A 57,671-nucleotide genomic window follows, 5' to 3' on the forward strand; every position below is an offset into this window, starting at 1 on the left:
GCCGCTGGCCGTTCCGTCGTCGGACGCCACCCCGCCCGCCGACGATCACGAGAGGGCACTGGCGGGCATCCTGGCGGAACTGCTGGAACTGCCCGCGGTGGGCGTGCGGGACAACTTCTTCGACATCGGCGGCACCTCACTGACCGCGATGCGGCTGGTAATGACGATCGAGAGGCGCTACGGCGTCAACGTCCCGCTCGCCGCTTTCGTCGCCGCCCCGACCGTCGCCGGTCTGGCACAGCACCTGAAGGGCAGCGGCTCCGCGGCCCGGTTCGACCCCGTCGTACCGATCCGCACCGAGGGCGGCAAGCCGCCGCTGTTCCTGGTCCACCCGCTGGGCGGCCATGTGCTGTGCTATGTGCGCCTCGCCCGTCACCTGCCGCGGGACCAGCCCGTCTACGCGCTCCAGGCCTCGGGTACCGTGCCGGGCACCGAGCCCGTCGGCTCGATCCCCGAGATGGCGGCGGGCTACCTGGAAGCCGTGCGGCGCGTGCGCCCCGAAGGGCCCTACGTGATCGGAGGATGGTCCTTCGGCGGCTTCGTCGCCTTCGAGATGGCACGACAGCTGCGGCACAGCGACCCGGACGCCCTGCGCGGCACCGTGCTGATCGACCCGATCGCCGTCAGGCAGGGGGAGCGGCCCGACATCGCCGACCACTCGCTGCTGGAGTGGTTCTTCTGGGAGCTGCTGTGGATGGAGCGCGGCGGCGCCGCGCCGGTGGTCCCGCTGCCGGACGGCCTGGAGGAAGAGGCGAAGTTCGACTTCATCGTCGGACACGCCACACGGGAGGGCGTCCTGCCGGCGGGCAGCTCACGCACCACCGTGCGCCGCCTGTTCGAGATGTTCAGGGCGCACTGGCGGGCGATCCTCAGCTACCGGCCCGAACCGGTCGACGGGGACGTGGTCCTGCTCCGCGCGGCCTCGGAACTGCCCATGATCCTCCAGCCGATGCACGGGGCCGCGCAGAGCCTGCACAGGGACCCCGCCAACGGCTGGGGCGACCTGGCCACGGGAGGGCTCCAGGTGGTCGACGTCCCCGGTGACCACCTGGTGCTCCTGGAGGAACCGCAGGTGAACGTCGTCGCCGAGAAGGTGGCTCAGGTGATGGCGACCGCCCAACCGGCCCGGAGGCGGACGGCGAAGAAGAAGAGCAGGAGGCGGAAGTGACGCAGAACCCCCCGCGCAAGGCTCTGGTCATCGGAGCGGGCATCGGCGGCCTCGCAGCGGCCGCGACACTGCGCCGCGCAGGCGTCGAGGTGCAGGTGTTCGAGCGGGCCCCCGAGCTGCGACCGGGCACCACGGCGGTGTCGTTGATGTGCAACGCGGTCCTGGCACTGCGCACTCTCGACATCGACATCGCCCCGGGGCTCGCCAAGCGCGGCCAGGTCTTCGAGGAGCTCAGGTTCCTCACCCGGAGCGGCCGCCCGATCAGGGCCCTTCCGTTCGGTGAGGTCTCGGACCGGCTGGGTGCCTCGAACTACGCCGTGCACCGGGCCGACCTCCAGCAGACGCTGCTGGACGCGCTCGGGGACGAGGGCGTCATCGAGTTCGGTGCCACGGCGGCCGGGTTCGCCAACGGTGAGGACGGGGTCGAGGTCACCTTCGAGGACGGCAGGACCGCCTCGGGCGACCTCCTGATCGGGGCGGACGGCTTCAACTCGGCGATCCGCCGGCAGGTGGCGCACGCCGACGGACCGCGGCCCGGCAACTACGCGTGCTGGCTGGCCACGGTGCCGTTCGCGCACCCGCGGATGAGCAGGGGCTACGCAGCCCACTACTGGGGGCGGGGACAGCGCTTCGGCCTCGCCGACATCGGCGGCGGCCGCGCCTACTGGTGGGCGACGAAGAACGTGCCCCCGGGTGCGTCCGGACACCTGCGGCGCGGGAAGGCGGGGCTCGAGGGCCTCTTCGCGGGCTGGGCCGACGAGGTGCGGGAGGCGATCCGTACCACCCCCGAGGAGTCGATCGTCCGCATCACCGCCCAGGACCGCCCGTTCCTTCGGCGGTGGGGCACCGGGCGCATGACCCTGCTCGGCGACGCGGCCCACCCGATGCTCGTGAGTCTGGGCCAGGGGGCGGCGCTGGCCATCGAGGACGCCGTCGTCCTCGCCCAGCACCTGCGCGCGACGGCGGACCCGGTCGCGGCGCTGCGCGGCTACGAGGACGAGCGCCGGCCGCGAACGGAGGGACTGGTCGCCGCGGCCCGCGCGTTGAGCGAGACCGAGCAGTTGGAGGGCTTCCTTCCCGCCCTGGCGCGCGACCTCTACTTCCGGTTCGTGCCGCTGTCGAAGCTCACCGCCCAGAACGAAGGGGTCCTCACCTGGCCCCCGCGGAGCTGACCGGGCCCCGGGACCGCTCACGGCCGGCTCGCGGGCGGGCACGCTGCCCGCGCGGGCCGGCCGGCTCCGCACAGCGGATGCGAGGGGCGGCTGAGGCAGAACCCCGTGGGGTCGAGCACGACGACGCGGCGGCTCTCCGACTCGCTCAACCGGGCAGCGGGGCGCCGGTGAGGCGCTCGGTGACGAAGTCGGTGACGGCGGTGACGTTCTCGCCGAGGAAGAAGTGGCCGCCGGGGAACGTCCGCAGGGCGAAGGTGCCGGTGGTGTGCTCCTGCCAGGCGGCTGCCTCGTCGTGGGAGGTGCGGGGGTCGTCTGCGCCGGTGAGGACGGTGACGGGGCAGCGGACGGGCGGGGCGGGCGTGAAGTGGTAGTCGCCCAGGGCCCGGTAGTCGGCGCGCAGCGGCTCCAGGATCATCCTGAGCATCTCGCCGTCCCCCAGCAGCCGGGGGTCGGTGCCGCTCAGCTCCCGGATCTCGGCGAGCAGGCTGTCGTCGTCGCTCAGGTCGAGGTACTCGTCCCGGCGGCGGGACGGGGCGCGCCGCCCGGACAGGAAGAGCGCCACCGGTGAGGTGCCAAGTTCCCGCTCGAACCTCCGTGTCACCTCGAAGGCGAGGAGTGCCCCCATGCTGTGGCCGAAGAACGCCAGCGGGCGGTCCGCGAGGTGCCGCAGGCGGTCGAACAGGAGGTCCGCCAGGACGTGCAGATCGGTGACACACGGTTCATCGCGCCGGTCCTGGCGCCCCGGATACTGCAGGGCGAGGGCGTTGAAACGGTCCGATAGGGAAATGCAGAGGGGCCGGTAATAGCTGGCGGAACCACCTGCGTGGGGAAAGTGGACCAGCGGGAGCGCCTCTGCGGGACCCGGTCGGTAGTTGCGGATCCACCGGTCCGGCTCTGCGGCTGTCTCTGCATTCAACTCATTGCCCCTTCCGCTGTTGTGGCACTTGCGTCCCGCAGTGAAGTGTCCAGAGAATCGCAGTCGCCCGCCGCCGGTTCAACCCCGCATCCCGCCGGGCATTTCAAGTCGGGGGCGGTAGGGGGTGGTTAGGGGATTGTCCAGCCGCCGCGGAGCGGTGAACCCTTCTTGCGGAACCCGCAGCATCAGTGGAGAGAACGGATGGTCATGACAGGTGAAGGTCGGTCGGACCAGCTGGTGACCGCGCTCCGGAAGGTCACGCGGGACCTGCGCGATACCCGGCGGCGGCTTCAGTCGGAGGAGGAAAGGAACGGCGAGCCCATTGCCATCGTGGGAATGGGCTGCCGTTTTCCCGGGAATGTGGACTCTCCGGAAGCGCTGTGGGAGTTGGTGTCGTCGGGGAGGACGGCCGGCGGCCCGTTTCCCGTGGACCGGGGCTGGGACCTGGACGCGCTGTTCAGCGAGGGGCCGGACGGAAAGGCGGCCTCGTATGTGCGCGAGGGCGGGTTTCTCTATGATGCCGGATGGTTCGATGCCGCGTTCTTCGGGATATCTCCGCGCGAGGCCGTGACGATCGATCCGCAGCAGCGGCTTCTGCTGGAAGTCGCCTGGGAGTCCCTGGAAAGGGCCCGGATCTCCCCGCAGGCTCTGCGCGGCAGTGACGTCGGTGTCTTCGCCGGGGCCATGAACCAGGACTACGCCGTCCGGCTGCACGATTCCATGGAGGATTTCGAGGGTTTCCTGACCACCGGCAACACCGGCAGCGTGGTCTCCGGCCGGCTGTCCTACACCCTCGGGCTGGTCGGTCCGGCGGTCACCGTCGACACGGCCTGCTCCTCGTCGCTCGTGACCATGCACATGGCGGCCCGGTCGCTGCGCGCCCGGGAGTGCTCACTGGCCCTGGCGGGCGGGGTGACGGTGATGTCGATGCCCACGACGTTCACCGAGTTCTGCAGGCAGCGCAATCTCGCCCCCGACGGCCGGGCCAAGTCCTTCGCCGCCGCCGCGGACGGCACCGCGTGGGCCGAGGGCGTCGGCATGGTCGTGCTGGAGCGGCTGTCCGACGCCGAGCGCAACCGCCATCCCGTCCTGGCACTGATCCGCGGATCCGCGGTGAACCAGGACGGTGCCTCCAACGGCCTGTCCGCGCCGCACGGGCCCTCCCAGGAGCGGGTGATCTGGCAGGCCCTGCGTGACGCCCGGCTGCCGGCCGAGGAGATCGACGCGGTGGAGGGGCATGCGACGGGGACGCGGCTGGGTGATCCGATCGAGGCGCAGGCGCTGCTGGCGACGTACGGCCAGGGCCGGCCGGCCGAACGGCCGTTGTGGCTGGGGTCGCTGAAGTCGAACCTCGGGCATGCGCAGGCCGCCGCCGGCGTCGGTGGCGTGATCAAGATGGTGATGGCGCTGCGGCACGGCGTACTGCCGCGGACGCTGCACGTGGACGAGCCGACGCCGCAGGTGGACTGGTCGGCGGGTGGGGTGCGGTTGCTGACGGAGCGGCGGGACTGGCCCCGTACCGGCCGGCCGCGCCGGGCGGGCGTGTCCTCCTTCGGGGTCAGCGGCACCAACGCCCACCTCATCCTCGAAGAAGCGCCGCAGTCCCCTGCGCACGGCGGCGCCGGGGACCGTACGGACACCGGCGGGGCGCCGCTGCCGCTGGTCCTCTCGGGCCGTACCGCCGCCGCCGTCCGGGAGCAGGCCCGCAGACTGCACCGCCATCTGGCCGACCGCCCCGGCCTCGCACCCGCCGGGGTCGCCGGCTCGCTGGTGACGACCCGGAGCACGTTCGACCACCGGGCCGTCGTCCTCGGCACGGACCGGGCCGAACTGCTCGGCGGGCTGGACAGCGTCGTCCAGGGCGTTCCGGACGCGCGGGCGGTCACCGGCTGCGCCGTCGGCGGCCGGGACGTGGTCTTCGTCTTCCCCGGTCAGGGAGGCCAGTGGGCGGGCATGGCGCTGGAGCTGAGGGAGGAGTTCCCGGTCTTCGCCGAGACCCTGCACTCCTGCGCCGAGGCTCTCGCCGCGTACGTCGGCTGGTCCCTGCTGGACGTCCTGCGCGAGGCCGAGGGGGCGCCGGGCCTGGACCGGGTCGACGTGATCCAGCCCGTGCTGTTCGCGGTCACGGCCGCCCTGGCCGACCTGTGGCGTTCCCTGGGTGTCGAGCCGTCGGCCGTGGTGGGCAGCTCCCTGGGCGAGATCGCGGCCGCCTACACGGCCGGCGCGCTGTCGCTCGCGGACGCGACCAGGGTGGCGGTGCTGCGCAGCAGGGCCCTGCTGGCGCTGTCCGGGCGCAGCGGCATGGTGTCCGTCCCCCTGGGGCGGGCGCAGGTCGAGGAGCTGATCGCCGCCTGGCCGGAGCGGCTGTTCGTCTCCGGGGTCAACAGCCCGTCCCTCAGCGTGGTCTCCGGCGACAGCGAGGCGGTGGACGAGCTGCTGGCGGCCTGCGCCGGGCGGGGCATACGTGCCCGGCGCGTCGCCACCGACTGCGCCTCCCACTACCCCGCCGTCGAGGCCCTCGAAGAGCAGCTGCTGACGGACCTGGCGGACCTCGCGCCGAAGCCGGCGCGCATCGCCTTCCTGTCGACGGTCGCCGGGGAGCCGGCGGGGACCGAGACGGTCCCGGACGCCGCGTACTGGTACCGCAACACGCGCCGGACCGTCGAGTTCGGGCCGGTCGTCCAGCGGCTCGCCGCCACCGGGAGCAAGGTCTACCTGGAGATCAGCCCCCACCCGGTGCTGAAGACGGCGCTGTCGGAGATCGTGGAACACGGCGGCGGGGAGGCGGCGGTCCTCGGCACCCTGCGGCGCCACACGAGCGACCGGCGGGCCTTCCTCACCTCCCTGGCCACGGCCTACGCCAACGGTGTCGGCGTCGACTGGGCGGCGCTGCCCCGGCTGTCCGGCGCGCCGCAGGTCGACCTGCCCACGTACGCCTTCCAGCGCGAGCGCTACTGGCCCCGCCCGGCTGCCGCGCGGGACGGAGAAGGCGGACCGGCGGCGGGCGGGTCCGCGACGGCCGGCCGGGGGGCGGTGGACGCCCGCTTCTGGGAGGCCGTGGAGAAGGGGGACCTGGGCGGTCTCGGTCCCGGCCTGCGGTGCGACGACCGGACCCCGCTGGGGGAGGTCCTGCCGGAACTGGCCTCCTGGCACCGCCAGGGGCTCGAACAGGCCCGGGTGGACGGCTGGCGGTACGCCGAGCGCTGGCGGCCGCTCGCCCTCCCCGCCAGGAGGCCGCACGGCAGATGGCTGCTGGTCCACCCGGGCGGCACGGAGTCCGGCGCCACCGCGCAATGGGTGCGGGAGAGCCTGCGGGAGGCGGGCTGCCCGGTCCTGGACCTCCCCGCCGGCCCGGCGGAAGCCGACGCCTCGACGCTCACCGAGCGCCTGCGGGGGGCCTGTGCGGACGGGGGGCCGGAGCCGGCCGGAGTGGTGTCCCTGCTGGCCTTCGACGGGCGGTACGACACCGCGTGCCCCTCGGTGCCCCGGGGCACGGCGGCGACCCTCGCCCTCGTCCGGGCGCTCGGCGCCGCCGGGATCACCGCGCCCCTGTGGTGCCTGACGCAGGGCGCGGTCACCGCCGCGGCCGGCGACCCGCCCGGTGAGGTCGAACAGGCCCAGATCTGGGGCCTGGGCCGGGTGGTCGCGCTGGAGCACCCCGAACGCTGGGGCGGCCTCGTCGACCTGCCGGGCGTCCTCGATCCGCACGCAGGCACCCGGCTGTGCGCGGCCCTGGGCGGTGCGCCCGCGGACGAGGACCAGCTGGCGCTGCGTCCGGCCGGCGTCCTCGGACGCCGGCTCGTCCCGGACGGCGGCGTGCGCCCGGCCGCCGAGACCGCCCCCTGGCAGCCGTCCGGAACCGTCCTCGTCACCGGCGGTACCGGTGCGCTGGGCGCCCACGTCGCCCGCTGGGCCGCCGGCCGGGGAGCCGCCCATCTGCTGCTGGCCGGCAGGCGCGGGGCCGACGCGCCCGGCGCGGCCCGGCTCAGGGCCGACCTGGAGGCGATGGGCGCCACCGTGACCGTCGCCGCGTGCGATGTCGCCGACCGCCGGGCCGTACAGGAACTCCTCGACGGCATTGCGGACCGGCATCCGCTGACGGCGGTCTTCCACACCGCCGGAGTGCTCGACGACGGCATGACCGCCGACCTGGACACCGGGCGCCTGGAAACCGTCCTGGCGCCCAAGGCAGAGGGCGCCCGGCTGCTGGACGAGCTCACCCGCGGCACCGCGCTCTCGGCGTTCGTGCTGTTCTCCGGCTTCGCCGCCACGGTCGGCAGCAGCGGCCAGGCCGCCTACGCCGCCGCCAACGCGCACCTCGACGCCCTGGCCCGGCGGCGCAGGGCCGAGGGGCTGCCCGCCACCTCGATCGCCTGGGGGCCGTGGACCGGCGGCGGTCTGGTGGACGAGGGCATCGAGGAGCGCCTGTCGCGGCGCGGCCTGACCGCCCTGGAACCCCGGCTGGCCCTCCTGGCGCTGTCCGCGCTGCTGTCCGACGGCCCCGACGGCCCGGCGAACGTGGCGCTCGCCGATGTCGACTGGGGACGGTTCCTGCCCTCCTTCACCGCCTCCCGGCCGAGCCCCCTGCTGCGGGAGGTGGCCCGGTCCTCGCACCCGGCCCCCGGCGCGGCCGACGGGCGCGCCGGCGCTCCCGGCGGCGGGGCGGTGCCCACGCTGGCCGCACGCCTGCCGGGCCTCACCGCGGGTGAGCGGGACCGGCTGCTGCTCACGACGGTACGTGCCCAGGTGGCGAGCACCCTCGGCTATCCCGGGCCCGACGCGGTGTCCCCGCGGGAGCAGTTCAAGGAACTCGGGATCGACTCCCTCACCGCCCTCGAACTGCGCAACGGGCTGCAGGCGGTGGCCGGAGTCCCCCTCCCGGTCACGCTGGTCTTCGACCATCCGACGCCGGAGGCGGTCGCCGGTCATCTGAGCCGGACCCTCCTGGGTGACGGAGCGCACACCCCGTCGTCCCTGTTCACCGAGATCGACCGCCTCGGGTCGGCGCTCGGCTCCGCCGACCTCGACGAAGCCGAGCAGCGCCGAGTCGCGAGCCGGCTGCGGTCGCTGGCCGCCCGGTGGGACGCGGGCCCGGCGAACGGCGCCGGCGAGGTCGCACGGACGCTGGCGGACGCCGACCGGTCCGAGGTCCTCGCCTTCATCGACCGAGAGCTCGGCCTCTCGTAGCCAGTAACCCCGTCGTCGGCCATATTCCGGAGATGAGCAGGACATGCGATCCGAAGAACAACTGCTGGACTACCTGAAGCGCGTGACCGCGGACCTGCACGACACCCGGGTGCGGCTCCAGGCGACGGAGGAGGCGTCCCGCGAGCCGGTCGCGATCGTCGGGATGGGCTGCCGCTACCCGGGCGGGGTGTTCTCGCCGGAGGATCTGTGGCGGCTGGTCGCCGAGGGACGCGATGTCATCGGCGATCTGCCCACCGACCGCTCCTGGAACCTGGACGCCCTCTACGACCCCGATCCGGCGGCACCGGGTACCACGTACGCCCGCGGCGGCGGGTTCCTCGACACCGCCACCCACTTCGACGCGGGGTTCTTCGGCATCTCCCCCCGCGAGGCCGCCGCGATGGACCCGCAGCAGCGGCTGGTCCTGGAGACGGGGTGGGAGGCGCTGGAGCGCGCCGGCATCCCCCCGGCGTCTCTCGCCGGGAGCGACACCGGTGTCTACATCGGTACGGGCATGCAGGACCACATCATCCATCTGCAGAAGTCCCGGCAGGAGGCCGAGGGGTTCGTCGGCACCGGCAACGCCATCTCGGTGGTGTCCGGCCGGCTCGCCTACACCCTCGGGCTCGAAGGCCCCGCCGTCAGCGTGGACACGGCCTGCTCGTCCTCGCTGACGGCGCTGCACCTCGCGGTCCAGGCACTGCGCGCGGGAGAGTGCTCGCTGGCGCTGGCGGGCGGGGCGACGGTCATCAACACCCCGGTGATGTTCGTCGAGTTCAGCCGTCAGCGCGGGCTGTCACCGGACGGCAGGTGCCGGTCCTTCGCGGCGGACGCGGACGGCACCGGCTGGTCGGAGGGCGTGGGTGTGCTGGCCCTCGAGCGGCTGTCGGACGCGCGGCGGCACGGGCGCCGGGTGCTCGCCGTCGTCCGCGGGTCGGCGGTCAACCAGGACGGCGCCTCCAACGGCCTGACGGCGCCGAACGGGCCCTCGCAGCAGCGGGTGATCCGGCGGGCGCTGACCGCGGCCGGGCTGTCCGCCGACGAGGTCGACGCGGTGGAGGCGCACGGGACGGGGACGCGGCTGGGTGATCCGATCGAGGCGCAGGCGCTGCTGGCGACGTACGGCCAGGGCCGGCCGGCCGAACGGCCGTTGTGGCTGGGGTCGCTGAAGTCGAACCTCGGGCATGCGCAGGCCGCCGCCGGCGTCGCCGGTGTGATCAAGTCGGTGATGGCGCTGCGGCACGGCGTACTGCCGCGGACGCTGCACGTGGACGAGCCGACCCCGGAGGTGGACTGGTCGGCGGGTGGGGTGCGGTTGCTGACGGAGCGGCGGGACTGGCCCCGTACCGGCCGGCCGCGCCGGGCGGGCGTGTCCGCGTTCGGGATCAGCGGCACCAACGCCCACCTCATCCTCGAGGAGGCACCGGACGAGGCCCCCGAGGACGGGACCGCACCGGCGCCGCGCCTGACGGGCATGCCGTGGGTGGTGTCCGGGCGGAGCAGGCAGGCGCTGCGGGCGCAGGCGGCCCGTCTGCGGGACTGGGCCGGGGACCACCCGGACGCGGCACCGGAGGAGGTGGGTCTTGCCCTGGCCGCGGGGCGGTCGGTGTTCGAGCACACGGCGGTGCTCACCGGCGACGGCCTCGACGGCATGCGGAGCGGCCTGGCGGCCCTGAGCGAGGACCGGCCGGCGCAGGGCGTCCGCCTGGAGACGCCGGCCGGGGGCGGCCTCGCCTTCGCGTTCACCGGGCAGGGGGCCCAGCGCCCTGGCATGGGGCGCGGCCTGTACGAGACCTTTCCCGGGTACGCTCAGGCGTTCGACGAGGCGTGCGCGGCACTGGACCCGCACCTGGGGCGCCCGCTGGCGTCGGTGGTCTTCGCCGACGATCCCGCCCAGGCGGAGGCGCTGCGGACGACGGCGTACGCCCAGCCGGCCCTGTTCGCCGTGGAGACGGCGCTGTTCCGCCTGATGCAGTCGCTCGGCGTCCGTCCGGATCTGCTGATCGGGCACTCCGTGGGCGAACTGTCCGCCGCGCACGCGGCCGGGGTGCTCTCGCTTCCGGACGCGGCACGGCTGGTGGCGGCCCGTGGGCGGCTGATGCAGTCCGTACCCGAGGACGGCCGGATGCTCGCGGTCCAGGCGTCGGAGGACGAGCTGCTGCCCCGGGTCGCCGCGCTGTCGCAGGAGGTCGGCGCGGTGGCGGTGGCCGCGGTGAACGGGCCGGAGTCGGTGGTGGTGTCGGGCCGCACCGAGGCCGTGGGGATGCTGGAGGCGGAGTTCGCCCGGCGGGGCCGCCGCACCCGGTACCTCGACGTGAGCCACGCGTTCCACTCCCCGCTCATGGATCCGGTGCTCGGGGAGTTCGCCCGGATCGCCGCGTCGGTCGCCTTCCGGCCGGCGACGATCCCCGTCGTCTCCAACGTGACCGGGGGCCTGATCGGCGACGACCTGCTCGCGGACCCCGCGTACTGGGCGGACCACATCCGCGCCACGGTCCGGTTCGCCGACGGGGTGCGGGCGCTGGCCCGTGAGCAGGTGGACACCGTGCTCGAACTGGGCCCGGACGCCGCACTCACCGCGCTCGGCGGCGAGATCCTCGACCAGGACACCGCCGCCTTCGTGCCCACCCTCAGCCGCAAGCACGACGAGACGCCCGCGTTGTTGACGGCACTGGCCCGGCTGCACGCCCGGGGCATCGCCGTCCGCTGGCCCGGGGCTGGCACCCCGTCCGATGCGTCGCCGGACCTGCCCACCTACGCCTTCCAGCGGGAGCGCCACTGGCTGGACGGCGTGGAGCGGACCGATGCGGCGGGCACGGGCCTGACCGCCACCGGTCATCCGCTGCTGTCGGCGCAGACCGCGCTGCCGGGCACGGACGGGGCCGTCCTCACCGGCAGCCTGTCGCTGCGGGAGCACCCCTGGCTCGCCGACCACGCCGTGCTGGGCGTGGTGCTGGTGCCGGGCGCGGGGCTGCTGGACATGGCCCTGACCGCCGCCGGGCACACGGACTGCACCCTGGTCGAGGAACTCACGCTGCAGAGCCCGCTTGTCCTGCCCGAACAGGGCGCCCGCTCCGTGCAGGTCCTGGTGGGCGCGGCCCAGGACTCGGGGCGGCGCACGGTCACGATTCACTCGCGTCCGCAGGACGGCGACCCGCACGCCGCGTGGACGTGCCACGCCACCGGGCTGCTCGCCACCGGTCCCCAGGAGGAGCCGGCCACCCCGCCGGAGGCCTGGCCTCCGGCCGGGGCCGTCCCCGTCCCGGTCGACGACCTCTACCACCGCATGGCCGAGGGCGGCGTCGACTACGGACCGTCGTTCCGGGGGCTGCGGGCCGCATGGCGGCTCGGCGAGGAGTTCTACGCCGACATCGGCCTTCCCCGGCTGTCCGGCACGGAGCGGTTCACGCTGCATCCCGCGCTACTCGACGCCGCCCTGCACTCCCTTGCCCTGCCCGGCGCGATCCTGCACACGGGCCAGGCGCACCTGCCGTTCTCCTGGAGCGGGGTGCGGCTGCACGCCTCGGGCGCCGACGCGCTGCGCGTACGGGTCCGGGGGACGGGACCGGGCAGCGTCGGCCTGGAACTGGCCGACGGCACGGGCCGGCCCGTCGCGACCGTCGGTGAACTCGCCCTGCGTCCGGTCAGCCAGGAGCAGTTGCAGGCCCCCGGCACCGATCCCACCGCGCTGTACACGGTGGAGTGGCCCGTGCGGGAGCTGCCCGCAGGCGCGGCCGGCTCCGCGCCGCGGACCTGGGCGCTGATCGCGGCCGACAGGACCGACGCGGCCGACAGGACCGACGGGGCAGACGGGGCAGACGAGTGCGCGATCGACGGCGTCGAACTGAGCCGCCACGCGAGTCTGCCGGCGCTCGCCGCCGCCCTCGACGCCACGGACGGGCCCGCGCCCGGAGCGGTCCTCGTCCCCTGCTTCCCCCGCCACTCCCCCGGCGGCGCGCCGGAAGGCTCCGCCGACCTCGCCGAGCGGGCGCACGCATACGCCGCGACCGTCCTCGGCCTCGTGCAGACCTGGGTGGGGGATGCGCGCTTCGCGGGCTCCCGGCTCCTCCTGCTCACCCGGGGAGCGGTCATGCCCGACGCCGGCCCTCCCCTCGGCGACGCCTGCGGCAGCCTCGCCTGGGGACTGGTGCGGACCGTGCAGAACGAGCATCCCGGGCGGGTCCTGGTGGCCGACCTCGACGACGATCCGGCGTCCTGGTCCGTGCTGCCCGGAGTGCTCGCCCACGAGGAACCCCAGGTGGCCGTGCGGCGCGGGGTCGCCCGCGTACCCCGCCTGGCCCCGGCCCGCGCCGCCGGGCGGCGGCCCGCCCCCTTCGACGGCGAGGGCACCGTGCTGGTCACCGGCGGCACGAGCGGACTGGGCAGCCTGCTGGCCCGGCATCTCGTCGCCGAGCACGGTGTGCGGCATCTGCTGCTGACCAGCCGGCGTGGCCCCAAGGCGCCCGGAGCGGCCGAACTCCGCGCCGAGCTGGAGCAGTCGGGGGCGCGGGTCACGGTCGCGGCGTGCGACGCCGCCGACTCCGCCGCCGTCGGGGAGCTGCTCGGCTCGCTGCCCGCCGGCCATCCGCTCACCGCGGTGATCCACACGGCCGGCGTCCTGGACGACGGTCTCGTCGAGGATCTGACGCCGGAGCGGCTGAACACGGTACTGCGTCCGAAGGTCGACGCGGCCGTCGTCCTGGACCGGCTGACCCGTCACCTGGATCTGACCGCCTTCGTGCTCTACTCCTCCGTCGGCGGCACCCTGGGCGGTCCGGGCCAGGGCAACTACGCCGCCGCGAACGCCTTCCTGGACGCGGTCGCCCAGCGCCGCCGCGCCGAGTCGCTCCCCGGGCTCTCGCTGGGCTGGGGGCTGTGGAGCGACACCACCGGCATGGCGGCCAGGATCGGCACCGCGCACGTCGGCCGCCTCAACCGCTCCGGACTCATCACGATGTCCCCCGCCGAGGGACTGGCACTGTTCGACGCGGCGATCGGCGGGGAGTACGGGCCGGTGGTCCTGCCCGTCCGTCTGGACCTGCCCGCGCTCAGGGCCCGCGCCACCGCGGGAGCGTTGCCGCCGGTGCTCGCCGGCGTGGTCCGCACACCCGCCGGTCCGGCCCGCGCGGCGAGCAGCGTCCCGGTGTCCGGTACCGCGCTGCGGACGCGCATGTCGGAGCTGCCGGAGGACGAGCGGCGCCGGATGCTGCTGGACGTCGTCCGCGAGAACGTGGCGGCCGTGCTGGGCCACCACCGGGACGGGGCGGTCGACGACGAACAGCCCTTCAAGGACCTCGGGCTCGACTCCCTCACCGCGGTGGAGCTGCGCAACCGGCTCGCCTCCGCCACCGGTCTCACCCTCCCGGCCACCCTGCCGTTCGATCTGCCCTCGCCGTCGGCGCTCGCCCGCCATCTGCTCGCCCGCCTGGAGTCGCAGCAGGGCAGGTCCCCGCTGGCCGAGGCCGTCGACCACCTCACAGCCCTGCTCACCACCTCTGACGTGGAGGACGCGGAACACGGCCGGGCCACCGCCCGGCTGCGCTCCCTGCTGTGGCGGCTCGACGACGGCAGGGAGCAGAGCACGGTGGACGCCGCGGACCAGGCGGAGCCGGACGAGGACGTCTTCGCGCTCGCCGACCGGGAGCTGGGCCTGGCGTGAGCCAGGCCCGGCGCCCGAGAGCCCCGCCCTCCGGCCTCCCGACGACCACATATGGAGCCCACGGACCCGCGTCCGGCCCCAGCTCCAGGCGGCCGCCTCCCACCGACCACACATGGAGCCCACCGTGTCCACCGAGCCCACCGTGTCCGACGCACCCGGTCCCTCCCGCGAGCCCGCCGGCTCCCCCGCGGCCCCGCAACCGATCGAGGAGAAGTACCGCGACTACCTCACGCGCGTCACCGCCGATCTGCGGCAGGCCAAGCAGCGCCTGCGGGCCGTGCGCGAACAGGCCGCCGAACCCCTCGCGATCGTCGGCATGGGGTGCCGCTTCCCCGGCGGAGTGCGCTCGCCCGAGGATCTGTGGGAGCTGGTGGCCGCCGAGGTCGACGCCATCGGCCCGCTGCCCGCCGACCGCGGCTGGCCGCTGGACACCCTCTACGACCCCGACCCGGACCGCCCCGGCAAGAGCTACGTCACGGAGAGCGGGATCCTGCACGACGCCGCCGGGTTCGACGCCGAGTTCTTCGGAATCTCGCCGCGCGAGGCGCGGGCGATGGACCCGCAGCACCGGCTGCTGCTCGAAACCTCCTGGGAGGCCCTGGAACAGGCGGGCATCCCGCCGACCTCGCTGCGGGGCAGCACCACCGGCGTGTACGTGGGACTGTCGCCCTTCGGCTACGGGCCCCCGTCGGCGGACGTCCCCGCCGACGCGGAGGGGCATGTCGTCACGGGTGGCGCCCCGGCCGTCGCCTCGGGACGGATCTCGTACCTCTTCGGTCTCGAAGGTCCGGCGATGACCGTCGACACCGCCTGCTCGGCCGGGCTCGTCGCGCTCCATCTGGCCGGCGAGTCGCTGCGCCGCGACGAGTGCGACCTCGCCCTGGTCGGCGGGGCGGCCGTGATCGCCACCCCCATGGTCTTCACGGAGTTCAGCAAGCAGCGTGCGCTGGCCAGGGACGGCCGCTGCAAGGCGTTCTCGGCCGACGCGGACGGCACCAGCTGGTCGGAGGGGTGCGGGGTGCTCGTCCTGGAACGGCTCTCCGCGGCCCGCCGCAACGGCCACCGGGTACTGGCCGTCGTCCGGGGCTCGGCGCTCAACCAGGACGGGGCGTCGAACGGCCTGACCGCACCGAACGGCCCCGCGCAGCAGCGGGTGATCGAGGCCGCGCTCACCGCCGCCAGGGTCGCCGCCGACCAGGTGGACATGGTGGAGGCGCACGGCACCGGCACCCCGCTCGGCGACCCGATCGAGGCACAGGCGCTGCTCGCGACGTACGGCCAGGGCCGGCCGGCCGAACGGCCGCTGCGGCTCGGCTCGCTGAAGTCCAACATCGGCCACACCCAGGCCGCCGCCGGCATCGCCGGGGTCATCAAGACCGTCCTCGCGCTGCGCAACGGGGTCATGCCCAAGACCCTGCACGTGGACCGGCCGACCACCCAGGTGGACTGGTCGGCCGGCCGTGTCGAACTGCTCCGCGAGGCACTGGCCTGGCCGGAGGTCGACCGGCCCCGCCGGGCGGCGGTGTCCGCGTTCGGGGTGAGCGGCACCAACGCGCACGTCATCCTCGAACACGACGCCCGCCCCGCCGGTCCAGGCGGGGCGACCGGCACCGATGCACCGGCGCGATCCGCCGTGAAGCCACCGCCGCCGGGACCCCACCCCGTCGTCCTGTCGGCCAGGACGTCCGCCGGTCTCGCCGCACAGGCGGACCGGCTCCGGCGGCACCTGCTGGCCGCGCCCGACGCGGCGCCCGCCGACATCGCCTGGTCGCTCGCCACGACCCGGGCGCATCTGCACCACCGGGCCGCCGTGGTGGCCCCGGACCGCACGGCGCTGCTGGCCGGTCTGCGGTGCCTGGCGGACGGCCTCGACCTGCCGCGGAGCGTCGTCACCGGCACGGTGACGGCGAGCCGGAAGACGGCCCTGATGTTCCCCGGCCAGGGCTCGCAGTGGCCGGGGATGGCCCGCGAACTCCACGCTTCCTGCCCGGTGTTCGCCGAATCGCTGGACGAGTGCGCCCGGGTGGTCGACGACATGGTCGACTGGTCGCTGCTCGGCGTCGTGACCGGCGCCGACGCGCAGCGCCTCGACGAGGTGGACGTCCTGCAGCCGGCGCTGTTCGCGGTCATGGTCTCCCTGGCGAAGCTCTGGCGCTCCTACGGCATCGACGTCCACGGCGTCGTCGGCCACTCCCAGGGCGAGATCGCGGCCGCCTACCTCTCCGGTGCGCTGTCGCTGGCCGACGCCGCCCGGATCGTGGTCACCCGGTCCAGGCTCCTGCTCAAGGTCGCCGGCCGCGGTGGTGCCCTGGCGGTCGGGCTCTCCGCCGCGGCCGCCGCGGACCGGATCGCGCCGTGGCACGGCAAGCTGTCCATCGCCGCCGTCAACGGGGCGGACTCGGTCGCCGTCTCGGGCGAGGCGGGGGCGTTGCACGATTTCCAGGAAGGCTGCCAGACCGACGGGGTGTGGTCCCGGCGCGTCGACGTCGCGGGCATCGCCGCGCACTCCGCCGAGATCGAGTCGGTACGCGACGAACTCCTCGACGCCCTCCGGGGCATCACGCCGCGCGAGGCGGAGGTGCCCTTCTACTCGACGGTCACCGGCACCCGGCTCACGGGCCGGGAGCTGGATGCGGAGTACTGGTACCGCAACCTGCGGGAGCCGGTGCGGTTCCTGGACACCACCGAGGCGATGCTGGCCGACGGGTTCGGCTGCTTCGTCGAGGCCAGCCCGCACCCGCAGTTGACGGTCGGCACCCATCAGACCCTCAGGGCCGCCGACTCCGACGGCACCGTCCTCGGCTCGCTGCGCCGCGACGCGGGCGGCCCGGAGCAGATGCTGCTCTCCGTGGCGGAGGGCTATGTCCACGGCCTCCCGGTGGACTGGACCCGCGTGCTGGAGCCGGGCGCGCGGGTGCCGTTGCCGACGTACGCCTTCCGGCACGAGCACTACTGGCTCACCGCCGCGGACACCGCCGCCGCCGTGACGGGGACCGACACCCGGTTCTGGGACGCCGTGGAGCGCGAGGACCTGGCGCAGCTGTCCGGCGATCTCGGCACGGACGCCGGCCTGGCCGAGGTCGTGCCCGCGCTCGCCCGCTGGCGGCGCGAGGGGCGACGCCGGTCGCGCCTGGACTCCCTGCGCTACCGCATCACCTGGCGGGCCGTCACCGAACCGCCGTCGGCGGCCGGCGTCCCGGGCCGCTGGCTGCTGGTGGGCGAGGACGACCGGACCAAGGAGGTGGCGCGGCTGTTCGAGACGGCCGAGGTGCTGTCCCCGGCCGGCGCCGACCGCGCCGCACTCGCCGAACTGCTCACCGGCGCGGGCCCGTTCGACGCCGTGGCCTGTGTCGGACAGGACGCCGAGCGGCTGCTCGTCCTCGTCCAGGCCCTCGGCGACACGGGCGCCGCCGCACCCCTGTGGTGTCTGACGAGGGGCGCGGTCAGCGCCGGCCCGTCCGACCCGCCGGCCGATCCCCGCGGCGCGGCCCTCTGGGGGCTCGGCCGGGTCATCGCGCTGGAGCGGCCGGACCGCTGGGGCGGCCTGGTGGACCTGCCCGACAGGCTGGACGGCCGCAGCGCCGGACTGCTCGCCGGAGCGCTGGCGCGGGCCGGCGACGAGGACCAGCTCGCCGTCCGGTCCAACGGCGTCTGGGCCCGGCGGCTGACCCACGCCGCCGCCACCGGGTCGCCCGGCGAGTGGAAGCCGTCCGGCACGGTGCTCGTCACCGGAGGGACGGGGGCCATCGGAGGGGCGGTGGCGCGCTGGCTCGCCGAGCAGGGCGGCTGCTCGCTGGTCCTGCTCTCCCGACGCGGACCGGACGCCCCCGGCGCTGCGGAGCTCGCGGCCGAACTGGCGGACACCGGTACGCCGGTCCGGATCATCGCCGCCGATGTCGCCGACCGCGCCGCCATGGAGCGGGTGCTGGGCGACGCCGCCGAGGAGTTCGGGCCGCTGCGCTCGGTGTTCCACGCCGCCGGTGTCCCGCAGAGCACCCCGCTGGAGGACATGACCACCGAGGAGTTCCGGCAGGTCGTCTCGGCCAAGGTCGACGGGGCCCGGGTGCTCGACGAGCTGCTCGGCGACACCGAGCTGGACGCGTTCGTGGTGTTCTCCTCGATCGCCGCGGTCTGGGGCAGCTCCCGCAGCGGCGCCTACGCCGCCGGCAACGCCTCGCTGGACGCCCTCGTCGAGCAACGCCGCGCCCGGGCCGCGGCCGGCACCTCGATCGCCTGGGGGTTCTGGGGCGACGGCGGCATGGTGGACGCCGAGACGGCCCCTCTGCTGCGTCGTATCGGCCTCGTCCCGGTGAGCCCGCAGGACGGCATCGCCTCCCTCCGCCTCGCCCTCGCCCACGACGACGCGGCCGTGACGGTGGCCGAGGTCGAATGGGAGCCCTTCGCCGCCGCCTACACCGCGGCCCGGGCCCGTCCGCTGATCGGGGACCTGCCGGAGGTGCGGGGGGCCGCCACGGGCGCGACCGGGCCGCAGGCGGAGTCCGTGCCGGCCGAGGTCTTCCGCCGCGAGATGCTGGCCCGGGGACCGGCGGAACGGCTGACGGCGATGACCGATCTGGTGCGCACCGAGGCGGCGGCGCAGCTGGGGTGGGGCGACGCCGAGCGCATCGAGCCCCACCGCGCCTTCAGGGACCTCGGGCTGGACTCGCTGGCCTCGGTCGGCCTGCGCAAGCGGCTGGACGGCAGGACGGGGCTCAGAACCCCGGTGACCCTGGCGTTCGACCATCCGACTCCCGCCGAGGCCGCCGCCTTCCTGCTCGCGCTCCTGCTCCCGGAGGGTGCCGACGGCGACCCGGCGGTGAACGCCGAGAGCGAGCTGGACCGTCTGGAAGCGGCTCTGGCCGGCTGGGACACGGGATCGGTCGGCCGGGCCCGGATCACCATGCGCCTGTCGAACATCCTCGCCCGCTGGAAGGAAACCGGGCCGTCCGCCGCCGAGGACGCGGCGGACGCGGCGGACGCGGATCTCGCCGACGTCTCCGACGACGACATGCTCGACGCCCTCGGCCGCGAGTTCGGCATCTCCTGACGCTCCGCCTCCCGGCCCGACATCCGTGTGTCCCGAACAGGCACCGCCACGAAAGGCTTCTCCCGTGCCCCAAGAAAAGAGCACGTCCGCCGACGGACGGATGCGGCATTTCCTGACCGAGCTGACCGCGGAGCTGCGCCAGGCCAAGAAGCGGATCAGCGCGTACGAGGCCGGGGAGAACGAGCCGGTCGCCATCGTCGGGATGGGCTGCCGGCTGCCCGGCGGCGCACGCAACCCGGCCGAGCTGTGGGAACTGGTCGCCGACGGCACGGACGCCATCGGCGCGTTTCCCACCGACCGCGGCTGGGACACCGAGCGGCTCCACGACCCGCTGGGCGAACAGCCCGGCACCACCCGGGTCCTGGAGGGCGGCTTCGTGTACGACGCGGGCGCCTTCGACGCGGGGTTCTTCGGCATCTCACCGCGTGAGGCGGTCGGCATGGACCCGCAGCAGCGGCTCCTGCTGGAAACGACCTGGGAGGCGCTCGAGGACGCCGGGATCCTCCCCGCCGGCCTCCGCGGCAGCCGCACCTCGGTGCACATCGGCGCCGGCACGCAGGGCTACGGCTGGAACATGTACGCCGGCGACCGGGGCACCGGCGGCGGGGACCACAGCATCATCGGCGTCACCACCTCCCTCGTCTCCGGGCGCGTCGCCTACACGCTCGGCCTGGAGGGGGCGGCGCTGACCATCGACACGGCCTGCTCGTCCTCGCTGGTGGCGCTGCACCTCGCCTGCCAGTCGCTGCGCCGTGGCGAGTGCGATCTGTCGCTGGCCGGCGGGGTGACGGTGATGGCGGCGCCCAGTGTGTTCGTCGAGTTCACCAAGCAGGGCGGCCTGGCCGCCGACGGCCGGTGCAAGTCCTTCTCCGACGACGCCGACGGCACCGGCTGGGCCGAGGGCTCCGGCGTCCTGGTCCTGGAGCGGCTCTCCGACGCCCGCCGCAACGGCCACCGGGTCCTGGCCGTGATCCGCGGTTCCGCGGTCAACCAGGACGGTGCGTCCAACGGCCTGACCGCCCCGAACGGCCCGTCCCAGCAGCGCGTCATCCTCGACGCCCTGACCGACGCGCGACTGGCGCCGGTGGACATCGACGCCGTGGAGGCGCACGGCACCGGCACGACACTCGGCGACCCGATCGAGGCCCAGGCCCTCCTGGCGACCTACGGCCGGGACCGGGATCCCGCCACGCCCCTCTGGCTGGGCTCGCTGAAGTCGAACATCGGGCACAGCCAGTCCGCTTCCGGCGTGCTGGGCGTCATCAAGACGGTGCAGGCCATGCGGCACACCACCCTGCCGCCGACCCTGCACGCGGCGACCCCGACCACGGCGGTGGACTGGAGCGCGGGAGCCGTCCGGCTGCTGAGCGAATCCCGTCCGTGGCACAGCGGGGGGCGCCCGCGCCGGGCCGGGGTCTCCTCCTTCGGGATCAGCGGCACCAACGCACACATCATCCTCGAAGAAGCCGAAGCCGAAGCCGAGCCCGAGGCGCACGAGGCAGCCCCGGCGGGCCCGGTCCCCCTGCTGCTCTCCGGCCGCTCGGAGCAGGCGGTGCGGGACCAGGCGGAGGCGCTGCGCACCCATCTGCTGCGCCGCCCCGCCGACGAACCGGGCGAGGTGGCCTGGTCGTTGGCCACCACGCGGACCGCGTTCGCACACCGCGCCGTCGTCGTCGGGGAGACCCGGGAAGCCCTGCTCGACGCGCTTCCGTCCGTGGCCCCGGTGCTCTCGGGCGCCGGGCGGGTGGCGGGCCTCTTCTCCGGTCAAGGTGCGCAGCGGCCGGGCATGGGGCGTGAACTTGCGGGTCGTTTCCCGGTGTTCGCCGCGGTGCTGGACGAGGTGTGCGCGGTGGCCGATCCGCTGCTGGGGCGCTCGCTGCGGGAGGTGATGTGGTCTCAGCCCGCGGAGGTGCTGGAGCGCACGGAGTTCGCGCAGCCCGCGCTGTTCGCGTTCGAGACGGCGATGGCCCGGCTGTGGCAGTCCTGGGGCGTGGAGTTCTCCGTGCTGGCGGGGCACTCGGTCGGTGAGATCGCCGCGGCGTGCGTGGCCGGGGTCCTGTCGCTGCCGGACGCGGCGCGGATGGCGGTGGCGCGGGGCCGGCTGATGCAGGCACTGCCAAAGGGCGGCGCCATGGTCGCGATCGCCGCGAGCGAGGACGAGGTGGAACTCCTCACCTCCGGTGAGCCCGGGGCCGCGATCGCCGCGGTCAACGGCCCGGAGGCGGTCGTGGTCTCCGGTGCCGAGGAAGCCGTCCTGCGGATCGCGGACCACTGGCGTGAACAGGGCCGCCGCACCACCCGGCTGCGGGTCGGCCACGCCTTCCACTCACCGCTCATGGACCCGGTGCTCGACGGCTTCGCGACCGTCCTCGGCGAACTGGCCTTCCACGAGCCGGCCCTCCCCGTCAGCCCGTCGGCCGACAGCGCACACCCCTTCGCGTCCGCCGCCTACTGGCTCGACCACGCCCGCCACGCCGTCCGCTTCGCCGACGCGATCCAGGCGATGCCCGCCGTCGACCTCTTTCTGGAACTCGGCCCGGACGCCGCGCTGACGCCGCTGCTGGGCGCGGACCGACCCGCGCTGGCCACCGCCCGCCGGAACACACCCGAGGTGCTCACCCTCCTCCGGGCGGCGGGCACGGCGCACACCCACGGGGTGGCGTTGGACTGGCCGTCCCTGCTGGGCGGCGGACGGCGGGTGCCGCTGCCCACGTACCCCTTCCAGCGGGGGACGTACTGGCTCGGCGGCACGGCCGTCCCCACCGCCCGGGACGGCGCCCCTCCGGCGGCCCGCAGCAGCCGGGAAGAGCAGTTCTGGACGGCCGTCGAGCAGGAGGACGAGCAGAGCCTCACCGGCCTGGGCGCACCGGCCGAACTCGGCCCGGCGCTCCCGGCGCTGGCCCGCTGGCACCGCCTGGCGCGGTGGCAGAGCACGCTCGACTCGTGGCGCTACCGGGTCGTCTGGCAACCGGTGGCCGAGCCCCGGTCGGTCGCACAGGTTCCGGGGACCTGGCTGGTGGTGGCGCAGTCGGGCGACGACAGCGAGGAGACCGCCGCGGCGCTGCGCGTCCTGACGCGGATCCTCGCCGACACGGTGCTGGTGGAGACCGGGACCGACCGCGAGGAGGCGAAGGCCGCCCTGGTCGACGCCCTCGCCGGGGCGCCCATGCTGGCCGGGGTCGTCGGTCTGACCCCGCATCCGGACGCGCTGCTGACCCTCCTGCAGGCACTCGGCGACGCGGAAACCGGCGCCCGCCTGTGGTGCCTGACCCAGGGCGGGGTGGCCACGAGCGACGGCGAAGCGCCGCGCAGCGCCCACGCGGGGGCGTGCTGGGGACTCGGCCTGGTCGCCGCCCTCGAACATCCCGACCGCTGGGGTGGTCTGCTCGACCTGCCGGCCCGGCTCGGGGAGCGCGCCGCCGGCCGCCTCGCCGGCATCCTCGCGGGCGACGTGCGGGAGGACCAGGTGGCGCTGCGGGACAGCGGCGTGCTGCTGCGCCGGCTGGTGCCGGCCCCCGCCCTGCCCGCCGCCCGTGCCTGGAACCCGTCCGGCACGGTGCTGATCACCGGTGGTACGGGATCGCTCGGGGCACACGTGGCCCGCTGGCTCGCCGAGCGCGCAACGTGCTCCTTCGTCCTGCTCTCCCGCAGCGGGCCCGGCGCGCCCGGGTCCGCCGAACTCGTCGAGGAGTTGGAGAAGGCCGGCTCCCGGGTCCGCGTCGTGGCGGCCGATGTCGCCGACCACGCGCGGATGTCCTTGCTGGCGGCCGAACTCGCGGCCGGCGGCGAACCGGTGCGCGCGGTCTTCCACGCCGCGGGCGTCGGCCAGAACACCGCGCTGATGGACATGGGCCTCGAGGAGTTCCGGACCGTCTACTCCGCCAAGATCACCGGCGCGACCGTGCTCGACGAGGTGTTCGGCGACGCGGAGACCGAACTGTTCGTCCTCTTCTCGTCCGTCTCCGGGGTGTGGGGCAGCGGCCGCCACGCCGGGTACGCGGCGGGCAACGCCTACCTCGACGCCCTCGCCCGGATGCGCCGCGCCCGCGGGCTGGCCGCGACGTCCGTCGCATGGGGCGTGTGGGCGGACTCCCGCATGGTCACCCCCGAGGCCGAACAGCAGTACCGGCGGCGCGGGTTGATACCGATGCCCGCATCCGGTGCGCTCGCCTCGCTGGAACGGGTTCTGGACGCCGACGAGCCCACGGCGGTCGTGGCCGACATGGACTGGGACCTGTTCATGACGGGCTACGGCGCGGCGCGCCGGCGCCCGTTGCTGGAGGAGCTTCCGCAGGTGCGGGCGCGGCGTCCGCAGGAGGCGGGCGCCACCGCCGCGGACCGGGGCGACCTGCGGGGCAGGCTCGCCGGACTGCCGCCGGCCGAGCGGGGGCCGGTCCTGGACGACCTGGTGCGCGCCACGCTCACCGAGGTGCTCGGCCACACCGACCCGTCCGCGATCGCGCAGGACCAGCCCCTGGTGGAACTCGGCTTCGACTCGCTCTCCGCCGTGCAGGTGCGCAACAGGCTGGGCCTCGCCACCGGGCTCTCGCTGCCCGCGATGCTGGTCTTCGACCACCCCACGGTGGCCGCCGTACGCGACTTCCTGGCTGCCGGGCTCGACGGCGCGGACCGGACGGCACGGGCAGCGGACGGGGAACACGGGGATCCTGCCTCCGGGGCCGACGAGTCCTTCGCCGCCGTCTACCGCAAGGTCGCGCTGCGGGGCCGGACGGAGGAGGTCGAAGACCTCCTGGGCAGTGCGTCCGGCCTGCGTGCGCGCTTCTCCGACGCCGCCGGGGCACCGGGCGGCACGCGCTTCGTGCGGCTCGCCGCCGGCGGCCGGGGGCCCGCGGTCATCAGCTTCCCGCCCTTCGCGCCGGTGGAGCAGACCCTGCAGTTCGTCCGCCTGGCGAGCTTCTTCCGCGACCGGCGGGATCTGAGCATGGTGGCCGTGCCGGGCTTCCTGAAAGGCGAACCGCTGGCCGCGAGCGTCGAGGTGCTCATCGACGTCCTGGCCGAGTCGGCGAGGCAGTGCGCGGCCGGCTCGCCCTTCGCGCTGCTGGGGTACTCCTCGAGCGGCTGGCTCGCGCACTGCGTCGCGGCCCGTATGGAAGCGCTCGGCACACCGGCCCGGGGGCTGGTGCTGCTCGACACGTATCTCCCCGACGGCATGTCGGTGGCGCTGCGCCAGGCGATGACGTACGAGGTGAACGAGCGGCGCTCGCGGTTCACCAAGCTGAACTTCACGACGATCACCGCGCTGGGCACCTACCGCAGGATGTTCCGCGGCTGGCGTCCGCAGCCGGTCTCCACACCGACGCTGTTCGTCCGGCCCGAGGAGTGCATCCCCGGCGACCCCGGGCTCCCGCCGCTCACCGGGGAGTGGCGTACGCACTGGCCGCTGCCGCACACCGACGCGACGGTGCCGGGCGACCACTGCACGATCGTGGCGGCGAACGCGGACGCCACCGCGGCCGTGGTCCACGACTGGCTGGACGCCCTCTGACCGGCACTGTGCTCCGGTCCGGCCCCGGCGTCCCGGCGTCTCCGGCGTCCCCGTGTCGGCGACGGGGCAGGGCGGCTTCCCCGTCGGCGCACTGATCCACCGCGGCAGCGCGGCGCCGCCACCCGGGAGTTGCCGCAGACGAAAGCAAGGCCCGAGGGGGCGCGCGAACGGTGCGGGAACTCCCGGCCGGGCCAGGGCGCCGGGGGCCGCGCGGCCCCGGGCGCCCGCGTACCTGACGAGAAGGAGACAGAGATGGCGATTGCGCGTGTGCACCTCGACGCATCGAAGTGCGTCACCTCGGGGCAGTGCGTCCTGACCGCCCCCGAGGTGTTCGACCAGCGGGAGGAGGACGGTGTCGGCATGGTGCTGACCGACACGCCCGCCCCGGAGCTGCTCGACCGGGTGCGGGAGGCCGCGGCCGGCTGTCCCGCGGCGGCCATCCGGCTGCTGCACCAGCCCTCCGCACGGGTGGCCGGCGGCTGATTGAGGGGGCTTAGGGGGTGTCGGGCAGCGCGGCGGACAGGCACGTTTGTCGAGGTGGCCTCGCCGCGATGCCCACGTGACGGCACCGCACCGCTGCGGGAGGCGGCGGACGGCCGCGCGCGGATTCCCGAACCATCCGCTTCGTGGCCCGGGTTCCGATTTCCGACCGACATACTCACTCACCGAGCACGGAGCATGGAGACATTGGCAGCGAACAGTTCTCTCCCCGCCGAACCGCTCATCGACGAGATCCCCCTCTCCCTGTGGGGACGCAACGATCTACGGGTCCAGCCGTGGGAACGCGATCCGGTCGACCTGGGCTTCCACTCCTATACGTATCTGGTCGGATCCGACTCGGAGCTGTATGTCGCCAAGTGCGTGCCCGCCGCCCAGGGGCCGAAGTTCACCAGCGGCCTCAGGGTCGCCCTGGTGGTGGAGGAGCACGGCATTCCCACCGGAGCGCCGCTGCCGACCGCCCGGGGTGAGATCACCGCCTACCACGGTGAATGGTGCTGGGCACTGCTGCGTCACCTCGACGGCGGACGGGCCGACGAGAACGACCCCGTGCACATGCGCCGGGCCGGCGAGACGCTGGGAGCCATCCACACCGCGCTGGTCGGCACCCCTCCTCCGCCGGACATCCTCAGATGGGGCCACCTGGACGTCATGATGGTCGACGAGGCTCCGTTCCTCGAGGACAAGCCATGGATCCAGCAGGCCATGGGCGAGGCGTTCGAGACGGTGGCCGGCAAGGTCACGGTGGGCCTGCTGCATTCCGACGCCAGCATGAACACGTTCCGGGTGAAGCCCGACTCGATGGGGCTCTTCGACTGGGGCGAAGTCATGCACGGCCCCTTGCTCTTCGATGTCGCCACCGCCCTCAGCTATCTGGAGCGGTCCGTGGACGTCGGCCCGCTCCTGCGGGGCTACATGGCGAAGTCCCCGGTGTCCCCGTCGGAACTCCCCTACCTCGGGGCCCTGCTGAAGTTCCGTGCGGCCGCGGAGGCCTGGATCTACGCCCGGCGCGCCTGGGTGGGCAACGACGTCGGCAACACCGGCGACCTCAGCAATGCGAACCTCCTCGACCGGGCACGCAAGAACCTCGCGTCGGCCGAGCAGGACGGCGAGCGCTTCCTGAGCCAGTACGAGTGAGCACCCCACCGTCCGGACCGGCAACTCCTCATCTTCCTACGCTAGGAGACGGAACACCCATGTCGCAGCTCTCGTCCGAACTCCCCGCATTCCCCATGGCCAAGGCGAAGGGCTGCCCCTTGGACCCGCCCCCCGAATACGCCCGGTTGCGGGCGGACCGGCCGGTCGCGAAGGCGCGGCTGTGGGACGGCAAGGAAGTCTGGCTGATCACCGGGTACGACGAGATCCGCTCGATCTTCACCGACCCGCGCATCAGCGTCGACAACACGCAGCCCGGCTATCCCTGGCTGAGCGAGCAGGCGCGGACCGTCGTGCTGACCGGCGGTGTGAAGCCGGTGGGCCGGATGGACCCGCCCGAGCACACCGCCATGCGGCGCATGCTGGGCCAGGGCTTCCTGGTCAAGAAGATCCAGAACATGCGTGGTGACGTGGAGGCTCTCGTCAACGGGCTGATCGACGACATCCTCGCGGGCCCCCGGCCCGCGGACCTCGTGACGGCGCTCGGCATGCCCGTCCCGTCCACCGCGCTGGGATGGGTGCTGGGCGTGCCCCCGGCCGACAAGCGCCTCATCAGCCTGGTCCCCCGGCTGTTCGACGAGGACTCCGGGCTGGAGGGCGCCATGGAGGCACGCGCCGAACTGTTCGCGTACATCGATGAGTTGATCACCCACCGGGAGAGCGAACCGGGCGACGACATCATCAGCCACCTGGTCGGCTACTACCAGAAGGGCGAGCTGTCGCGGAACTCCGTGCTCACCCAGGCGGTCACCCTGATCGCGGCGGCGCTCGACACCACCCGGAGCATGATCACCAACGGGATCCTGGCCCTGCTGCAGCATCCCGAGCAGGCGGCGGCGCTGATCGAGGACCCGGACCTCGTTCCGGCCGCGGTCGAGGAACTCCTGCGCTACACGGTCGTCACGGAGTTCTCGTCCAAGCGCGTGGCGGCCGAGGACATCGAGATCGCGGGCGAGACCATCAAGGCGGGCGACGGCATCATCTGCCTGATCAGTGCGGGCAACCGGGACGAGAAGGTCTTCACCGACCCCGACACCCTCGACGTCCGGCGGGACGCCCGGCAGCACCTGGGCTTCGGCGCCGGCATCCACACGTGCATCGGCAAGCAACTGGCGCGCATGGAGCTGGAGGTGGTGTACGGCACCCTGTTCCGCCGGATCCCCGGGCTGCGCCTCGCGGTCCCCTTCGACCAGCTGGTCTTCCGCAACACGTTCGATGTGCAGGGCGTCCGGGAGCTTCCCGTCACCTGGTGAGGCACGGCTGCTGACGGTGGTCCCCGAAGCACCGCGCCCCCGCGCGGCCGGTCCGCTGCCGCTCCCCGGCAGGGCGCACCCGAGCGCCCCCCGGTCGCGTCGGTGCTCCCTCCCGGGCCGTGCGCGTTCCCGCGCGGCCGGGGCGCCGACCGGACCGCGGCCCCGACGAGTCGACCGAGGACAACCGCCATGACGGAGAAGACCCTTGCTGCCGGGACCGGGTCCAAGGCCATGCCCCGGGCCTGGATAGGCCGGTACTCCCTGGCCTGGCTCGGGCTGTGGATGGCCTACCTGGTGCCGCAGCAGTTCGCCATACCCGACCAGCTGGCGCGGGTCGATCCGGCCGGCCGGATCGCCGACTTCGGCATCATCAACGCCGTGTGCGGCGTCGTCGCGCTGTTCACGCTGCCGCTGTTCGGCACGCTGTGCGACCGGACCCGATCCCGGTTCGGCCGCCGGCGGCTCTGGGTCGCCGGCGGCGCGACGCTGTTCGCGGGCGGCCTGACCGCCACCGGCCTGCAGTCCGACTGGACCGGGATCGGCCTGTCCTGGCTGGCGTGTTCGATCGGCTTCTGCATGGCCACCGTCGGCTTCACCGCACTGGTCGCCGACCAGGTCCCCGAGGCCCAGCGCGGCACCGTCTCCAGCGCGATGTTCGGGCCGCAGACGGTCGGCGTGGTCCTCGGCCTGTTCTGCCTGACCGCGATCTCGGGCGACCTGCTGCGCTACCTGCTGCTCGCGGCGGGCGTGCTGGTGCTGACCGCGCCGTTCGTCCTCACCCACCGCGACACCCCCGCGACCCGGCCGGACGGCGGTGTGGGCCTGGCCGCGTTCGCGGCCGGATTCCGGGGCAACCCCGCGTTCGCCCGGACCTTCGGCACCCGGGTGCTGATGAACCTGGCCAACGCGCTGGCCACCAGCTTCCAGCTGTACTTCATCACCGATGTGCTGCGGGTGGCCCACCCCGAGCAGCTGCTTCTGCTGCTGACCCTGGTCTACCTGGGATGGACGCTGCTCTCGGTCTACGTCTGCGGGATGCTGTCCGACCGGCTCGGCCGGCGCCGGGCGTTCGTGGCCTGCGGCGCGATCGGCCAGGCGCTGGGCTGCGCGGTCGTCGCGATCGCGCCGAACACGGGCACCGCACTGGCGGCGACATCGCTCATCGGTGTCGGCGTCGGCGCCTACCTGGCCGTCGACCAGGCGATCATCACGGCGGTGCTGCCGGCGGCCGAGAACCGCGCCCGGGACCTGGGAATCATGAACATCGGCCTGTTCGGGCCGCAGACCCTGGGGCCGCTGCTGGCCAGTCTGGTCATCAGCTCGCTGGGCGGATACCAGGTCCTGTTCGCACTGGCCGGGTTCACCAGCCTCGTCAGCGGCCTGCTGATCTACCGCGTGACCTCGGTGCGCTGAGCGCCCCGGGCACGACATCCCCGACCGTCCGACTGGAGCCCACCGATGTGCCGTCCACCGGCGGCGTGCGCCGCCCTGCCGTCGCCGCACGCCCTGCTGCCGCCGTCCCCGACCGTCCGCATCCCTCCGTCCGCGGCGGACGCCGGGGCTCGGGGGTGAGCGCAATGCGGGTCGCCGTCCTCGGAGTGACCACCGGCCTCGGCGGACGGCTCGCGTCCTGCCTGCTGGCCGGCGGGGACACGCCGGTCGGACTGGCCCTGCGGGACAGCGACGCCGTACGCATGCGGGCCGCCCGCATCGAACCGTTCGTGCTCGACACCGACGGATCCGACCTCGACGGGCAGCTGAAGCGGGCCCTGCGCGGCGCGGACGCCGTCGTGCTGGCGGCCGGCACCGGCACCGGACCCGGCTCGCTCGGTGCGGCGGTGACCGCGCCGGCGGCCCAGTTGTGCGCCGCGGTCGGGGACTGCGGCGTCCGCAGGTTCGTCATGGTGAGCGCGCTTCTGCCCGGCGCCCGGGACCGCGCCGCCCTCGGCGGCCGGCTCGGCGCCTACCTGGCCGAGAAGCGCGCCGCCGAACAGGTGGTGCGGGAGCAGGACCTGGACTGGTGCGTGCTGCGCCCCGGCATGCTGACCGACGATCCCCCGCTGGGAACCGTGCGGGTACGCCCCGACGGCGTTCCGGCGGCCGGCGACGAGATCTCCCGCGGCGACTGCGCCGAGGCCGTCCGTACCGTGCTGACGCAGGGGATCACAGGGGTGTGGCACGCCACGACCGGACCGACACCCATCGAGCACGCGTTTCGCGTGTGATCCCGCTGCCGGGAGCCCGACGGTACGCCCGGCACGCCCGGCTCACGCAGAGATCGGCCGGTGCCGCGTCAGGCAGGGTCCGCCCGTCGGACGCGACGGGGCAGGCGCCGCCCGGTGCGGCACTACCGGCCGGGCTCCAGCGGGAAGTTCGCCGCCGTGGCCAGAAAGTGGTCATTGGACTCCCGGGCGCCCACAGTGACCCGGACCCCGTCCCCGGCAAGCACCCGCACCCCGATCCCGGCCCGGGCGCAGACGCCGGCGAACTCCGCGCTGCGTTCGCGCAGCGGGAGCCAGAGGAAGTTGGCCTGGGAGCGAGCGACCGGAAAGCCCCGCGCGGCGAGGGCGTCCTCCATCCGGTGCCGCTCGGCGACGACCAGGTCGACCCGCTTCATGACGTCGTCCGTCGCGGCCAGGGAGGCGATGGCCGCCTCCTGCCCGATCCGGCTGACCCCGTAGGGCGCCATCGTGCGCAGTGCCGCCGCGACGGCCTCCGGGGCGACGGCGAAGCCGATCCTCAATCCGGCGAGGCCGAATGCCTTGGAGAAGGTCCGCACCACGGCGACATTGGGGTGCTCGCGGCATACGGTGAGGCCGTCCGCCGCGTCCTTGTCGGACACGAACTCGGCGTAGGCCTCGTCCAGGACGACCAGCACGTCCTCGGGAACGCGGGCGAGGAACTCCGCCAGTGCGTCGCGGCCCACCGCCGTGCCGGTGGGGTTGTTGGGGGTGCAGAGGAATATCAGCCGGGTCCGTGCGGTGACCCGCTCCGCCATGGCGTCGAGGTCGTGGCAGCCGTCGTCGGTCAGCGGAACCGCGACCGGCATCGCGCCGCAGATGGCCTTGGCGATGACGGGATAGGCCTCGAACGACCGCCAGGCGTGCATCACTTCGTCCCCCGGGGCGGCCATCGCCTGGATGAGCGACTGGATCACGCCCACCGACCCCGCGCCCGCGGCGAATCGGGTGGGCGGCAGGTCACACGTGTGCGCCAGTGCCGCTATCAGTCGTGCGCAGCCGATATCCGGGTAGCGGTTGAGCCGCCTGGCGGCCGCGGTCGCCGCGTCCAGGACACCGGGCAGCGGATCGTAGGGGTTCTCGTTCGCCGCGAGCAGATGTGTGAATTCCTCAGCGGGCACGCCTGCCGAGCGGCCGGCCGCGTGCGCGGCGATGGAGTGCAATTCCGGACGCGGCCGTGGTCCTGGCATATCAGAACACACACCTTCCCTGAGATCGGATGGAGCGGAGGACACCTAGGGGCGCTGGCCAGGGGAATGCGTTGGCACAACGGAAACCGGATATCGGCAAGCCGGAGTCGCGGGCGGTCGAGGATTCGGCCCGCACAGGGTGGCACGGCGGGCGGCCGGCGGCGTCCGGTGCCGCCGGCCGTACGTTCTTCACTTCGCTCCGTCCCGGCAGCGGTATCGTCAGACCCCGCTGACAACCTGCCGGTCGGCTTCGCTGCCGGGCAACCCCCTATTCCCCCCTCACACCGCGCCCCGCCGGCCGCACTTTCCGGCCTGCGCCGGAATTCGCGCCTCGGCTCGAGTGATTTCCCGGCAGGGCATTCCCGCGCCGCCGAATCGGCACACCGCGGCCCCGGGCACCATATTCGGGGGTGATAGGGGGTGTTGTGGCCGGGCTCCTCTCGCTTGGGTTGTCCGGTATGACAGCAGGAATGCAGCGCGTCGTCGTCAGGGGTGTGGGCCGCCGGGAGGAATCAGGCGTCGATTCGGTGCCGTCGGCGCTCTGGGCCGCGATCGAGGACGCCCACGTGGTCCCGTCCGCCTGCAGCCGTGTGGTCGTTCTTCTGGCACGGGCGGACGAGGAGGAGCGGCCGGACTGGGGCGACGTCCCCGGTGTGACCGTGCGTGCCCATGGGGACTCCGGTCCGGTCTTCACGGCCGCAGCGACCTGTCTGCGCGAGGATCGCCCCGCGCTGGTCGTCGTCCACGACGGGACCGCAGGCGTGGCGGTGGCGCTGGCTCTGGAGACGGCCGCTGCCGAGCACTACGGCCCGCTCTGCGAAGACGCCGGGGAGCGTGCGGCGCAGTTGTGCGCACTCAGGCCCCGGGACCGCACGAGCGCCCCGGACGCCACGGCTGCCGGCACCGTCCCGTTGCTGCTGTCCGGCCGTACCGAGGCCGGTCTGCGCGCGCACGCCGGCCGTCTGGCGGCCCATCTCCAGGAGCGTGCGGACATCTCCGTGGCCGACGCCGCCTTCACCCAGGCCACGGCCCGCACGCTCTGGCCGCACCGGGCGATGGTCGCCGCGCCCGGCCGGGACGCCGTCGTCGCGGCTCTCCGCGCGGTGGCCGAGGGCCGGCCGGGCGACGCGGCGGTGCGGGCCGGGAGCGGTGGGCCGCAGTCACCGGTGTTCGTCTTCCCCGGCCAGGGCGCCCAGTGGGTGGGGATGGCGCGCGAACTGGCCGCGACCGCCCCGGTCTTCCGCGACAAGCTGGCCGAATGCGCACGGGAGTTGCGTCCGTTCGTGGACTTCGAGCTCGATGACGTGCTCTCCGGGGCCCTCCCACTGGAGCGGGTCGAGGTGATCCAGCCGGCCCTGTTCGCCGTCATGGTCTCGCTCGCGGAGCTGTGGCGGTCGAACGGCGTCACGCCCGCGGCGGTCGTGGGCCACAGCTTCGGCGAGATCGCGGCGGTGACCGCCGCCGGAGCGCTCACCGTGGCGGACGGCGCACGGCTGGTCGCCGCCGTCAGCAGGGCGCTGGCGCGGCTCCAGGGCAACGGGGAGATGGTCGCCGTGGCCCTCCCCGCCGCGCAGGTCACCGCGCTGGTCGCCGAGTGGGGTCTGGACCTGGACATCGCGGTCGTCAACGGCCCCGGCTCGACGGTCGTCGCGGGCACCACCGAGTCCGCGGCCGCCCTGCTGGAGCGGCTGCGCGCCACCGACGTGCGGGCGGCACTGCTGCCCATCGGGATCGCCGGGCACTCGTGGCGCATGGAGCCCGCCCACGAGTACCTCGTACGGGAGGCCGCCGCGGTACGGCCGCGCGCCACCGGGATACCCGTGTACACGTCGACCACGACCGAACCGCTCGACACCGGCAGCCTGGATGCCGAGCACTGGTTCCTCAGCCTCCGCGAGCCCGCCCGGTTCCAGCAGGTCGTCGAGGAACTGCTCGGCCGGGGCCACCGGGTGTTCGTGGAGATGAGCCCGCACCCGGTGCTCACCCTGCCGATCGAGGAGACCGCCGCGCACCTCGGCCACGACGTCGCCGTCCTCGACACGATGCGGCGCGACGACGCCGGCCGCGACCGCTATCTGCGCGCCCTGGCCGAGGCGCACCTGCACGGCGCCGCCCCCGACTGGAGCAGCGTCCTGCCCGGGGCCCGCCGGGTCACGCTCCCTTGCTACCGGCTCGACCTGGACGCGGCGGACGCCGCCGGCGGGGGAGCCGGGCCCGGCTCGGGGCTGCGCGAGCGGCTGCTGGGGTGCACCCCGGCACAACGCGTCGACGAGGCCATCCGCCTGGTGACGGACGCCGTGGCCGCGCAGATCGAGCCGTCGGCGACGGCCATCGACGCGGACGAGGCGTTCCGGTCGCTGGGGGTGGACTCCGCGGGCGCCCTGCGGATCCGCAACCGGATAGTCGAGGTGACCGGGCTGCGGCTGCCCGTGACGACCCTGTTCGACCACCCCACACCGCGCGCGCTGGCGCAGGAACTGGTGCGAGCGGTGCTCGGCGGCGACGCACCGGCGCCGGCCCCGGCCGCGACGGCGCCGGCCGACCCCGACGAGCCGCTCGCCATCGTCGGCATGGCCTGCCGGCTCCCCGGCGGTGTCAGATCCCCGGACGCGTTGTGGCAGCTGGTGCGCGAAGGCCGGGACGCGGTCGCGGCCTTCCCGCCCGACCGCGGCTGGGACCTCACCGCGCTCTACGACGCCGACGCCTCGCGGCCGGGCACCTCGTACCAGCGCGAAGCCGCTCTGCTCGACGGCGTGGCCGAGTTCGACGCCGCCTTCTTCGGCGTCTCCTCCCGTGAGGCACGGGCGATGGACCCGCAGCAGCGGCTGCTGCTCGAGACGTCGTGGGAGGCGCTGGAGCGCGGCGGAATCGACGGTGCGGCCCTGCGGGGCAGCCGGACCGGTGTCTTCACCGGCGTCATGAGCCTGCCCTACGGCCGGCCGCTGCACCAGGCGCGGCCCGACCTGGAGGGCTATGTGATGACGGGTACCGCCTCCAGCGTGGTCTCCGGCCGGCTGTCCTACGTCCTGGGCCTGGAGGGTCCCGCCCTCACCCTCGACACGGCCTGCTCGTCCTCCCTGGTGGCGCTGCACCTGGCGGGTCAGTCGCTGCGCCGCGGCGAGAGCGACCTGGCGCTGGTCGGCGGGGCGACGGTGATGGCGGAGCCCGGACTGTTCATCGAGTTCAGCAGGCTCCGCGCGCTCGCGCCCGACGGCCGTTCCAAGCCGTTCTCCGCCGATGCCGACGGCTTCGGCATGGCGGAGGGCGTGGCCGTGCTGGTGGTGGAGCGGCTGTCCGACGCACGGCGACTGGGCCATGACGTGCTGGCGGTGGTCAGGGGGAGCGCCGTCAACCAGGACGGTGCCTCCAACGGCCTCACCGCGCCCAGCGGCCCCGCCCAGCAGCGGGTGATCCGGGCCGCGCTGGACAGTGCCGGGCTCCGCGCCGCCGACATCGACGTGGTGGAGGCGCACGGCACCGGAACGCGGCTCGGCGACCCCATCGAGGCCCAGGCGCTGATCGCGGCGTACGGGAGCGGCCGTCCCGCCGGGCGGCCCCTGTACATCGGCTCCCTGAAGTCGAACCTCGGGCACACGCAGGCGGCGGCCGGGGTGGCCGGGGTGGTGAAGATGGTGCAGGCGCTGCGGCACGGTGTGATGCCGCGCAGCCTGTACGCGGACCATCCGGCGACGGACGTGGAGTGGTCGTCGGGGATGGTCGAGCCGCTGGCCGAGGAGCGCGCGTGGGAACGTGCCGACGGCCGCCCCCGCCGGGCCGGTGTGTCCGCCTTCGGGATCAGCGGGACGAACGCGCACATCATCCTGGAGGAGTGCGCCCCTGAGACTCCCGGGACCTCCGAAGGGGCGGGGCCCGCCGCCGGCTGGGCCGAGGTGGCGGTGCCGCTGGTGCTCTCCGGCAAGACCCCGGACGCCGTACGCGGGCAGGCGCGGGCGCTGCGCGAGCACCTCGCGTCGCACCCGGATCTGCCGCTGGCGCACGTCGCCCGGGAACTGGCCACGCGCCGCACGGCGTTCGAGCACCGTGCCGCGGTCACGGGCGACCGGGAGGAGGTCCTGGCCGCTCTCGCCGACGTCTCCCCGGTGCCCGCCGGATCCGGCCGGGTGGCGGCCGTGTTCTCCGGCCAGGGCTCCCAGCGCACCGGGATGGGCCGTCAGCTGGCGCAGGAGTTCCCGGTGTTCGAGGAGGCACTGGCGGAGGTGTGCGGCCACCTCGATCCGCTACTCGGACGCGGACTGCGGGAGGTGATGTGGTCCGACGATCCGGAACTGCTGGGCAGGACGGAGTTCGCCCAGCCCGCGCTGTTCGCGTTCGAGGTGGCACTGGCCCGGCTGTGGCGGTCCTGGGGCGTGTCGTTCACGGCGGTCGTGGGCCACTCGGTGGGGGAGATCGCCGCCGCCGCCGTCGCCGGGGTGCTGACGGTGGCGGACGCGGCGCGGCTGGTGGTGGCCCGGGGCCGGCTGATGCAGTCCCTGCCCGGCGGGGGCACCATGCTCGCCGTCGCCGCGGGCGAGGAGGAGGTGGCGGCCACACTGGGCGATCCCGCGCTCGTCGCCATCGCCGCGGTCAACGGGCCCGCCGCGGTCGTCGTCTCCGGCGCCCGCGAGGAGGTGGCACGCGTGGGCAGGACCTGGCGTGCACGCGGCCGGCGGGTCGCCGGGCTCCGGGTGGACCATGCCTTCCACTCACCGCTCATGGAGCCGATCCTCGACGAGTTCCGCTCGGTCGTGGAGGAACTGCGCTTCCGGCCGCCGACGGTCCCGCTCACGGCCACCGCCGACACCGCCCACCCCGTCGGCACCGCCGCCTACTGGGTCGAGCACGTGCGCCGCGCCGTACGGTTCGGCGACGCCGTGGGGCAGCTCGCCGACGCCGACGTCCTGATCGAGGTCGGCCCGGACGCCGCCCTGGCCCCGCTGGTCGAGACCGGTCACCCCGTCCTGGCCAGTGCCCGGCGCGACCGGTGCGAGACGCGCACCGTCCTCACCGCGCTGGGCCTGGCCCACGCCCATGGCGCCCACGTGGACTGGGCCGCGCTCCTGCCGCCCGCCCCCCGCGCCGACCTGCCCACGTACGCCTTCCAGCGGCAGCGCTACTGGGACTCCGCGTCCGACGCCGCCGCCGGTGCCGCGGGAGCGGATCCGCAGCCGCACCCGATGCTCACCTCGCGGACGGATCTGCCGGGTGACGGCGGCCTGCTGCTGTCCGGCAGGCCGGCGCCCGGCAGCGATCCGTGGCTGTCGCACCACGTCGTCATGGGCACGGTGCTGCTGCCCGGCACGGGCTTCGTCGAGCTCGCGCTCGAAGCGGCCCGCGCGGCCGGCGCCGGGTCGGTCGACGAACTCGTCCTGCGCGCACCGATGGTGTTCGCCGACGGCAAGCCCCGCGACCTCCAGGTGTGGGTGGGGCCGGGCCGAAACACCGAGCGCGAACTGCAGATCCGCACCAGGGAGGCCGGCGGCGACTGGACGCTGCACGCCACCGGCCTCCTCGCGGCGCGGACCGCCGGCACCGCGGGCTTCGGCGAAGGCGACTGGACCGGCGGGGTCTGGCCTCCGGCGGGTGCGCGGCAGCTCGTCGGCCGCTCGTTCTACGAGGAACTCGCGGCCCGCGGCTACGAGTACGGCCCGGCCTTCCGGGGCACCAAGGCCCTCTGGCAGCGCGACGGCGACCTCTTCGCGGAGGTCATGCTCCCCGAGCGGCAGCCGCGCGGGTTCGGTATCCACCCCGCGCTGCTGGACGCCGCCCTGCATGCCCTGCCGATCACCGGCAGCCTCTACGAGGCCGGCGAGGTCCGGCTGCCGTTCTCCTTCAGCAGTGTGTCGCTGTTCTCCTCGGACGCCCGGCGGCTGCGGGTGCGGATCCGGGCGGACGCCGACTCCGCCGCCGTCTGGATCGCGGACGACACCGGGTCCCCGGTCCTCGCGATGGAGGGCCTCGTCCTGCGCTCCATCGAGCGCGCACAGCTGGAAGCGGCGGGGGCGACCGGACGCACCGGGTGGTTCTCCGAGACGTGGCGGCGGCGGGCGCCGGCCGCCACGGCCGACCGGGTGCCCGGGAACTGGCTCCTGCTCGGCGAGGTGCCCCCGGCGCTCCGCTCCCTCTTCGACGACCCGCTCACCGCCGCTTCCTGGGACCGCTCCACCGCGCCGGACGGGGTGCTGGTCGGCGCCGGAGCCGCGGAGGACCTGCTCGCCGCCCTGCACGAGGTCGCCGGGCACCCGACCGGACCGGTGTGGTGCGTCACCAGCGGCGCCGTCGGGGTGGGGACGCCCGACGACCCCGCCGCCAAGGTGCGGGCGGCGGGTGCCTGGGGGCTCGGGCGGGTCGCCGGACTGGAACTGCCCGACCGCTGGGGCGGACTGGTGGATCTGCCCGAGCCGATCGACGACGCCGCCCGGGAGGTCCTCGCCGGTATCCTCACCGGCGGCGCCACCTCCCCCGGCGCCGACGGCCAGGGCACCGACGGCCAGGGCGCCGAGGACCAGCTCGCCGTGCGCGAGGGGCGGCTGTGGGCGCGCAGGCTCGTGACCGCGCCCGCGCCCGCGCCGGGGACCGGTGCCTGGACGCCCAAGGGCACCGTGCTGATCACCGGCGGGACGGGCGGCCTCGGCGGGCACGTCGCCCGCCGGATCGCCGGGCAGGGCAGCGCCGACCGTATCCTCCTCCTCTCCCGCCAGGGTCCGTCGGCCCCCGGCGCCGCCGAACTGCTGGCGGAGCTCTCCGCGTTCGGTGCCGAGGCGGAGGCCGTCGCCGTCGATGTGACGGACCGTGCCGCGATGAGCGGCCTGATCGGCGCCCTGGCAGCGGAGGGAGCCCCGGTACGCACCGTGGTCCATGCCGCGGGCGTGGTCCGCGCGTTGCGGATCGCCAAGACCGGGGCCGAGGAGCTGGCGGCCCAGATGGCGGCCAAGGTCGAAGGTGCCCTGCTGCTCGACGAACTGCTGCCGGAACTCGACGACTTCGTCCTGTTCTCCTCCATCTCCGGCATCTGGGGCGCCGCGGACCAGGCCGGGTACGCCGCCGGCAACGCCTGCCTCGACGCGCTCGCCCGGCGCCGGCGCGAGCAGGGCAAGCGCGCGGTCTCCCTCGCCTGGGGGCCCTGGGCGGGCGGCGGCATGCTGACCGAGCGCGACGAGCGGGAGCTGCGCAAGCGCGGGCTGACCCCGCTGCCGGTGCCCGCCGCCCTCCAGGCCATGGAGCAGGGCATCATGTCCGACCGCACGGGGGACCCGGTGGTGGCCGACATCGCCTGGTCGCGCTTCCTGCCCGCGTTCACCGCGTCCCGGCCCAGTCCGCTGCTCGGCTCGTTCCAGGAGGCGGCCGCCCCCGAGCACACCTCACCGCCGGACGGCCCGCGCACCGAGGGCGTGGCGCAGCGGCTCGCCGCACTGCCGGTGCCCGAGCGGCTCCCCGCCCTCACCGAGGTGGTGCAGACCCATGTGGCGGCGCTCATCGGCGAGTCGGGACCCGAGCGGGTCCGTCCCCACCGTGCGCTCAAGGAGATCGGGTTCGACTCCCTGATGTCCGTGGAACTGCGCAACAGGTTCGCCGATCTCATCGGCGTCAGGCTCCCCGCCACGCTGGTCTTCGACCATCCGACGCCGAACGCGCTGGCGCAGCACCTTCTGGGGCACCTGGACCTCGGCGCTGCCGGCGCCGCGCCGGTCGAGAAGCCGCTGCTGGAGGTGGTCGAGGACCTCCGGGACCGGGTGCTTTCGCCGCTCACCGACGCCGCCACCCGCCGGGCCCTGACCGGCCGTCTCGCCGAGTTGCTGGACCGGCTGGCCGCGCTCGACGCCAGGCCGGTCGCCGAGGCGGACGGGCTCGCCTCGGCCAGCGCCGCCGAACTGATGCAGTTCATCGACACCGAGTTGGGGGACATCTGACGCCGGCCCCACCGGCCCCGGGCGGGGCCGCCGCCGGCCCTCCGCCTCTCAGACGCCTCACGCTCCTCACGCCCCTCACACCTGTTCCCGTCGCGCCCTGTTCCGGGCGGACGGCCGCGAAGCCGATAGGTGCCAGACATGACAACTGACGACAGCCAGCTCGTCGCCTACCTGCGCAAGGTCACCACCGATCTGCAGAAGACCCGGCTGCGGCTGCGGGACGCCGAGACGAAGCACCACGAGCCGATCGCGATCGTGGGCATCGGCTGCCGCTACCCGGACGGGGTGCACGGCGCCGACGACCTGTGGCGGCTCGTCGCCGAGGGGCGCGACGCCATCAGCGGCTTCCCGCGGGACCGCGGCTGGGACGTGACCGGCCTCTACGACCCCGACCCGGACGCCGCAGGGAAGTCGTACACCCGCGAAGGCGGCTTCCTCACCGGCATCGACCTCTTCGACGCCGACTTCTTCGGACTCAGCCCCCGGGAGGCGCTGTCCATGGACCCGCAGCAGCGGCTGCTGCTGGAGACGTCCTGGGAGGCGCTGGAGAGCGCGGGTATCCGTCCCGCCGCCCTGCGCGGCAGTCGCACGGGGGTGTTCACCGGTGTCATGCACCACGACTACGGCGGCCGGTTCACCACGGCCCCGGACGGGTTCGAGGGCTACGTCCACATGGGCAGCGCCGGCAGCATGGCCGTCGGCAGGGTCGCCTACCACTTCGGCCTGGAGGGTCCCGCCGTCACCGTCGACACGGCGTGCTCCTCCTCGCTCGTTTCCCTGCACCTGGCATGCCAGTCGCTCCGTGCGGGCGAGTGCGATCTGGCGCTGGCCGGCGGTGTCGCGATCATGGCCGGCCCCACCTTCTTCGTCGAGTACAGCCGCCAGCGGGTGCTGTCCACCGACGGCCGCTGCCACTCCTTCGCCGACGACGGGGACGGCACCGGCTGGTCCGAGGGGGTGGGCGTGCTGGCCGTGGAGCGGCTGTCGGACGCGCGGCGGCTCGGGCACGAGGTCCTGGCGGTGGTGCGGGGCAGCGCGGTCAACCAGGACGGTGCCTCCAACGGGATGACGGCGCCGAGCGGCCCCGCCCAGGAGCGCGTCATCGACGCGGCGCTGCGCAATGCGCGGCTGAGCGCGGACGAGGTCGACGTGGTGGAGGCGCACGGGACGGGAACGCGGCTGGGCGATCCCATCGAGGCCCAGGCCCTGATGGCGACGTACGGCCGGGGGCGTTCGGCACAGCGGCCGCTGTGGCTCGGTTCGCTGAAGTCCAACATCGGGCACACCCAGGCGGCCGCGGGCGTCGGTGGCGTGATCAAGATGGTGCAGGCGCTGCGGCACGGCGTACTGCCGCGGAGCCTGTACGCGGAGCGTCCGTCGACGGAGGTCGACTGGTCCGCGGGGACGGTCGCGCTGCTGGCGCGGGAGCGGACGTGGGAACGCGCCGGGGACCGGCCGCGTCGGGCCGGTGTGTCCTCCTTCGGGATGAGCGGCACCAACGCCCATGTGATCGTCGAGGAGTTCGTCCCCGAGCCCGCCGGGGAGAGCGCGCAGGAGCCGCCGGCCCCGTGGACGCGGACCTCGGTGCCGCTGGTGCTGTCGGGCAGGACGCCGGCGGCGGTACGCGCCCAGGCGGCGGCGCTGCGGGAGCACCTCGCGGCCCGGCCGGAGGCGTCCCTGCTGCGGGCGGCGCGGGAGGCGGCGGTGCACCGGACGGCGTTCGAGCACCGGGCGGCGGTCACGGGCGACCGCGACGCCGTGCTGGCCGGGCTCGGCGAGGTCACTCCCGTGGCCGCGGGCGGCGGCCGGGTGGCGGCCGTCTTCTCCGGCCAGGGCGCCCAGCACGTCGGGATGGGCCGTCAGCTGGCCGAGGAATTCCCGGTGTTCGCCGACGTGCTGGACGAGGTGTGCACGGTGGCCGATCCCCTGCTGGGGCGGTCGCTGCGGGAGGTGATGTGGTCGGGGCCCGCCGAGCAGCTGGAGCGGACCGCGTGCGCGCAGCCCGCGCTGTTCGCGTTCGAGACGGCGCTGGCGCGCCTGTGGCAGTCCTGGGGCGTGGAGTTCACGGCGGTCGCGGGGCACTCCGTGGGGGAGATCGCCGCCGCCGTGGTGTCCGGGGCGCTGTCCCTGGACGACGGAGCCCGGCTGGCCGTGGCGCGCGGCCGGCTGATGCAGGGGTTGCCGGAGGGCGGGGCGATGCTGGCGATCGCCGCCGGCGAGGAGGAGGTCGCCGCGACGCTGGGGGATCCGGCGCTCGTGGGCATCGCCGCGGTCAACGGCCCCGAGGCGGTGGTGGTCTCCGGTGCCCGCGCGGAGATCGAGCGGGTCGCGGGAACGTGGCGCGAGCGTGGCCGGCGCACGAGCCGGCTGCGGGTCAGCCACGCGTTCCACTCGCCGCTCATGGAGCCGGTGCTCGACGAGCTGCGCGCGGTGGCGGAGGAGCTGGACCGCAGGGAGCCGACGCTGCCGGTGAGCGCGTCGGCCGAGACCGCGCATCCGTTCGCCACCGCCGCCTACTGGGTCGACCACGCACGCCGGGCGGTGCGGTTCCACGACGCGGTCGCGGGGCTCGCGGAGGCGGACGTCGTCGTCGAGATCGGCCCCGACGCGGTCCTGGCACCGCTGATCGACACCGGTCGTCCGGTTCTGCCGAGTTGCCGCCGGGCCCAGAGCGAGACGCTCACCCTGCTGGCCGCGCTCGGCGAGGCCCATGCGCACGGCGCCGAGGTCGACTGGAAGGCCCTCTTCCCGGCCGCTCCCCGGGCCGGCCTGCCCCCCTACCCCTTCCAGCACCGGCGCTACTGGCTCGCGCCCCCCGCCCGGACGGGTGACGGCGCCGACGCGCTGGACCACCCCCTGCTGTCCGGCATCGTGGAGCTGCCGGACCGGGGCGGCGTGGTGCTCACCGGCAGGATCGCACCCGACCGGGACCCCTGGCTCGCCGACCACGCGGTCTCCGGTGCCGTGCTCCTCCCCGGTACCGGCTTCCTCGAACTCGCCCTGCGGGCCGCCCGGCAGGTGGGCTGGCGCCAGGTCGCCGACCTCGTGGTGCAGACGCCGCTCGAACTGCCCGCCGCGGGCACCGACATCCAGGTCTGGGTCGGGCCGCACGGCGAGCCGGAGCGCGCGCTCGTCATCCGGGGCCGCAGCGGCGACGGCGACTGGGTGGAGTACGCCACCGGACGGCTCGCGGCAGAGCCCCCCGAGCCGGCCGACTCCGCGTGGGCCACAGGGCAGTGGCCACCGCAGGGCGCCGAGGAGACGCCGGTCGAGGAGCTCTACGGCACCCTCGCCGCACGTGGCTACGGCTACGGCCCGGTCTTCCGCGGCCTGCGGGCGCTGTGGCGCTCCGGCGACGAGCTGTACGCCGAGGTCGCCCTCCCCGAGCGGGCCCACGACGGCCGCTACGACTGCCACCCCGCGCTGCTGGACGCCGCCCTGCACCCGCTGGCGACCGCCGACGAATCCGGCGGGCAGGTCCGGCTGCCGTTCTCCTTCGGCCGGGCCGCCGTGCACTCCCCCGGCGCCCGCGATGTGCGCGTACGGCTGCGGACCGGCACCGCGCCCCTCGGCCTGGACGCGGCCACCAGCACCGGGGACCCCGTCCTCACCGTCGGGGAACTGACGCTGCGGGCTGCCGGCACCCTGCCGACGGCAGCGGCGGACCGGCACCTGGACCGCCTCGGCTACGAGGTCGCCTGGCAGCTGCTGCCCGACCCGCCGCGTGCCGGCCGGCTCCCCGGCACCTGGATCGTCCTCGCGCCACCGGCGAAGGACGTCTCCTGGACCCGCGACCTGGCCGCGCACACGCTCGCCGTCGACGTCGACGCCGCCTCTCACCGCCCCGCTCTCGCGGCACGGCTGGCCGACGCCGCCCGCACCGCCGCCGGCCCGGACGGTGTGCTGCTGTTCGCCGCCCACCCGGACATCCTCGTCACCGCGCTGCAGGCGCTCACCGACGCCGGTGTGGACGCCCCGGTGTGGTGCCTGACCCAGGAGTCCGACGACGACCTCGACACGGCAGCCGTGTGGGGAGCGGGCCGGGCCGCGGCCCTGGAACTCCCCGACCGCTGGGGCGGCCTGGTCGATCTGCCGCCGGACGGCGTACGGCCCCCGCTCGACCGCCTGGCCGGGCTGCTCTCCGCGGCCCGGGGCGAGGACCAGATCCGCCTCAGGGCCGATGGGGTGTCCGTCCGCCGCCTGGTCAAGCCGGACCTCCCGACGCGCCCACCCGCCGGCTGGACGCCGTCCGGCACCGTGGTGATCACCGGTGGCACGGGGGCGCTGGGCGGTCATGTCGCGCGCTGGGTCGCCGGGCTGGGCGGCTGCTCCCTGCTGCTCGTCTCCCGCCGGGGTCCCGAGGCGCCCGGCGCGCGGGAACTCCTGGCCGAGCTGGCCGCCACCGGCACGCCGGTACGGATCGTCGCCGCCGACGTCGCCGACCGGTCCGCCGTGGCCGGCCTGGTGGGTGAGGCGGCGGAGTCGGGCGCTCCCGTCCGCGCGGTGTTCCACACCGCGGGCGTCGCCGACGAGACACCGCTGCTGGAGACCACCCCCGAACGGTTCCACGCCGTCCTTCAGGGCAAGGCGGGCGGTGCCCGGGTCCTCGACGAGGTGCTCGGCGAAACCGACGTGGACGCCTTCGTCGTCTTCTCCTCCGTCTCCGGCGTCTGGGGGGGTTCGGGGCAGAGCGCGTACGGGGCGGGCAACGCCGTGCTGGACGCGCTGGCCGCCCGGCGCCGGGCACGCGGTCTGGCCGGTACCGCACTCGCCTGGGGTCCCTGGTCGGGCGGCGGCATGGTCGACGCCGCCCTGGAGCGACGGCTGCGACGCCAGGGCCTGGCCCCGCTCCCGGTCGACGAGGCCGTGGCGGCGCTGTCGAGGGCGGTGTCCCTCGGCGGGAGCCGGGTGCTGGCCGACGTGGCGTGGCCGCGTTTCCTGCCGCTGTTCACCGCCGCCCGGCCCGCACCGCTCTTCGCGGCGCTGCCTCCAGCGCCGCGCCACGCGACGGCGTCCACCGGAGCGGACGCATCCGGGCCGGCGGCCGGGAAACTGGCCGCCCTCCCGGCCGCGGACCGCGGCCGGGCGCTGTCCGACCTCGTACGGGCCGAGATCGCCTCGGCGGTCGGGCACCGCGACATGAGCGCGGTCGACGCGGAGCGCCCGCTCGGCGAGTTCGGTTTCGACTCCCTCATGTCCGTGAGACTGCGCGACCGTCTCTCGTCGGCGACCGGTGTCCGGCTGCCGGCGACCCTGGTCTTCGACCATCCGACGGCCGGCGCGCTCGCCCGGCACCTGGACAGCGCGCTGGCCACCGGGCCCGCGCCACTCCCGCGGCAGCCCGCCGCTCCCGGGGCGGCCGCCGCCGACGAGCCCGTCGCCATCATCGGGATGGCCTGCCGCTACCCCGGCGGCGTGGCGTCCCCCGAGGATCTGTGGCAGCTCCTCGTGCAGGGCCGGGACGCCATCACCGGCTTCCCCACCGACCGGGGGTGGGACCTGGCGGGCCTGCGCCACCCGGACCGCTCCCGGGCCGGTACCAGCAGCACCGGCGAGGGCGGATTCCTCGACGACCCCGCCGGATTCGACGCGGACTTCTTCGGCATCTCCCCCCGTGAGGCGCTGGCCATGGACCCGCAGCAGCGCCTGCTGCTGGAGGCCTCCTGGGCGGCCGTGGAGCACGCGGGGATCGCACCGGGCACCCTGCGCGGCAGCCGTACCGGTGTGTTCGTCGGCACCATGTACAACGACTACCTGTCGCGTCTGAGCAGCACGCCGGCGAACCTTGAGGGGATCATCGGCATCGCCAACAGCAACAGTGTGATGTCGGGGCGCATCTCCTACCTTCTCGGGCTGCAGGGCCCTGCGGTCACGCTCGACACCGCCTGCTCGTCGTCGCTGGTCGCCCTGCACCTCGCCTGCCAGGCACTGCGCCGGGGCGAGTGCGATCTCGCGCTGGCGGGCGGAGCCACCGTGATGGCGTCGCCGCACATCTTCGTCGAGTTCAGCCGCCAGGGCGGGCTGGCCTCGGACGGCCGGTGCAGGTCGTTCTCCGCCGATGCGGACGGCACCGGCTGGTCGGAGGGCGTCGGCCTGCTCGCCGTGGAACGGCTGTCCGACGCGCGCCGGCGGGGACACGAGGTCCTCGCCGTGGTCCACGGCTCCGCCGTGAACCAGGACGGTGCGTCCAACGGCCTCACCGCCCCGAGCGGTCCCGCCCAGCAGCGTGTGGTGGAGGCCGCGCTCGCGCAGGCGGGCATCGCGGCCGCCGAGGTCGACGCCGTCGAGGCGCACGGTACCGGCACCCGGCTGGGCGACCCGATCGAGGCAGGGGCCCTGCTCGCGACCTACGGCCGGCAGCGCGCGGCGGAGCGGCCGCTGTACCTCGGGTCGCTGAAGTCGAACATCGGCCACGCGCAGGCGGCGGCCGGGGTCGGCGGTGTGATCAAGATGGTGCAGGCGCTGCGGCACGAACTGCTGCCCCGCACACTGCACGCCGACACGCCGACACCCGAGGTGGACTGGTCCTCGGGGGCCGTGCGGCTCCTGACCGAGGAACACCCCTGGCCCCGGGGCGCGCGGCCGCGCCGGGCCGCCGTGTCGTCGTTCGGTATCAGCGGCACGAACGCGCACATCGTGCTGGCGGAGGGCGATCCCCTGGACGGCGGACCCGCCGGGGGCACTCCTGTGGACGGCGGTTCCGCCGGGGGCGGCGCTGAGACGGACCCGCAGGACCGCCCCGCGGCCCGGACCCCGCTGCCCTATGTGCTCACCGCCCGGGGCGCGTCCGGCCTCCCGGCCCAGGCCCGCGCCCTCCATTCCCATCTGCGCGACCACCCGGGGCTCGAACCCGCCGATGTGGCACGGTCGCTGGTCACCACCCGGTCCCTCCACGACCATCGGGCGGTCCTGGTGGCCGAGGACCGGCAGGAACTGCTCGGCACCCTCGCCGCACTCGCGGATCCGGCCGCGTCGACGACGCCCCGGGCGGTGTCCACCGGCACGGCCGGACGCGGGCGGGTGGCGGGCCTCTTCTCCGGTCAAGGTGCGCAGCGGCCGGGCATGGGGCGTGAACTTGCGGGTCGTTTCCCGGTGTTCGCCGCGGTGCTGGACGAGGTGTGCGCGGTGGCCGATCCGCTGCTGGGGCGCTCGCTGCGGGAGGTGATGTGGTCTCAGCCCGCGGAGGTGCTGGAGCGCACGGAGTTCGCGCAGCCCGCGCTGTTCGCGTTCGAGACGGCGATGGCCCGGCTGTGGCAGTCCTGGGGCGTGGAGTTCTCCGTGCTGGCGGGGCACTCGGTCGGCGAGATCGCCGCGGCGTGCGTGGCCGGGGTCCTGTCGCTGCCGGACGCGGCGCGGATGGCGGTGGCGCGGGGCCGGCTGATGCAGGCACTGCCAGAGGGCGGCGCCATGGTCGCGATCGCCGCGAGCGAGGACGAGGTCGCCGCGGGCCTCGCGGACGCGCCCGGGGCCGTGATCGCCGCGGTCAACGGCCCGGAGGCGGTCGTGGTCTCCGGTGCCGAGGAAGCCGTCCTGCGGATCGCGGACCACTGGCGTGAACAGGGCCGCCGCACCACCCGGCTGCGGGTCGGCCACGCCTTCCACTCACCGCTCATGGACCCGGTGCTCGACGGCTTCGCGACCGTCCTCGGCGAACTGGCCTTCCACGAGCCGGCCCTCCCCGTCAGCCCGTCGGCCGACAGCGCACACCCCTTCGCGTCCGCCGCCTACTGGCTCGACCACGCCCGCCACGCCGTCCGCTTCGCCGACGCCCTCGGCGCCCTGGACGGCGCCGACGTGCTCGTCGAACTCGGACCGGACGCCGCGCTGGTACCCCTGGCCGGGACGGACCGGCCGGCCCTGCCCTCCGGGCGACGCGAGCACCCCGAGGTACGGACCGCGGTCACGGCGCTCGGCGCCGCGCACGCCCACGGCGTATCCGTCGACTGGACGGCGGTGCTCGGGGCGGGCGGGCAGGTCCGGCTCCCCACGTACGCCTTCCGGCACGAGCGCTACTGGCTGGACCAGGAGGCCGCGGCGGACCCGGGCACCGGCGCCGGGGACGACCCGGCGAAGGCACGCTTCTGGCAGGTGGTCGAGGACCAGGACCTCGACGGCCTGACCCGCACCCTCGGCCTCGACGCGGAGACGCCCCTGCGCGCCGCGCTGCCCGTGCTCCACCGCTGGCACCACACCAGCACCGTGCTCGCCCGGGCCGCGGGCTGGCGCTACCGCGTCGGCTGGGACCGGATCCCCGCCGAAGCCCCCGCCGCCGCACTCGACGGCACCTGGTGGATCGTCGTCCCGCGGGACGCCGCCGGCGGCACGACGGCCGGCGCCGTACGGCAGGCGCTCGCCGCCGCGGGGGCGAACCCCCTCGTCGTCGGCGTCGATCCGCACGGCACGGACCGCGCGGCACTGGCGAAGGACCTCAAGGAGCGTGCAGCGGCCGACGGCGCGGTGGCGGGGACGGTGTCCCTGCTGGCGGAGTCCGGCGGCGAGGACACCGGGCACCGCGGCGTCGCGGCCGGGGCCCTGGCCACCCTGGTCCTGCTGCAGGCCCTGCACGACGCGGGCCTCCCGACCCGTTTGTGGACGCTGACGCGCGGCGCGGTACGCACCGCGCCGGCGGACGCGGCGCCGGACCCCTGGCAGGCCCAGGTCTGGGGCCTGGGTCGCGTCGCCGCCCTCGAACACCCGGCGCTGTGGGGCGGTCTGGTCGACCTCCCCGCAGAAGGGGAACCGGCCGGCCTGGCCGCCGTCCTCTCCGGGACCGCCGGGGAGGACCAGGTGGCGCTGCGCGGGGACGGCGCACGCGCGCGCCGCCTCACCCCCGCCGGCACGCACGACGCCCCGGGGAGCGGCGCCCACGCCCCGGGTGCGCACCGGTGGGCGGAGGGGGCGGTACTGATCACCGGCGGTACCGGAGCGCTCGGCGCGCACACCGCCCGCACGCTCGCCTCGCACGGGGCGTCCCGGCTGGTCCTCGCCAGCCGTCGCGGCCCCGCCGCTCCCGGCGCCGAGCTGCTGCGCGCCGAACTGGAGGCACTCGGCGCGACGGTCGACCTCGCTGCCTGCGACGTGACCGACCGCGAGGCCGTCGGCAGGCTCGCCGGGAGTCTCGCCGCCGCGGGCGCCCCCGTCTGCGCGGTGGTGCACGCGGCGGGTGTGGCCGCCGAGCAGCCGCTGACGGAACTCGCCGGGGGCGACTTCTCGGCGGTGTCCGACGCGAAGGTCACCGCCGCCGAGATCCTCGACGAGGTGCTGGGGGACGACCTGGCGGCGTTCGTCGTCTACTCCTCCATCGCCGGCACCTGGGGCAGCGCCGGCAACGGCCCGTACGCCGCGGCCAACGCCCACCTGGACGCACTGGTCGAGCGGCGCCGCGCCCGAGGCGCCGCCGGCACGGCCATCGCCTGGGGCCCCTGGAGCGGAGGCGGCATGGCGGACGAACACTTCCGGGAGGAGATGCTGCGCCGCGGTGTCGGCGCCCTCCCGCCCCAGGGCGCCACCACCGCCCTCGCCCAGGCGCTGGAGCACGACGACACCACCGTCACGATCGCCGACGTCGACTGGGACCGCTTCGCGCGCGTCTTCGCCAGCACCCGCCCCAGCCCTCTGCTGCGGCACCTGGCGGAGCCCGTCACCGCTGCCGACGAGGCCCCGGCCCGCACGGAACTCGGCGGGCGCCTCGCGGCGATGGACGCGGAGACGCGGCGCGGCGCGGTGCTCGACCTGGTGCGCGCGGAGGTCGCGGGGGTGCTGGGGCATGCCACGTCGCAGGCCGTCGCCGGTGACCGCGCCTTCACCGACATGGGGTTCGACTCCCTCACGGCCGTCGAACTGCGCACCCGGCTCGGCGCGGTCACCGGCCTGGCGCTGCCGGCCACCGTCGTCTTCGACCACCCGAGTCCCGCCGAGTTGACCGACTTCCTCTGCGCCCGGTTCGAACCCGACCGGGACGCCCTCACCCAGGAGGTCCTGGAGAAACTCGACTGGCTGGAGAACACCCTGCCGGACGCCGCGCACAGCCAGGGCGCCCGCGCACGGTTCGGATCCCGGCTCGACGCCCTGCTCGCGCGACTCGACCGTACGGCGGCCCCGCCGGGGAGCCTGCTGTCGGACCCGGCCGCGGACGCCATCGAATCGGCGACCGCGGAGGAACTGCTCGCATTCGTCGACGAGCACGTCGACTAGCGGTTCCGCATGGGGCGGGACAACCCCGGGATTTCCAGGGGCCGTCAAGGGATGGAGCGGCGAACCGACACGGGAGAACGTCCATCAAGAGGATGTGCGAAAAGGCTAGGAGTGAACAGATCCCATGCATCTTCTCGTCAGGGGAGTTCAGCACCGGATTTCCGGCGAAATCCTCGTACCGAACTCCAAATACCATGCCCACCGTGCGCTGATCCTCGCCTCCCTCGCGGACGGGGAGAGCCGTATCCGGGGCCTGTCCGACGCCCGGCACGTCGAGTACACCGTGCGGCTGCTGCGCGGCCTCGGCGTAGGCATCGTCCGCGAGGGCGACACCTTCGCGGTGCGGGGGCTCGGCGGCCGCTACCGGCCGGTCCGGGACACCGTCTCGGCCGGTAGCTCGGGCACCACCCTCTATTTCATGACCGGGCTCGCCGCACTGTCGGACCGGGCGGTCACGATCACCGGGCAGAAGTACTTCCGCAACCGCCCCGTGGGACCGCTGCTGCGTGCGCTGCAGGAGATGGGCGTGCGGCTGGAGTCGGCGAACGACCGCCCGCCCCTGCACATCCTCGGCCATCGGCCGACGGGCGGTGAGGTCACCGTTCCCGGCACCTTGTCCCAGTGGATATCCGGGCTGCTGCTGCTCGCGCCGTTCGCCACCGGCCCCACCACCGTCACTGTGACGGGCGCCCTCAACGAGCGCACCTATCTGGAGCTGACCGTCGCGATGATGCGGCAGTTCGGCCTGCAGGTGACCGTGTCCCCCGACTGGCGGCGCTTCGACGTCGCGCCGCACCAGAGCGCGCGACCCACCGAGCTGACGCTGCCCCCCGACATCGGTTCCGCGGCCTTCGGCATCGCGACCGCCGCGCTCCACCCCTGCGATGTGCTGCTGCGCGGTATGCCGAGCCTGACCGGCGGCCCCGCCGACCACCCCGAATTCCACTTCCTCGACATCGCCCGCGCGATGGGCGTCCCCATGGAACGGGACCCGGTGGCCGGCGGAGTCCGGATCCGGCAGGACGCCCCGCTGCTGAAGGCCGTCGACGTCGACTGCCGCGACGTGCCGGACATGCTTCCCGTCCTGACCGCCCTCGCCGCCTTCGCGCACGGCGAGTCGGTGTTCCGCAACGTCGCGCACACACGGCTGAAGGAATCCGACCGGGCCCGGGTGATGCTCCAGCTCAACTCCATGGGAGCGGAGCTGGAGTTGTCCGGCGACACCCTGCGGGTGACCGGGGTGGACTCGCTGGCCGGCGCACGGCTGTCCTCGTACAACGACCACCGGGTGCTGATGTCGCTGGCCGTCGCCGCCTCCCGCGCCCGGGGCCGCTCCACGCTGTCGTACCCGCACGCCTACCGCATCTCGTATCCGGGCTTCCTCGACATGATGAACACCGTCGGCGTACCGGCCTCCGTGGAGAAGGGCCCGGCACGCTCCGCCGGGAGGCGCGCCCGCGGACCCGTCCGGGAACCGTTGCGGTCCGTCGCGGATCCGGACCGCGCCTGCGAGGTCACCCTGCCGGAGTGGCTGGCCCGGCACGCCGCATCCCGCCCCGATGACACCGCCCTCGTGGACGTACGCCCGGACGGCGACCGCACCGTCACCTGGAGCGACCTGGCCGGCCGGGTGGACAAGGCCGCCGCGCTGCTGCTCGCGCTCGGGGTGCGGCCGGGCGAGAATGTGGCGTACCAGCTGCCCAACCGCCTGGAGTTCGTGGTGCTGTCGCTGGCGGCGCTGCGGATCGGTGCCGTCTGCTGCCCGGTCATCCCGTTCTTCCGGGCCCGCGAACTCGGCTTCGTGCTGCGCCGCTCGCTGGCCCGCGTCCTGGTCGTCATGGACGAGTACCGGTCCCGGCGCCCCGCGCAGGAGGCACTCGCCCTCGCCGCCACCGGCGGCCCGGACACGGCGCACCTGGAGCATGTCGTGGTACTGGCCCGGCCGGACGGCGGCAGCCGGCCGCCGCAGCCGCCACCGGGCGGCGTCCGCCTGCACGACTGGGAGACCGCCCTGAAGACCACGGCGGTCGACCGGGCGGCCCTCGACGCGGTCCGCCCGAAGGCCGCGGCGACAGCGCAGCTGCTGTTCACCTCGGGCACCACCGGCGAGCCCAAGGGGGTCATGCAGTCGTCCTCGAACCTGGTCCGGGCCGTGTCGATGGAGATCCGGCATCTCGGCCTCGGCCCCCGGGACGCCGTCTGGGTGCCCTCCCCGCTCGCCCACCAGACCGGGTTCCTGTACGGGATGACGCTGGCGACCGTGCTGGGTGTGCCCCAGATCCTGCAGTCCGAGTGGGACGCGCGGCGCGCCCTGGGCTCGCTGAACACGCACCGGGCGACGTTTGTGCAGGCCGCCACGCCGTTCCTGGCCGACCTGGTGAAGGCGGTCGAGGAACTCGGCAGCGCGCCCCGGCATCTGCGGATCTTCGTGGCCACCGGCGCCCCCGTGCCGCGCCCGCTCGCCGAGCATGCGAGCGAGGTGCTGGGCACGAAGGTGTGCGGTGCGTTCGGCACCACCGAGACCTGCCTCGGCGCGCTGTCGCGGCCGGCCGACGCCCCGGAGCGGCGCTGGGGCACCGACGGGCGTGCCCTGGAGGGCGTACGGCTGCGGGTCACCGACGACCGCGGCGAGGTGCTGGCATCCGGCGCCGAGGGCAATTTCGAGATCCTGTCGCAGACGGTCTTCGAGGGCTATCTCGACCGCCCCGACCTGACCGCCGAGGCCTTCACCCCGGACGGCTGGTTCCGCACCGGCGACCTCGCGGTGCTCGACGCATCGGGCTACGTCCGCATCACCGGCCGGGTCAAGGACGTGATCAACCGCGGCGGCGAGAAGATCCCCGTCGGCGAGATGGAGCAGCTGCTGTTCCGTCACCCCGCCGTCGACGACGTGGCCATCGTGGCCATGCCCGACGAGCGCCTCGGCGAGCGTGCCTGCGCGTTCGTCGTGCTCAGGGCAGGCGCGCGGCTCGGCTTCGAGGAGATGTGCCGCTACCTGGACGGGCACCAGGCAGCCAGGCAGTACTGGCCGGAGCGGCTCCAGCTCGTCGCGGATCTCCCGCGCAACCCGATCGGCAAGGTCAGGAAGTTCGAACTGCGGGCCAGGGCGCGCCATCTGCGCCCCCACACGCAGTGACAGGAACAGGAGAGGACGGAGTGCGAAGGATGATGGACGAGCAGCGGTTCGGAGAGGTCCGCGCCACGGTCGAGCGGTGGGTGACGGGCCCGGGCGAGCGGTGGGCCGAACGCATCGAGGAGACCGGCGAGGTGCCCGAGGCGGTGTGGAGCGAGCTCGGCGAGCTCGGGTTCCTGCGGCTCGCCGCCCCGGTGGAGTACGGGGGCCAGGGCCTCGGGTTCACCCAGTGGATGGAGCTGATGGAGGTCTTCTCCCGCTCCCACGGTTCCCTGCGCATGATCGTGCACGTCGTCAACGGCATCTGGCGGTCGATGGACGGGCACGCCTCGGACGAGCAGCGCAAGCGGTTCGTGGTGCCGGCCGTCCTGGGCGAGATCAAGATCGCGTTCGCCCTGACCGAGCCGGGCAACGGCACCGGAGCGGACATCACGGCCTCGGTGGTCCGCGAGGGCGACACCTACCGCCTGTCGGGCTCCAAGCACCTGATCACGTTCGGGATGCGCTGCGACTACTACCTCCTGGCGGCGCGCGTCGCGGGCTCCACGGGCCACGAGGGCACCGTCGCCCTGCTGGTGCCGCGGGACGCGCCCGGAGTGAGCGCCGAGGACACCTCCCGCACGATGGGGGTCACCGGCACCGACCACGCCTCGATCGTCTTCGACCGCACCCCCGTGCCCGTCGACCACCGGCTCGGCGAGGAGGGCCAGGGGCTGGAGGTGTTCCTCGGCGGGTTCCTCACCCCTTCGCGGATCTCCGTCGCGATGAGCTGCGTCGGCCTCGCCCAGCGCGCCCAGCAGCTCGCCGTCGACTACGCCCGCTCCCGCGTGACCTTCGGCAAGTCCTTGACGGAGCGTCAGGCCATTCAGTTCATGCTCGCCGAGAACGCGGCCGACATCGAGGCGGCCAGGCAGCTCGTGCTGCACGCCGCGCGCCGCTTCGAGGAGGGCGCCGACGACGCGTCGCTGCAGTCCTCGATGGCCAAGATGCACGCGGTGACGATGCTGACCACCGTCACCGACAAGGCGCTGCAGGTCCACGGCGGGCTCGGCTACTGGAAGTCCCAGAAGATCGAGCGCGTCTACCGCGACGCCCGCGCCCAGCGCTTCGAGGAGGGTCCCAACGAGGTGCAGAAGGCCGTGGTCTTCCGCGAACTGCTGCGGCAGGCCGGCACCACCGTCACCGCGGGAGGCACACGATGAGCGGAGTCCCGCACGACGACGCGGCCGGCGGCGCCCCGATCTCCCTCATCACGGGCGCTTCGCGCGGCATCGGCCGCGCCCTCGCACTGACCCTCGCCCGCCGGGGCGGCACCGTGGTCGTCAACTACAAGAAGAACACCGAACTGGCCGAGAAGACCGTCGCCGACATCGAGGAGGCCGGTGGCCGGGGCGTCGCCGTGCAGGCCGACGTCGAGACGGCGGAAGGCGTCACGGCGCTGTTCGACGAAGTCGCACAGCGCTACGGACGCCTGGACCACTTCGTCTCCAACGCCGCCGCCAGCGTCTTCAAGAACATTCTCGACCTGGGAGAGCACCACCTGGACCGCTCCTACGCCATGAACCTGCGCCCCTTCGTCCTCGGCGCCCAGCAGGCGGTGAGGCTCATGGACGACGGCGGCCGGATCGTCGCGCTGTCGTCGTACGGGTCGGTCCGCGCCTACCCGACGTACGCCGCGCTCGGGGGGATGAAGGCGGCGATCGAGGCATGGGTGCGCTACATGGCGGTCGAGTTCGCACCGTACGGCATCAACGTCAACGCGGTGAACGGCGGCCTGATCGACTCCGACTCGCTCGCCTACTTCTACGGCGTCGAGGGCATGCCCGACATGCGCGGCGTCCTGGACCGCATCCCCGCCGGGCGGCCCGGCACGGTGCAGGAGATGGCCGACACGGTCGCCTTCCTGCTGAGCGAGGGGGCCGGCTACCTCACGGGCCAGACCCTGGTCGTCGACGGGGGCCTGAGTGTGGTCGCCCCGCCGTTCTTCGCGGACGCCGGCGAGGCACTGCGCCTGCCGCCCCGCCCGACACGGGAATCCTGAGGGACGCGGGGCGGCGACATGCACGGCCGTGCCCTCCGGGCCGGCTCCCCGGGCACCACGGGGCCTGCGCATCGCCTCGCCGCGGGCGCCGTGCACCTCGATCCGGCGACCGGGGCCCCCACCGCCCCCGGGAACCGGTCACCGGCGGGGAAGGCGGCCGTCGATCCGGCGCACACCCGGACCACCGCCGCGGCTCCCGGGGGCGCCCGAGGAGTTCCCGCCCCGGCACACCGCCTCCCGCGGGGAGTGCGGGCAGCAGGGAGCGCGGGGGAGCTCACCCCGCTCCCCCGCGCTCCCGGACGGATCCGTCTCAGCCGCTCTGCTCGAGGGCCATGAACACCGTGGAGAACTTGTCCAGCAGGTCCTCGCGGTGCTGCACGCGCAGCTTGCGGTAGATGCGCGTCAGATGCTGCTCCACCGTGCTGGCGGTGATGAACAGTTTCCCGGAGATCTCCCGGTTCGTGTGCCCCAGGATCGCCAGGACCGCCACGCGCCGTTCGGCGGAGCTCAGTTCGGCGAGCTCCGGGTGGTGGCAGGCCGGCTGCATATCCCGTCCGGGCCCGGGGGCGTCGGCGGTGACGAGCGCGAGCAGCCGTCCCGCCTCGCACTGCTCGGCCATGCGCCGGGCCCGCTTGGACGTGGTCCTGGCGAGGTTCAGTCGCGAGGTCTCCCGGTAGGCGGTGGCGAGTTCGGTCAGCGTGTACGCCAGCTGCAGCCTGCTGCCGTTGCGTTCCAGTGCGTCCGCGGAGTTCTTGAGCAGGGAGAGCCGCCGGGCGTCGTCCTTGGTGGTCCTGGCCAGGAGGCGCAGCGTGACCCCGTGCACGGACGTCTCCTCCTGCGGCAGCTGCTGCCGCTGCTGCCGCAGAACATCCCGGGCGGCCGCCACGTCCCCGAGGGCCAGATACGCCTCCGCCATCCCGCAGCGCCAGGGCACCGTCAGCTGGGTCTGGTCGGCGTGCGCCGGCGTCCCGGTCCGCAGGGAGGCACTCATGTCCCTGCACGACTCGAAGTCGGCCAGCGCCGCGTGCAGCCGGCCGGTCGCCAGGTGATACCTGCCGCGGGCGTAGACGTACTTCAGCCCGCCGCATCCCTGGTACGCAGCCGGGGGGATGGGCCGGTCGAGCACCTCCGCGGCCTCCTGCGTCCTGCCCATCTCCGTCAGGGTCTGCACCAGCAGCGCGGCGATACCGGCGACCGGCGCACCCCATTCGTGCCAGGGCTTGCGCGCGAGCGCCTTGCGGATCCACCGGTAGCCGGAGCCGAGGTCGCCGACCTCCAACGAGACCTTCGCCTGCACGACCGACACCAGGGCCTCCCACAGCGGCGACGGATGCGCTTCGAGCGCCTCCGACAGCTGGGTGAACCACGGCCGCGCGGCGGGCAGGGACCCCAGGCACTCCAGCACGGTGTAGGCGAACAGCAGGGTTTCCACCGCGGAGGACTGGACCCGGATTCCCTGGAGCACCTGCTCGGCCCAGAAGACCGCCTGGGCCCGGTCCGTCTCATGGGCCGGGGCATGGATCCTGCGCAGACCGGTGAGCAGGGAATGCACGTCGGCGCCCGGCCCGCAGCACTCGTCGGCCTCGCTCGAAGAGGACAGTTCCAGCGCCGTCCAGTCCATCGGGATACCGCTCCACAGGCTGTAGAGCGCTTCCGCGAGACCGACCTCGGCCGGGCAGGGGGACCGCGGAGCCTTCTCACGCATCAGGGGCATCAGTTCCGCGGCCAGCTCCGTCAGACCGTGCCACAGCGCCGCTCGCACCAGGAACGCCAGGTCCGCGGCGTTCAGGACACCGCGGAAGGCGGCGCGGCCCAGCGTCGGCAGCAGGGAGGCCACCAGCCCCGGGTCGGTCAGCCAGGTGGTGCGCAGCAGCATCATCTCCACGGCGGAACGCTCCTGCGGGCCGACGGCCGAGCCCTTGGCCAGCTTGAGCAGCCTGCCGGCGACGTCCGTGCTGCCGCTCTTCAGGGCCTGGCTGACGAGGCCCAGGACGAGCTGCAGATCCCACGGCGGCCCGATCATCCCCACCGCGGTGAGATGGTCCACGACCTGCGGCAGGGGCGCACTGTCCTCGAAGAGGACATGCGCGGCCCGCAGATGCAGCTCGCCCCGCGCGGTGAAGCTCTCGTCCTGGAGCAGCGCCCTGCGTATGTCGGGCCGGAGGAAGTCACCGGCCAGCATGCCGAGGTCGTTGAGCGCACCGGAGATCCTGCTGGCCCTGGTGATGTCGATCCCGAGCAGCCGGGCGAGCCGCGGCAGGGAGGCGAAGTCGCCGAGGACGGCCACCGCGTGGGCGCCGCTGAGCATGCCGGGCACGTCCGTGTCGCTGATCATGCCCCGGACGCAGTCGTGGAAGGCCGGGTCGACTTCCAGTTCCTCCGGCTTCGGATCGGCCGACATCAGCCACGTCCTCAGCAGGACGTCGACGAGGAGCAGATTGCCACCGGTCAGGTCGTGGAGGTGATCGGCCATGCGGTGGGCCGCCGAGCGCGGGAAGGGTCCGCGGAAGTGCGGGAGGTGCTCGGTGAGGGACCAGGCGATCTGCTTGCGCCCCAGGAGCCGCATCCGGACCACGCTGGTGTAGGGCAGTCGCAGGATGTCCGTGCGCAGGTCGTCGCAGAACGAGAGGGCGCATCCGGTGCGCTCGGCCATGGCCAGCCGGATGGGCGTCCCCTTCAGCCGTCGCGCCACGAAGCGCAGAAACAGCTGCGAAGGGCCGTCGACGTAGTTGATGTCGTCGACGACGAGGAGCAGGGGGCGTCTCGCCGCGATCTTCAGCAGTCGGGCGTACACCCACTCGAAGGTCAGGCCGGGCGGGGTCTGCGGACCCACCCCTGGGGAACCCGGGGGGCCTGCGGCGGAGGGCCGGTCCCCGCCGTCCACCTGGTCCACCTGGTCCACCTGGTCCACCTGGTCCACCTGGTCCACCTGGTCCAGGATCTGCTGCAGGACCCCGAACGGGGAACCGTACTCGTTCAGCCAGCCCGTCGCCCACAGGCTCAGCACTCCGGAGTCCGCTTCCGACGCGCAGATCCGGTTGAGCGCGGTGGTCTTCCCTGCGCACTTCGGTCCACGGAGGAAGAGGAGTCCGCCGTTCTTCTGCCAGTTCTCGAATTCCGGAGTGGCGTGTTCCGACAGAACCACTTCAGGGATGTCGCTCACGGGGGTCCTCTCGCAAGGTGCAACTGCACGTCGGCAGCGCACTATGGGCTTGGATGTGCGCGATGGTGCAGGCACATCGAGGAATGAACGCCCGACATCGACGCCGGGCGCTATCAGCCGGGCTTCACCCTGTCAATCCCCTTGGTGTGCGGAGATCTTCTCAACGGTCGCTCCAGGGCGGAGTCGGCCCGGCGGTGGTGTTCGTGATCGATCGGGACGCGGTACCCGCACACGCGGTGCAG

Annotated in this window: 19 protein-coding genes (1 of these 19 only partly in view); 16 read left to right on the forward strand and 3 right to left on the reverse strand. The window is 74.4% G+C overall.

Features of this window, described 5'->3' with window-relative positions; genetic code table 11:
• On the forward strand, positions 1-1,168 hold the end of the coding sequence (locus SCWH03_RS04865) for a non-ribosomal peptide synthetase (RefSeq protein ID WP_254076562.1). It extends 6,083 nt beyond the left edge of the window; the window shows 1,168 of its 7,251 coding nt (coding positions 6,084-7,251); its start codon lies beyond the left edge, outside the window; the stop codon is at positions 1,166-1,168.
• Positions 1,165-2,340, forward strand: a complete 1,176-nt coding sequence (locus SCWH03_RS04870) for an FAD-dependent monooxygenase (protein WP_173262277.1) — start codon at positions 1,165-1,167, stop codon at positions 2,338-2,340. The genes SCWH03_RS04865 and SCWH03_RS04870 overlap by 4 nt, the downstream gene beginning before the upstream one ends.
• A gap of 145 nt (positions 2,341-2,485) precedes the next feature.
• On the opposite strand, the gene SCWH03_RS04875 is transcribed toward SCWH03_RS04870, so the two are convergent.
• On the reverse strand, positions 2,486-3,256 hold the full coding sequence (locus tag SCWH03_RS04875; protein ID WP_254076563.1) for a thioesterase II family protein: 771 nt from the start codon (positions 3,254-3,256) through the stop codon (positions 2,486-2,488).
• Between the two features lie 207 nt (positions 3,257-3,463).
• On the opposite strand from SCWH03_RS04875, the gene SCWH03_RS04880 reads away from it, so the two are divergent.
• From SCWH03_RS04880 to SCWH03_RS04920, 9 genes are all read left to right on the forward strand, one after another.
• Positions 3,464-8,443: a type I polyketide synthase gene (locus tag SCWH03_RS04880; protein WP_173262280.1), complete on the forward strand. Its 4,980-nt coding sequence runs from the start codon at positions 3,464-3,466 to the stop codon at positions 8,441-8,443.
• Between the two features lie 43 nt (positions 8,444-8,486).
• A complete protein-coding gene (locus SCWH03_RS04885; RefSeq protein ID WP_254076564.1) occupies positions 8,487-14,102 on the forward strand; it encodes a type I polyketide synthase in 5,616 nt (1,871 codons plus the stop codon).
• A gap of 124 nt (positions 14,103-14,226) precedes the next feature.
• Positions 14,227-19,149 (forward strand): type I polyketide synthase, encoded by a 4,923-nt coding sequence (locus SCWH03_RS04890; RefSeq protein WP_173262283.1) that lies wholly within the window; start codon positions 14,227-14,229, stop codon positions 19,147-19,149.
• A gap of 64 nt (positions 19,150-19,213) precedes the next feature.
• Positions 19,214-24,655 carry a type I polyketide synthase gene (locus tag SCWH03_RS29575; protein ID WP_308788859.1) on the forward strand — a complete coding sequence of 1,814 codons (5,442 nt, stop codon included), beginning with the start codon at positions 19,214-19,216 and terminating at the stop codon, positions 24,653-24,655.
• A gap of 252 nt (positions 24,656-24,907) precedes the next feature.
• Positions 24,908-25,138 carry a ferredoxin gene (locus tag SCWH03_RS04900; protein ID WP_173262286.1) on the forward strand — a complete coding sequence of 77 codons (231 nt, stop codon included), beginning with the start codon at positions 24,908-24,910 and terminating at the stop codon, positions 25,136-25,138.
• Between the two features lie 204 nt (positions 25,139-25,342).
• The gene (locus SCWH03_RS04905; RefSeq protein WP_173262288.1) at positions 25,343-26,290 is read left to right on the forward strand and encodes a phosphotransferase enzyme family protein; all 948 of its coding nucleotides are present in this window, start codon (positions 25,343-25,345) and stop codon (positions 26,288-26,290) included.
• A gap of 59 nt (positions 26,291-26,349) precedes the next feature.
• Positions 26,350-27,561 carry a cytochrome P450 gene (locus tag SCWH03_RS04910; RefSeq protein ID WP_173262292.1) on the forward strand — a complete coding sequence of 404 codons (1,212 nt, stop codon included), beginning with the start codon at positions 26,350-26,352 and terminating at the stop codon, positions 27,559-27,561.
• Positions 27,562-27,750: 189 nt separating this feature from the next.
• Complete coding sequence (locus tag SCWH03_RS04915) at positions 27,751-28,974, forward strand: MFS transporter (RefSeq protein WP_173262295.1); 1,224 nt, start codon at positions 27,751-27,753, stop codon at positions 28,972-28,974.
• Between the two features lie 164 nt (positions 28,975-29,138).
• Positions 29,139-29,786: an NAD(P)-dependent oxidoreductase gene (locus tag SCWH03_RS04920; protein ID WP_173262298.1), complete on the forward strand. Its 648-nt coding sequence runs from the start codon at positions 29,139-29,141 to the stop codon at positions 29,784-29,786.
• 122 nt (positions 29,787-29,908) lie between these two features.
• Here SCWH03_RS04920 and hisC read toward each other — a convergent pair whose 3' ends face one another.
• Positions 29,909-30,991, reverse strand: coding sequence for a histidinol-phosphate transaminase (hisC, locus tag SCWH03_RS04925; RefSeq protein WP_173262301.1), 1,083 nt, complete (start codon positions 30,989-30,991; stop codon positions 29,909-29,911).
• A gap of 458 nt (positions 30,992-31,449) precedes the next feature.
• On the opposite strand from hisC, the gene SCWH03_RS04930 reads away from it, so the two are divergent.
• From SCWH03_RS04930 to chcA, 5 genes are all read left to right on the forward strand, one after another.
• Positions 31,450-38,898, forward strand: coding sequence for a type I polyketide synthase (locus tag SCWH03_RS04930; RefSeq protein WP_254076565.1), 7,449 nt, complete (start codon positions 31,450-31,452; stop codon positions 38,896-38,898).
• 138 nt (positions 38,899-39,036) lie between these two features.
• A complete protein-coding gene (locus SCWH03_RS04935; protein ID WP_173262305.1) occupies positions 39,037-49,092 on the forward strand; it encodes a type I polyketide synthase in 10,056 nt (3,351 codons plus the stop codon).
• 124 nt (positions 49,093-49,216) lie between these two features.
• Positions 49,217-52,228 carry a 3-phosphoshikimate 1-carboxyvinyltransferase gene (aroA, locus tag SCWH03_RS04940; RefSeq protein WP_173262308.1) on the forward strand — a complete coding sequence of 1,004 codons (3,012 nt, stop codon included), beginning with the start codon at positions 49,217-49,219 and terminating at the stop codon, positions 52,226-52,228.
• 29 nt (positions 52,229-52,257) lie between these two features.
• Positions 52,258-53,427 carry an acyl-CoA dehydrogenase family protein gene (locus SCWH03_RS04945; protein ID WP_173262311.1) on the forward strand — a complete coding sequence of 390 codons (1,170 nt, stop codon included), beginning with the start codon at positions 52,258-52,260 and terminating at the stop codon, positions 53,425-53,427.
• Positions 53,424-54,266 (forward strand): 1-cyclohexenylcarbonyl-CoA reductase, encoded by an 843-nt coding sequence (gene chcA / locus SCWH03_RS04950; protein WP_173262314.1) that lies wholly within the window; start codon positions 53,424-53,426, stop codon positions 54,264-54,266. The genes SCWH03_RS04945 and chcA overlap by 4 nt, the downstream gene beginning before the upstream one ends.
• Before the next feature lie 310 nt (positions 54,267-54,576).
• Here chcA and SCWH03_RS04955 read toward each other — a convergent pair whose 3' ends face one another.
• Complete coding sequence (locus SCWH03_RS04955) at positions 54,577-57,429, reverse strand: LuxR family transcriptional regulator (protein ID WP_254076566.1); 2,853 nt, start codon at positions 57,427-57,429, stop codon at positions 54,577-54,579.
• Between the last annotated feature and the right edge of the window lie 242 nt (positions 57,430-57,671).

The organism is Streptomyces pacificus (assembly GCF_011766325.1).
GTDB lineage: Bacteria > Actinomycetota > Actinomycetes > Streptomycetales > Streptomycetaceae > Streptomyces > Streptomyces pacificus.

Coding starts and splice junctions, on each gene's coding strand:
- SCWH03_RS04880 (WP_173262280.1), top strand. CDS start 3,464: ATGACAGGTGAAGGTCGGTCGGACCAGCTGGTGACCGCGCTCCGGAAG.
- SCWH03_RS04885 (WP_254076564.1), top strand. CDS start 8,487: ATGCGATCCGAAGAACAACTGCTGGACTACCTGAAGCGCGTGACCGCG.
- SCWH03_RS04900 (WP_173262286.1), top strand. CDS start 24,908: ATGGCGATTGCGCGTGTGCACCTCGACGCATCGAAGTGCGTCACCTCG.
- SCWH03_RS04910 (WP_173262292.1), top strand. CDS start 26,350: ATGTCGCAGCTCTCGTCCGAACTCCCCGCATTCCCCATGGCCAAGGCG.
- SCWH03_RS04915 (WP_173262295.1), top strand. CDS start 27,751: ATGACGGAGAAGACCCTTGCTGCCGGGACCGGGTCCAAGGCCATGCCC.
- SCWH03_RS04920 (WP_173262298.1), top strand. CDS start 29,139: ATGCGGGTCGCCGTCCTCGGAGTGACCACCGGCCTCGGCGGACGGCTC.
- hisC (WP_173262301.1), bottom strand. CDS start 30,991: ATGCCAGGACCACGGCCGCGTCCGGAATTGCACTCCATCGCCGCGCAC.
- SCWH03_RS04930 (WP_254076565.1), top strand. CDS start 31,450: ATGACAGCAGGAATGCAGCGCGTCGTCGTCAGGGGTGTGGGCCGCCGG.
- SCWH03_RS04935 (WP_173262305.1), top strand. CDS start 39,037: ATGACAACTGACGACAGCCAGCTCGTCGCCTACCTGCGCAAGGTCACC.
- aroA (WP_173262308.1), top strand. CDS start 49,217: ATGCATCTTCTCGTCAGGGGAGTTCAGCACCGGATTTCCGGCGAAATC.
- SCWH03_RS04945 (WP_173262311.1), top strand. CDS start 52,258: ATGATGGACGAGCAGCGGTTCGGAGAGGTCCGCGCCACGGTCGAGCGG.
- chcA (WP_173262314.1), top strand. CDS start 53,424: ATGAGCGGAGTCCCGCACGACGACGCGGCCGGCGGCGCCCCGATCTCC.